Below are 57671 nucleotides of genomic sequence, written 5' to 3'. Positions count from 1 at the left end.
AAGCTTGTTCTATTATTTTTAATGACTCTTCAATTTCTTCTAAGCGGCAGAAATAACGTGCTAATGCATCGCCTTCTTCTCGAAAAGGTACATCAAAATCAAACCTATCGTAGATTGAATATGGCTCGTCTTTTCGTAGGTCCCATTTAACGCCCGTACAGCGTAAGTTTACTCCGCTTAAAGAATATGCAAGTGCATCTTCCTTCGTATAAGTTCCTACACCTTTTACACGACTCATAAAGATCTCGTTTCCTGTGACGAGGTCATGATACCCTTTAAGCTGTTCGCGCATGTATGGAACAAACTCTTCTACCTTTTGAATCCAACCTTCTGGTGCGTCCCACTTGACACCGCCTACCCTCATATAATTAAAGGTAAGTCTAGCACCTGAAAGTTCGTTTAGCAGATTAATAATCATTTCACGTTCTCTAAATGCATAAAGAAACGGACTGACTGCACCGATATCTAGTAAATATGTTCCCCACCAGACGAGATGACTTGCGATACGTCCAAGCTCCATCGCCAATACTCGTAAGTATTCAGCACGTTCAGGTACTTCAAGCCCCATCATTGTTTCAACTGAATGACAAAGGACGTAATTATTCGTCATTGCTGATAAATAATCCATTCTATCAGTAAATGGGATAATTTGTGTATATTGTAAGTCCTCTGCTAGTTTTTCTGTTCCACGGTGAAGATAACCAATTACTGGTGTCGCTTCCGTTATGATTTCACCATCTATTTTGACCACAAGCCGAAATACACCATGTGTACTTGGATGCTGCGGTCCAACGTTAAGGAGCATTTCTTCTGTTCGAATCATCAGTTAAACCTCCACATCATACGGTTCGTAGTCTTTTCTAAGCGGGTATCCAACCCAATCCTCTGCAAGTAAAATGCGTGCTAAGTTAGGATGACCTTTAAAATTGATGCCTAATAAGTCATAAGCTTCCCGTTCAGGCCAATTCGCTCCTTCCCATAATGGTTGCAACGAATCAATAATTGGTTCCTCACGATCTATTTTGACCTTTAAGGCAACAGTTTGCCGATTAATATATGAGTATAAATGCACATAAACTTCCATATGCGAAACAAAATCTGTTCCGTGTATATTCGATAAATAGTCAAAGCTTAACTGTTCATTATATTTTAGGAATTCTGCTATTTTAAAATAAGAGTCAGGTGTTGCTACTAGTGTAGGAACATCTTTTGAAAGCTCATTAATATATGAGTCTGACAAAACTTCCTTGCCAAGATGCTCTTCAATTACTTTTACATATTTATCGAGATAAGGTTGGTTTTGAGATGGTTTTTTCTCTACTGTTTGATCTGACTCTGTTGCACCACTTGCTTTTGCTTTTGCTGCTGCGGCAGCCTTCGCTTTTGCCTTTGCTGCTGCAATCGCTTTCGCTTTTGCTGCTGCGGCATCATCATTTTCTACTTTTTCATTGCCACTATCCCTCTGTTGCTTTGCTAAAGCAGCGGCTTTTGCCTTTGCTGCTGCGGCGGCTTTTGCTTTTGCTGCGGCTGCCGCCTTTGCTTTCGCTTCATCACCTTCAGGAGCTTTTTCGTTTTTTTCTTTTGCTTTTTGTTTGGCTAACGCAGCTGCTTTTGCTTTTGCTGCTGCAGCTGCTTTTGCTTTCGCTTCATCACCTTCAGGAGCTTTTTCGTTTTTTTCTTTTGCTTTTTGCTTGGCTAACGCAGCGGCTTTTGCTTTTGCTGCTGCGGCTGCCTTTTGCTTTTCAAGATCTGTTACATCATTAGAACTACTTGTAACCGCTTCCTTTTGTGCTGATTTTTCGCCCTCATTTTTTTGCTTTGCAATCTCTTTTTGTTTGGCTAATGCAGCAGCCTTTGCCTTCGCTGCTGCGGCAGCTTTTGCTTTAGCTACATCAATATTTGAATCACTTTCATCTACTTTAAGACTAGCATCGTTAGCTTTCTTCTCTGCTAGTTTTTTTAATGCTAGTTCTTTAGCTTTTTTTGCAGCTTCCTTCTTTTGTTGGTCAAGATCTTTGCTCATTTGCTACATCACCTTCTTCCCTGTCTTAGCTTCGTAGCGAATTTTTTCCTTTAATTTATTTATTCCATAAATAAGTGCTGCTGGATTTGGCGGACACCCAGGAATGTATACATCGACAGGTACAATCTGGTCGACCCCTTTGACAACTGCATAAGACTTAACATATGGTCCTCCCGCTGTTGCACAAGACCCCATTGCTATTACCCACTTAGGTTCAGACATTTGATCGTATAATCTCTTAACGATAGGCGCCATTTTCTTTGTTACTGTCCCAGAAACAATCATGACATCAGATTGTCGTGGAGAGGTACGAAAAAAAGAGCCAAAACGGTCTAAGTCATAATGTGATGATCCAACACCCATCATTTCGATACCACAACAAGCGAGTCCCATTGTTAATGGCCATAAAGAATTACTTCTCGCCCAACCCTTCAATTGTTCAAGTGTTGTAAAAAATATATTGCGTTTTAATTCTTCCATTTCTTCTGCTGAAATGTTTTCTATTTTTAAATCCATTTTAACACCTTCTTCTTCCATGCATATATTAACCCGATTAATAACATAACGACAAAAATAAGCATTTCAATTAATGCGAAAATACCGAGTTCGTCATATGCAACTGCCCATGGGTATAAGAAAACTGTTTCAACATCAAAAATCACAAACATTAAGCCAAAAATATAATACCTTACGTTAAACTGCACACGTGAATCATGGAATGGTTCAATACCGCTTTCGTACGTCTTTTGTTTTTCACTGTTAGGTGCATGCGGCCGTAAAAACCGACCTGCTGTTAATGCAGCTACAGGTAACAAGACTCCTAGACATAGAAAAACGAATACGATTAAATAATTGTTGATGTATAAGTTAAATTGCTCCATGTTCCCCCTCCGTTTGTCGTGCCTTGTAATTAAAAAAATATTTTATTTAACCGTTAACATTATAGCAAATACCAATATTTGTGTCGATAAAGCATGGACGAAATATTGAATTTTCCATCAGCAACATTACTCATTTTCCAGCCGATCGTCAATGACAAAAATCACAAACAAAAAGGCTTTCTGTATGATACAGAAAGCCTTTTTAATTAAAAGTGTTTATTTGTAACGTTCAAACGATTAATCGCACGTTGAAGAGACATCTCAGCTCGTCTAAAGTCAACATCTGACTGTTGAGCTCTTAGACGTTGTTCAGCTCTTTCTTTTGCTGCTTTTGCACGTAATACATCAATATCAGCTGCAACTTCCGCAGCTTGTGCAAGTATCGTTACTTTTTCAGGTCTAACTTCTAGAAAGCCTCCACTAACAGCCACAAGTTCAGTGTCGGTTCCCTTTTTTAGACGAACTACCCCAATTTGTAATGGAGCAACCATCGGAATATGACCAGGTAAAATACCAAGCTCTCCACTTTGAGCCTTTGCAATTACCATCTCCACATCTTCTTCTAAAACCGGGCCATCGGGAGTAACTACATGGACTTTAACCACTTTCATTTTATACCCTCCTAGGTCCCAATAATTATACTTCTACGCCCATTTCTTTCGCTTTTTCAACTACTTCTTCAATACGTCCTACTAAGCGGAACGCATCTTCAGGAAGGTTGTCATACTTCCCTTCAAGGATCTCTTTAAATCCACGAACTGTTTCTTTAACTTGAACGTAAGAACCAGGTTGGCCTGTAAATTGCTCAGCCACGTGGAAGTTTTGAGATAAGAAGAATTGAATACGGCGAGCACGATGAACGATTAATTTATCTTCATCAGAAAGCTCATCCATTCCAAGGATCGCAATGATGTCTTGTAATTCTTTATAACGTTGTAGTGTTGACTGTACTTGACGAGCAACTTCGTAGTGCTCTTCTCCAACAATTTCAGGTGCTAAAGCACGTGAAGTTGATGCAAGTGGGTCAACCGCAGGGTAAATACCCATTTCTGAAAGTTTACGCTCAAGGTTTGTCGTTGCGTCTAAGTGAGCAAACGTCGTTGCTGGAGCTGGATCAGTATAGTCATCGGCAGGAACGTAAATTGCTTGGATCGATGTTACAGAACCAACGCTTGTTGATGTAATACGCTCTTGAAGCTGACCCATTTCTGTTGCTAATGTTGGTTGATAACCAACGGCAGAAGGCATACGACCAAGTAATGCTGATACCTCAGAACCTGCTTGAGTAAAGCGGAAGATGTTATCCATAAAGAATAACACGTCTTGACCTTGGTCATCACGGAAATATTCAGCCATTGTTAAGCCTGTTAATGCAACACGCATACGTGCACCAGGAGGCTCATTCATCTGACCGAAAACCATTGCTGTTTTCTTAATAACGCCTGAATCAGTCATTTCATGGTATAAATCGTTTCCTTCACGTGTACGCTCACCTACACCAGCGAATACTGAAATACCACCATGTTCTTGTGCGATATTATTGATTAATTCCTGAATTAAAACGGTTTTACCAACACCTGCTCCACCAAATAGTCCGATTTTTCCACCTTTAATGTACGGTGCTAATAAGTCAACTACTTTAATTCCTGTTTCTAAAATTTCTACTTCTGTAGAAAGCTTCTCAAAAGACGGTGCTTGTCTGTGAATCGCATCACGACGAGCATCTTGTGGGATTGCTTCATCTAGATCAATGTTTTCACCTAGTACGTTAAATACACGCCCTAATGTAACATCACCAACTGGTACAGAAATTGCTGCTTCAGTGTCAATTGCTTCTAATCCACGTACAAGTCCATCTGTAGATGACATTGCAATCGTACGTACAGAATCGTCTCCAAGGTGCAGAGCAACTTCTAATGTTAAGTTAATATCAACTTCATTTTCATTACGTGCTTTATGCTCAATTTTAAGGGCATTATAAATTTCAGGAAGATGGCCGTTATCAAATTTTACATCAACAACCGGTCCCATTACTGAAAGAATGCGTCCTTTATTCATCGTTTTCCCTCCTAACTTGCTTGTGAAAATCTATGATCTTTCCTATTCAAGTGCAGATGCACCAGCAACAATCTCAGTAATTTCTTGAGTAATTGCAGCTTGACGCGCACGGTTGAATGATAGTGTAAGACCTTTAATAAGCTCGTTTGCATTATCCGTAGCGTTTTTCATTGCAGTCATACGAGCTGCATGTTCCGCTGCCTTACCATCTAATAAGGCACCATAGATGAGACTTTCAGCATATTGAGGAAGCAACACTTCTAAAATATCTTCTTGAGAAGGTTCAAATTCATAAGAAGAAAGCTTGCTCTCAGCTGCTATATCCGTTAATGGTAGTAGTTTCTTTTCAGTTACTTCGTGCTGGATGACACTAATAAAGTGATTATAGTACAAATACAACTCATCAAACGTACCATCTACAAAAGAATCAATTGTTTGACTTGCAATATCTTTAATTTCTGTAAAAGAAGGTTGATCTGCAAGGCCAACAATATGGGAATTAACCGGTATTCCTCTCTTTAAAAAGAAATCGCGACCGATACGACCTAGTGCAATGACAGCATACTCATCTGTAGAGCTATGACGTTCTTGAATTTTTTGATATACAGAACGTAAAACATTACTATTGTATGCACCTGCAAGACCACGATCAGAAGTAATGACAATATAACCAGTCTTCTTCACAGGTCGGCTCATTAACATCGGATGGCTAACACCGGTACTACCTAATGCGATACTAGCTACAACCTCTTGAATTTTTTCCATGTATGGTACAAACGATTTAGCATTATTTTCAGCCCTATTTAACTTCGAAGCTGAAACCATCTCCATCGCTTTCGTAATTTGACTCGTTTTCTTCGTTGAGGTAATTCTCGTTTTTATATCACGTAAGGATGCCAAAGGTTCTCACCACCTTTTTAAGGTTGTTCAAAATAAGAAAAATTTTTATATAATTAGCGGCGATCGTATGTTTACAAATGTAAGACCTCGCCGCTTAGCATCAATTATTCAGAAACAGCAAACGTCTTCTTGAAATCTTCAATAGCTGCATCAAAATCAGCCTCTTCAGGAAGGTTTCCTGTTGAACGAATATGCTCAAATAACTCATTGCGATTATGCTCAATCCAAGAGAAATATTCCTCTTCGAAACGTGAAATATCTGCTACTGGAATATCATCTAAGAATCCACGAGTTAATGCATATAGAATAGCTACTTGTTTTTCTACTTTTAGAGGTTTATGCAAACCTTGTTTTAATACTTCAACTGTACGTGCACCACGATTAAGCTTCGCTTGCGTTGCCTGATCAAGATCAGATCCGAATTGAGCGAAGGCTTCAAGCTCACGGTAAGACGCTAAGTCTAAGCGTAATGTACCTGATACTTTCCTCATCGCTTTCACCTGTGCAGATCCACCAACACGTGAAACTGATAAACCAGCATTCACGGCAGGTCGTACACCAGAGAAGAATAGATCAGATTGCAAGAATATTTGCCCATCTGTAATCGAGATTACGTTTGTAGGGATATATGCTGACACGTCACCTGCTTGCGTCTCAATGAACGGAAGGGCTGTAATTGAGCCGCCACCTTTTGCATCACTTAATTTCGCAGCACGCTCTAATAAGCGAGAGTGTAAATAGAATACATCACCAGGATAAGCTTCACGACCTGGAGGACGGCGAAGTAATAGTGAAAGCTCACGATATGCAGAGGCTTGCTTCGTTAAATCATCATAAATAACGAGCACGTGTTTACCGTTGTACATAAACTCCTCACCCATCGTTACTCCTGCATATGGCGCTAGGAATAATAATGGTGCAGGTTGAGATGCAGATGCAGTAACAACGATCGTGTAATCTAATGCACCGTGCTTTCTTAATGTTTCAACAACACCACGAACAGTAGATTCTTTTTGCCCGATGGCTACATAAATACAAATCATATCTTGATCTTGCTGGTTAAGAATTGTATCAATCGCAACTGCAGTTTTACCTGTTTGACGGTCTCCGATGATCAATTCACGTTGACCACGTCCAATTGGGATAAGTGAGTCGATTGCTTTAATTCCTGTTTGTAAAGGTTCATGAACCGATTTTCTATCCATTACCCCTGGAGCTGGGCTTTCAATAGGACGAGTTTTGTTCGATTCAATTGGTCCTAAACCATCGACAGGTTGACCAAGTGGATTCACGACACGACCGATTAATTCCTCTCCAACAGGAACTTCCATAATACGTCCAGTACGACGAACCTCGTCTCCTTCACGGATATCTCTGAAAGGCCCTAAAATAACGATACCTACGTTATTTTCTTCTAGATTTTGTGCCATTCCCATGACACCGTTAGAAAATTCAACAAGCTCCCCAGCCATGGCATTATCGAGGCCATGTACACGTGCGATACCGTCACCTACTTGGATAACTGTACCTACATCATTAACTTCAACTTCTGACTGATATTCTTCGATTTGTTTTTTCAACAGTGAACTAATTTCTTCAGCTTTGATGCTCATGAATTTCACCCCTATCTACGATCTATTTCCTACGAGCTGACGTTCAATACGCTCTAGCTTGCTGCTAACGCTCCCGTCATATATACGATTACCGATGCGGATTTTAATGCCACCGATCAGTGTATGATCAACTATATTTTCAATATTAAGAGACTGCTTACCAACCTTTGTCGCAAATACATTTGATAACGTATTTTTTTCTACATCCGATAAAGGCTTAACAGTAAATACCTTAGCATCTGCAACACCGCGCTCATCATTTGACAATGATAAGAACTCATTCACTACATCAACAACGATGTTTAAGCGATGGCGTTCTACTAATAGAGAAAGCGTGTTCACCACGACTGAAGAAGCAGATTTGAAAGCCTCTTGTAGCGATGCCTTCTTCTTAGCAACAGATACCTTAGGGTGATGCAGAACAGAAAGAAACTGCTCATTGTCTGTAAACACTTGTTTAACGACGCGAAGTTCCTCACCAATCTGATCAAGGATATTCTGTTCCTTTGCTAATTGGAAAAGAGCCAGCGCATATCGTTTTGCTACGATTTCTTTGCTCATCGCCCTTCTCCTACTTCTTGAATGTAATCATTTATAAGTTTTTCTTGATCTTGTTCATTTAGTTCTTTTTCAATTACTTTCGATGCAATAAGAACAGATAAAGATGCTACTTGTTCACGTAATGCAGCAATAGCTTGTTCTTTTTCTTGCTCAATTGCTTGAGTTGCAGAATCTTTTACACGCTCAGCTTCGATGCGGGCAGCATTAACGATATCGTTTTTCTGCTCCTCACCAATTTTCTTCGCACCTTCAATAAGTTCCTGCGCTTCTTTACGTGCATCCTTTAATAACTGACGCTGTTCTTCAAGAAGCCCCTGAGCTTCTTTGCTACTTTGTTCAGCAGTCGTAATTTCGTTAGCAATATGTTCTTCACGTTGTTTCATAATGCCCATTAGTGGACCCCATGCAAACTTCTTTAATAGCAATAATAGGATAAGGAAGATAATTAATTGTGCGAGAATATCTCCACCATTAAAAAGTGGTATCTCACCGCCTTCTCCACCAGCTCCTGCTCCTAATACCAACATGTCTAATTTGAACATATCTTCGTTCACTCCCTTCAAGAGATTTCATGAAGACGTTCAAAAACCTAATGTCTTTGAACGATTGTATGTGTAAGAAAATTAAAATTATATTATTTAAACAAAAGGAATGGCGAAGGTTCTCTGAACATGTTCTTCGCCATTACCCCACTAATCAAAGATCTACTATTATGAACCCATTACCATAAATGCGATAACAACAGCGATGATAGGAAGTGCCTCAACTAGTGCAACCCCAATGAACATTGTTGTTTGTAACATACCACGTGCTTCAGGCTGACGAGCCATTCCTTCAACTGTACGAGATACGATAAGACCGTTACCAATACCAGCACCTAGTGCTCCTAAACCAATTGCAATTGCTGCTGCTAATAAACCAACAGAACCTGTCATAATAAAAAGTCCTCCTTTAATTTGTGAAAGTAATAGTATGAATTAAAAAGATGTGTCCAAAAATTAATTTTGAACGAGTAGATTTATTTAATGGTCATGGCTCACTTTGTGTGCCAGATAAACCATTGTTAACATTGTAAAGATAAACGCTTGAATTGCACCAACGAATATACTGAAACCTTGCCAAGCTAACATAAGCGGAATAGAAGCTAAAGTTCCAATAATTCCAGAACCGATACTTGCAGCATACCCACTTGTAGCCAAACCTGCTAGTAATCCTAGAAGGATTTCACCCGCGAATATATTACCATAAAGACGAAGACCCAGTGTTAATGTGTTAGCAAACTCTTCGATAATCTTAAATGGCAACATAAAAGGAAATGGTTTGATAAAGTCTCTACCATATTCTTTTACACCTTTCATTTTCACACCATAATAGTGTGACAATCCAACAACCATTATCGCTAATGTTAGCGTAACGACTGGATCAGCAGTCGGTGATTTCCACCATAGCTCACCATTTACTTGAACCGCAAATGGTAGACCTAACATATTGGCAACAATGATGTATAGGAATAACGTTAATCCTAACGTTAAGAATCTTCCACCTGTTTGCCAATCCATCGAGCTATTAATAATTCCCTTAATAAAGTCTACTACCCACTCGATGAAGTTTTGCTTACCTGTAGGTTTCATAGATAGAGAACGAGTGCAGATGACTGCGATAATAAATACAATTGTAGCAGTAACTAGCATCATTAATACGTTACTTAAATTAAAATAAAGGCCTAAAAATTCTGCAATTGGAGCTCCATGATTCATTTATTATTCACCTCTCTTCCCCGCGATGAATGAGTTGAAAAAAATAATCTATTATAATGACGATATAGATCGTCATTAATCCCAAAATTGCTGAGTATAAATGAATCTTGTCTGGATATTGTAATGCAATATACACGACAAGTGCAGCTGAGGCCATCCGGTTAAATGTTCCTAGTGAACGAACTTTAGTACCTTCTTCCACCGCTTTAGTAAACCGATTTGACCGGCGAACCATGATCCATAAATTATACAAACTTATTATTGTACCAAATATCAACCCTAAAAAAACCGATTGATATGGTGTGAACCCCCAACCTAACACGTAGATTGAAAGCAGAAATAATATGTATTTTCTATAACGTATAGACATTTGTTGCAAATCTTGCATAATTAGGAATCTCCCGAAAAATAGTGGTTGATCAGGCGCACCATAGCAAATACACCAGCTGCTAGTCCAATAAGAAGACCAATAATTAAAAACAATGGTGCCGTTTCCAATTTACTATCGATCCATCTTCCAGAAAAAATGCCAAATAAAACTGAACCTACTAGTTGCGAGAGAATGGTCGACATTAGTGCCATCGCTCGTAAAGGGTGTCGTTGGTTTTGACGCATTCCGACATAAACCTCACAATAATACTTTTCAAAACAGCATTAAAAAATGTCTGAAAAGTCTTGTTTTTACCCGCTTGTAAGCCTTATTTTTTACATCCTTTGTAAGCATACAATAGCACATAGTCAATGTCAATCTGTTTGTTGTGAAATGTTCACATTACATAAGCCGACAAAATGTTATATTATTAGATTACACTATTTTTCGTTGTTAGCGATGTCTTCTATGACTACCATTGTTTCAAACGAATCCTCCCTCCCCTCTTTTTTGGCAAAGACAATTGCTTTATAAACACCTTCTGCTGGAACTTCATCAAACGATAATGTTTTTTCAAATAAACCTCGCTCTACATCCTTTTGCCAGTCTAAATATGTAATAAAATGAAATGTATCTGGATCATATAAAGCTATAGCTAATTCCTCAGCACCACCAGGCAAATATAGCTCATATTGATATGTAGCTGGTTCGTCTCCAATTGTAAATTCAAAGCCCATCACCCTTGGATAATCCGGTTCATCTACTACAAAGAGATAAGGTAATGTAATACGTTTGTTATTTTCTCTTATGACAAATGCTCCTGTATGTAAGCCACCCTCAAACATATTTGGTGTAATATCAAATTTAACATCAACTTGCTTCTTCTCTTTAGGCTGTAATGTAAAGGACATAGGCAAACCCCATTGTAATCCAACCTGATGCTTTGGATATTCGAATGAATAATAAGCACGCTTTGTAGATTGATTTTCAATGGTGAGTGTCACTTTTTTCTTTTGCCGAACATCCTCTGTTTGAAATTGCCCGAAGGCAACTGAACTAGGATATACTAAAGTACTTGCTCTAATGGCTTCGGCAAGTTGAATTCTTCCAGCTCCTTGTTCATACGGCTCATATAAACTCCCATCCTCCTTCGTTAGAGTTTTAGCTGTATTCATCAAAGCTGCCTTTACTTGCTCTGGCGTCCAATCAGGATGAGCTTGTTTTATTAACGCACATGCCCCTGCCACATGGGGCGCGGCCATACTCGTGCCTTGTAATTGTAAATAGCCATTCGGAACCGTACTATCAATTGCCACGCCTGGAGCGACAATATCAGGCTTAATACCCCAAGTATATGTAACAGGTCCTCTTGAACTAAAGTCAGCTAACACATCCTTACTAGGTCGTTGAGACGTATACAATAGCCTCTTACCTTCTTCATGTCGTGCCTTTAGCCATATGCCTTCTTTTTGTGACATTGATACTACCGGAATTGTCGGCTGCTCCTCAAGAGTTCCGAGGAAATCTCCTTCTTTATGATTATAAATAATTACTCCAACCGCACCTTCTTCTTGAGCATTTAATGCTTTTTCAGTAAAAGTAATCTTTCCGCGCTCAATGAGGACAATTTTCCCCTTCACATCAACTAGATCTTCTTTTGTACCAAGACCGCCAAGAACAAATGAAGTCGGTTTGTTTATGTCCCAAACACGTGAACCCTGCATGGTAGATAACTCGATCTCTTCATCGTGAAAAGCGACCTTAATAAAAGGATTATGCATTGGAGGCGTTGACGCACCAACAGAAATCGATTTTAAGGACGTACCAGGTGAGCCGACCGTCCATATACTAGGACCAGAATTACCACTTGACGTGACAGCAATGATGCCCTGTTCAACAGCTTTATCCAGCGCTAAACTAGTAGGCCAATCCGGACCGTTCACGGTAGTTCCAAGAGATAGATTAATAACATCTACTTGATCTTCAATCGCTTTTTCAATAGCTGCAATGACCTGATCGCTCGTACCAACTCCTCCTGGACCTAATGCACGATATGCGATAATTTCTGCTTCTGGTGCGACTCCTTTCACCTTTCCATTCGCTGCAATGATTCCAGCTACGTGAGTACCGTGCAGTGTAGGTAATCCTTCAGCAGCAATCGTCTCCATTGGGTCATTATCATCGTCAATAACATCAAATCCTCCTCCGTAGTTTTTTTGTAAATCTGGATGTGTATAATCTACCCCTGTATCAATGACCCCGACTCTCATACCCTTTCCAGTTAATCTTACATTCTCAGGATCAAACAGCCCCCTTACTTCGTGACCACCGATAAAAGGAACGCTCTTTTCAAGCGTTACACGATATGTGGAAACTGAAGAAGAGTGCTTCACCCATGATTTCTGTAATAATTTATGTATATCCTGTGACTTACCTTCTACAGCAAACCCTTTAAATGCTATTTCATATATTTGATTAACCCTTATTGATGGAAGTGAGTTGGATAGTTGCTTTTTTGCTCTTTCAAAATGCTCTTCCTCAACGACAATAATAGCCTTCTCTTGTTTATTCGGAACAAATTTTGGTATAGGGGGTCTGTCAGGGTAAGTTATAACTTGATTTGCTGCTTTAAACTCCTCATGCTGATAAGTAAGATTCAATGTTATAAGTAAGATAAGAAGAAATAGTAGATTCATTTGCCTGAATACTCGCATAGCATCACCTCAGGCTATAGTTTTATACGAATGGAATCATTTTATGTGAGGAATACATGTTAATTTCGAGTAAAATGCGGTGTTTTTGTCCAAAACTCTTACTTTACTGTCGAAACTTCTAGGTTTACTGTCCTAATCAATGGATTTACTGTCCTAATCAATGGGTTTACTATTCAAATCAACAGGTTTACTATCCTAATCAACAGGTTTACTATCCTAATCAATAGATTTACTATCCTAATCAACAGATTTACTATCCTAATCAACAGATTTACTATCCTAATCCACTAGTTTACTATCCAAATCAACAGATTTACTATCCTATTCAACAGGTTTACTATCCTAATCCATGGGTTTACTATCCTAATCAACAGATTTACTATCCTAATCAACAGGTTTACTATCCTAATCAACAGATTTACTATCCTAATCAACAGGTTTACTATCCTAATCAACAGATTTACTATCCTAATCAACAGGTTTACTATCCTAATCAACAGATTTACTATCCTAATCAACAGGTTTACTATCCTAATCAACAGATTTACTATCCTAATCCACTAGTTTACTGTCGAAGCTGTACCTGTTACCGTCTAAGCAACCACTGTTATTGCCCAAACTAAAAAAGACTGACGCTCATCAGTCTTTTTTAATGGCTGTATTCGCATTAAATGTTGCTTTTCGTACTAAGAGCCAAACACGTACACAAATAGAGTTCGTGGCATCTTTTCTTCTGTACAACAATGAGTAACCATATAAAACAACTTTTTTGGTTATAACAATAGCAACAAAGTTTACGAAAAGAGCCTTTTTTAAAAATTTCTATATTAAATAATCTGCTGGTCTGTTAGCTAATTGTTTAAAATAATACTTTATGGCTTCAGCTATGCGCTTAGATGCTTCACCATCACCATAAGGATTACTCGCTTGTGCCATTTTCTCATATTCTTCCTTATTTGTGAGAAGTTCAGTTGCTAATTGATGGATCGTGCCTGCATCAGTTCCTGCTAATTTTAATGTACCTGCATCAATGCCTTCAGGGCGTTCGGTTGTGTCACGAAGTACAAGGACAGGTACTCCTAAGGAAGGCGCTTCTTCTTGAACACCACCTGAATCTGTTAAGATGAGGTGAGCTCTTGAGGCAAAATTATGAAAATCAATCACATCTAATGGTTCAATTAAGTGAATGCGCGAATCATTTCCTAACACGTCATTAGCCAGCTCTCTTACAGCAGGATTTAAGTGAACAGGATACACAACTTGAACATCACTGTGTTCTTCAACAAGACGTTTCACCGCTCGGAATATATTCCGCATCGGTTCGCCAACATTTTCGCGACGATGTGCTGTTAATAAAATTAGTCGATCATGACCGAGTTGATCTAAAATAGGGTGTGTATACTGATCCTTCACTGTCGTTTTTAACGCATCAATCGCAGTATTCCCTGTAATAAATATTCCTTGTTCCTCTTTATTTTCATTTAAAAGGTTAGCTTGTGCTTTAGAAGTTGGAGCAAAGTGTAAATCAGCTAATACTCCCGTTAACTGCCTGTTCATTTCTTCTGGAAACGGTGAAAACTTGTTCCAAGTACGAAGTCCAGCCTCTACGTGACCGACAACAATTTTGTTATAATATGCTGCAAGACTCGCCACAAAAGTCGTTGTCGTGTCACCGTGTACAAGCACGATGTCCGGTTGTACTTTTTTCATTACATCTTCTAAGCCTTCAAGCCCTCTCGTTGTAATGTCAGTTAACGTTTGACGTTCCTTCATAATATTCAAATCATAATCAGGCGTAATACCGAAAATATGTAAAACTTGATCAAGCATTTCTCGATGCTGAGCGGTTACAGTTACAATTGATTCAAAATGCTCGGATTGCTTTTGCAACTCTAGTACTAGCGGTGCCATTTTAATTGCTTCAGGACGAGTTCCAAAAATCGTCATCACTCTTATCCGTTTAGTCATCTCCAGACGCCTCCACTAACAATGTTATCTTAGTTATACCATTTGAATACGTAAAACTTAAACGAAAAAGGTCAAATTCAATAACTCTCAAGCGCAAATACAAAACATTGAGAGGAATCAGACCCTTAACAAACCTAGAAAATCAAGTAAAGTCTGCTCTACTTGATTTTCAAAAAATATTAATTTATTTCGTTCCGAACAATCGATCACCAGCGTCACCTAAACCTGGAACAATGTAGCCATGATCATTAAGTTTTTCATCTAAAGCAGCAAGATATATGTCAACATCAGGATGTTCAGTTTTAACTACCTCAACGCCCTCAGGAGCAGCGATTAAACACATTAATTTAATGTTTTTGGCACCACGTTTTTTTAATGAATGAATTGCTTCGACTGCTGACCCTCCAGTTGCTAACATCGGATCAACTACAATAAAGTCACGTTCAGCTACATCAGAAGGAAGCTTCACATAATATTCAACTGGTTGCAATGTTTTTGGGTCACGATACAGTCCAATATGTCCAACTTTTGCAGCAGGAATCAACTTTAGGATGCCATCTACCATTCCTAAGCCAGCTCTTAAAATAGGAATAATACCTAATTTTTTCCCCGTTAATATTTTTGAGTTTGTTTTATTAACAGGTGTTTCAATAACCGTATCTTCAAGTGGAAGATCACGCGTAATTTCAAATGCCATGAGAGTTGCTACTTCATCAACTAATTCACGGAATTCTTTCGTACCTGTATGTTTATCTCGAATATATGTAAGCTTATGTTGAATGAGGGGGTGATCAAACACATATACTTTCGCCATCTTAATATCTCTCCTTTTCGTTTTCACTTCAATTGATTTTACAGAAAAACCTCCAACAGTTCAAGCTTCACTTAAGAAAAGCACTAGCTCCTCAATCCCAGCTCATATAAGGGGGCATTATCATATTAAATATTATGTTAAATGCTCTATAAAAACCCATTTGGATGGGAAAGACATGATATATAACATCTCCTAATAACACCTCTTCAAACGAGGTAAGTTTTCTTTTTTTATAGCAGTCTCAAAGTTAATCGAATAATTACCTAAATTTAACACTTTACCCACAAACAAAAAGCTAGACTTGCAAAATGCAGTCTAGCTTATGTCATATTATTTATCTTCATATAATGGGAATTTTTTAATTAAAGTTGCTACACGTTCTTTCGCTTCTTCCAGCTTTTCTTCATTATCATGGTTATTGAGCGTAAACGCAATGATTGCTGCCGTTTCTTTCATAGCCTCTATATCAAAGCCACGGCTTGTTACAGCAGCTGTACCTATACGAATTCCGCTAGTAACAAACGGACTTTCAGGATCAAATGGTATTGTATTCTTGTTCACTGTAATACCTACATCATCAAGGATTTTTTCAGCCAATTTACCTGTAATATTTAACGAACGGACATCTAGTAAAACAAGGTGATTATCAGTACCATCGGAAACGAGTGTGATACCTTCTTCTTTTAAACTTTCAGCAAGTTGCTTAGCGTTAGCTATAACATTTCCTGCATACTGTTTAAAGCTGTCTTCAAGTGCTTCACCAAATGAAACTGCTTTTGCAGCAATGACATGCATAAGCGGGCCACCTTGAATTCCTGGAAAAATTGATTTATCAATCTTCTTACCGAACTCTTCCTTACATAAAATCATACCACCACGTGGTCCACGCAATGTTTTATGTGTTGTCGTTGTAACAAAATCTGCAAACGGAATTGGATTTTGGTGTAAGCCTGCAGCTACCAAGCCTGCAATATGAGCCATATCAACCATTAAATAAGCCCCTACTTCATCAGCTATTTCTCGGAAACGTTTAAAGTCTATTTCTCGTGGGTATGCACTTGCTCCTGCAACAATTAATTTTGGTTTGTGCAGTTTAGCTTTCTCTAGAACATCCTCATAATTAATACGATGAGTATCTTGATCTACACCATACTCTACGAAATTATATTGGACTCCACTAAAATTGACGGGGCTACCATGAGTTAAATGACCACCGTGGGATAAATTCATTCCTAACACTGTATCGCCATGTTCAAGGATCGTAAAATACACAGCCATATTCGCTTGTGCACCTGAGTGTGGTTGCACATTTGCATACTCAGCACCAAAGATTTGTTTTGCGCGGTCACGCGCAATATCCTCAACAACATCAACATGCTCACAGCCTCCGTAATAACGTCGACCAGGATAACCTTCCGCATACTTATTTGTTAATACAGATCCTTGCGCTTCCATTACTGCCTCACTTACAAAATTCTCAGATGCAATTAATTCAATTTTTGTACGCTGTCTAGTCAATTCTTCATTCATTGCTTTAAAAACGGTTTGATCTTGCTGCGATAAGTTTTTCATGTAAATCCCCTCCGATGGCTTCTGCCCATATGTTTTTTCCGAAAATTAATTTCTATTATAGCACATGATTATACCCCGATCCATGAAAAAAAGAACAAAAAACACTTATCACGGTGTTATTGTTCGGAACTACGAACATTCAAACCTTTTCCCATTAATACATGCGGAATGCCGTCCTCCATAAAAACATCAGACAAAATATCATAACCCAGCTTTTTGTAAAAGCCTTCTGCTTGTGTTTGACCGTGTAACTTCACTCTTGTTATTTGTTTATCCTCGGCTATTCCTTCAAGTGCTTGAATAATGACTTTTCCAACACCAAATTTACGGTATGGAGCTAAGACACATATTCTTTCAAGTTTGCCTTGTCCATCAACAAAACGAATTCTACCAGACCCTACAGCTTCATCGTTGATAAAAACAAGAACATGATCACATTTTCCGTTTAATTGATCGTATTCATCAAATTCATCTTCTAACGGTACCCCTTGTTCCTCTACAAACACTGTTGTTCTAATATGAAATGCCGTTTTTAATTCATTCTCCGTTGTTATCCGCTTTGTTTTCATCATGTATCCTTTCTTGTAGAAACAATGCTATCCCTATGTTTCGTTGGATGTTGTCACCTAAAAAAACAATTTCATTGTTAAAAACATAGATCACCTACGAAAAGCCATGTTAATCAAAGATTTTACTGTTTTAACAACATCGTTATTGAAAACATTTTATCATCAACCCAATAACAGATTGAAAAACAGTTAACAAACTATCCCACTATATCCTTGTACGGGGCAAGGTCGATGTTTTTCGATTTTAACACATCAATGACACGCCCCTTCATATTTCCAGGTGCTGCCATAAGATACCCTCTTATAACTTCATCCATTGATATTTTATTATCTGATATTTCAAGGATTCTTCTTTCAATTCCTTTTTTAGCCATTGGTCGAGCAAAAACTGGAATTAGCTTAAGTAACTCCTCATATAGTTCTTTTGCATCATTTTCCCATTCCATTATTGTCATCATCCTTCCATTTAATATTAATAAGAATCAAGCAATAGCGCTGTTATAACAAAATAAGATTAACATTGTTTATTTTCTTTGTTACTCGCATAAACAGCTCTTTCACCACCGATAAGTTTTGGTCTTGATTTAGCAAGGGTGACATGAGCATGTCCAATTTGATTGACTGAGCACCGAACTGGAACAGCCACATGCTTAATATGCATTCCGATAAAAGTATCACCGATATCAATACCAGCATCTGCTTTTATAAACTCTACAACAACCGGATCAATGAAATGGTGATAAGCATATGTAGGTACCGACCCACCTGCAGAGCGAATAGGTGTTACTGTTACTTCTGTAAGCTGTTTGTCTAATGCTGTTTGTCTTTCTACAACTAACGCCCTGTTCAAATGTTCGCAGCATTGAAATGCTATTTGGAAACCATACATCTCTTTTAATGCCATACATTCTTTTACGACCATCTCTGCAACTTCCATCGTACCAGATGTTCCAATTCGTTCGCCTAAGATTTCACTCGTACTGCAACCAACGACTAACAGCTGTTGATTCCCTAGCGATGCTATTTGTTGGAACTCACTTAAAATCATATGTAATTGCTGCTGCCATTTTAATATATCAGCACTCATGTCGGCTCGCTCTCCTTCGTGTTATTTTTCGTATTTAGTAATTTTGTTAACTCGATTCTCATGTCGTCCACCTTCAAAGTCAGTAGTCAACCAAACTTTCGCAATCTCTCTTGCTAGTCCAGGGCCTATTACTCGCTCACCCATAGCCAAAATATTGCTATTATTATGTTCACGCGTTGCTTTTGCGCTGAATAAGTCATGGACAAGAGCACATCGAATTCCTTTCACCTTATTAGCTGCAATACTCATCCCTATCCCAGTACCACATATTAATATACCTCTATCAACCTCTCCACTCACTACTTTCTCCGCAACTGGTAGTGCATAATCAGGGTAATCAACTGATTCGCCACATTCACAGCCTAGATCAACATAATCTATGTTCATCTCTTCCATTAAGCCTTTAATTTCTTCACGAATATTTACTCCACCATGATCTGATGCAATTGCTATTTTCATTATTAAGCCTCCATTTACGTATTATTGCCCCAAAGAGGTATCCGTCTATATGATAGTGTATTTGGAATAGAACAAGCAAATACTTTATGCACATTGTTACACGTAAATTTTCAAACTCTTCTGAGCTGAGAATCATTTGTTCGGTAAAAAGACCATATAGTTTTGATTTAATTTTTAACTACTTGATAAACTTTCTTGGTGTAAAATAATGTTAAAGATTTTACTGAAGTAAGGAGGAAGAAAGATGGAAGATTTACGATACCCGATAGGTAAACCTAAGCTAGACGATAATTTAGCCAAAGAACAACTAGATTTATGGATTAATCAAATAGAAAAAACACCTTTAAGGCTTCAACAAGCTGTAAAAGGTTTATCGGAAGCTCAGTTAAATACCGCGTATCGACCAGAGGGGTGGACAGTAAGGCAGGTTGTACATCATGTGGCAGATGCTCATATCAATGGTTTTATTCGATTTAAGTGGACGCTGACTGAAAATGAGCCACATATTAAAGCTTATGATCAGCAAGGGTTTGCACAGTTACACGATTCTTCATCAGCACCGATTGATTTATCACTTGATCTATTAACAGCTTTACATAAAAAATGGGTAGTATTATTGCGCTCATTACAACCTAGCGATTTAGAAGAGCAGTTTATCCATCCAGATTCAGGAGTAGTTAAATTGAAAACAGCTATTGGTATTTATGCTTGGCATGGGCGTCATCACATCGCTCACATTACAAGTTTAATAGATAGAAGAGGTTGGAAAAATAACGAAAAAGTAATTGATAGAGGATAATAGGTAAAACAATCTTTAATGCACACAGTGTTTATAATAAGGCCGCTTCGTCATTAATTATTGCACACACTAAAGATGGCATTTTTTTCTAGTAAACATATACAAAATGACTAAAGCTTCTTTAGTAACAGTAGTAACACATTTTATGAACAGGAATTATGAAAAAGCTCTCTTCGTAAACCTTGTTGCTAAAATGAACTGTATGATGAGCTTTATGAGAGCTCAATTATTTTAAAAGTAGCAAAGATGCTACGAACGCTAGATGTATACGTGCTTATCTCTTATAACGAATAGCACAATTATGTGAAAGTTACCTAGCAAAAAAGTTTTAGTTTGCTATAAATATACGTATAGCTAACTAAAACTCTTTTGCGCTATGTATTTAATTGATAATTTTTTAAACTTATCGACGTTGGTTATTGTTCGACCTACTCACGATTAAACCAAAATAGGATCTTTTGTGCTGCTCTCATTTTGTATCTTTTCATGTGTGTAATTCGACATTAGCTCACTATAATACGTAATTAACAATTAAATTGTTGTATCGTTTTTTTCAAATTATCAGCTTGTCCAGATAATTCAGTTACGAGTTTATCAATATTTTCGATAACTAATGCCTGTTCGTTCGTGGAGGCTGCTACTTCTTCTGCTCCTGCTGATGTTTGCTCAGCAATTGCAGCGACCTCTTGTGATTGTACAGCAGTATGATTAATACTATCCATCTGACGCATCACGTATTTAGTAATATATTTGACCGCTTCAACAACTTCATTTACTGATTCAGTCATTTCTGCAATGGCTTCGTTTGTCTCTGATCCTTTATTCGCCTCGTTGTTTGCTACATTTACTTGATCTGTGATTTGTTGAACGACATTCTGAACCTCAAGCTGAATATTTTTGATTAACTCCGTTATTCCTTGGACAGCTGTTCCACTCTCATCCGCAAGCTTACGAACCTCTTCTGCTACAACTGCAAAACCTTTCCCATGCTCCCCTGCACGAGCAGCTTCTATGGATGCATTCAACGCTAACAAATTCGTTTGCTCAGCAATATCGCCAACTAATGAAATAATATTCTCTACTTTATTTGCATTCTCTTCTAATCTACCAACCGCTTTTAAAGATTGTTGATTATTTTCCGCTAAACTTTGAATTCCTGAAACGAGAGAGTGTATAACTACTTTACTATCATTTAAGCGGTTAACCATCTCTTTAGAAAGGTGTTCAGATGCAACAGCTTTATCTTGTACTTCTTTTGCCAACATCAATACATCATCAACAGATTCTGCTGTACTTTGAACAGCAACAGCTGAACTATCTGCTCCTTTAGAAATCTCCTCGATCGTGTGAGCAATGTTCTCAGCTTGTACCGAAGCAGAATTAGTAGCAGTTGATATTTCTATTACTTTGTTATTTGTATTTGCAAAATTATCTTCAATATTATGTACCATTTCTCTTAAACTCTTTAGCATCTTATTAAATGCAATAGATAATGATCGAATTTCATCATCAGCTTTTTTTACGGGAACATCTTCATTAATTTGGCCATTCGCTGCATTCATTGCAACCGCTTCTAATTTTTGTAATGGTTTAGTTATAAGCCCAGCAATGAAATATGCCAAAATACTAGACCAAAGGATTCCTAACACTAAAGTGATAATCGTGAAAGCTCCTTCACTTAACGCAAAGTAACCATTAACGAAATCATAAAAATAATAGATGCAGATCGCTGAAGTAGAGTATGTAATTAACGCTACAGTGGTAATAAACAATACAAGCTTAAGTCTTAAACCAAATTTATACCGTTTCTTATTCTCTCCCATAGTAAGACTCCCCTTCCCATAATAAAACAATAGATCCCCTTGTTGATTCAGTTTGCACATTGATGTTATTTTGTGCTAAGAAATAAGTACTCCAAATAGTGCTTCGTGTCATCTTTTCTTCTATAAAAAGATGACAATCGCGTAAAACCTCATTTAACTATTCGGGTTTTGCGAAAATTACATCAAAGTTTAAGAAAAGTAGCTTTATTTAAGTTTTTTATATAACTTCTCAATTAACTGCTCTAACTCATTCATCGTTTGACGATACGTCTGTACCGAACCACCAAACGGATCACTAATATCTCCACCTTCTCCTTCAACAAATTCTTTTAATGTATAAGTTTTGTATATAGCTTCAGGAAATGTATTCACAATGAGATGCTTATGGTTGCTCGTCATCGTCAAAATATATGTGGACCAATCAATATGTTCTTTTTCAAGCTGACTAGAAATATGATCTAACACAATTTCCTTTTCTTTCAGTACTTCATTGGCGTTAGCTGATGCAGCGCTTCCATTGTTTGCATAAATACCCGCTGATCGAACCTGAATGTTGCCCATGTTTTTATGTTTTAATAATGCTTCTGCCATTGGGCTACGACACGTATTCCCAGTACATACAAATAGTATCTTTGTCATTCTAATCCTCCGATGCTATTAGATCTATATATGACTTTCGTTCTAGCTTCTATGGTGTTTGAACTTCTTTGATTTACAACAGTATTTTACAAAAAAATATACCATCACTACCATTATAATCGAAATTTGTCGCATTATATAGGTAATAATATACATTTATTTTTATTTTATGCAAAAAAAAATAAGCTTATGGTAGCTAAAGTTACTAAGGAAGAAAAGTATAAAGACCCAAGACGGATGAACTAGAATTTTCTAACTATGCTATTTATCATTATTTCTTCAAGCGAAAAGTAATTTAACACCAAAAGCGAATAAAATACTTCCCCCTAATGCTTCTCCATATGTCCCTAACCACCTTTGAGCTGATCTACCTAGTAGCAACCCTGTCCAAGTCAAGACCATACTCACCAAACCAAACATACATATAGTAATTGCTGTTCGCGCTCCAAACATCCCTAAACTTAAACCTAAAGAAAAACTATCTAAACTCACGCTTAAAGCAAAGATAAGTAAACCGAATCCAACAGGGGTTATTAGTGATGATTCATCTTCTTTTAAGGACGATATAAACATTTGGATACCGAGTAGTAATAATAACACCCCACCAGCATAGGTAGTAACTGCACCGAACTGCTCGGACAACAGCCTTCCAATAACCATTCCTACCAATGGCATCCAAATGTGAAAAAAGCCTATCGTAACACCAATATAAAAAATTTGCTTTAGACGTAGAGGGATTAATCCCATCCCAAGACCTACAGAAAAAGCATCCATACCTAAAGCAAATGCCATGATAAATAAAGTAACTATTTCCCCAAATATCGTTCCCATTGCCCTCCTACCTCCTACACTTGATCTAGTAAAGGAAGTTCAAACATCCCTAAGACCAGTCTAGATAAACATATGCAAAGGCTGTTTTCGATTTGATTGTTAATTTTCGTAATAGTTCGTGTCATCTTTTTATTTAAAGCGACGACATAACAACGCAAATAAAAATAGCCTATATAATTACATAACGACTTTCTTAAACATATGCTTGTACTGTTGGAAATAGAAGAAAAGGGTACTATTTTTGTTCTATTGTTTGATGTGCTGCAGCTTTCATTAAACGATTCATAATTGCATGGCCAATTCCTTCATAAGGAAAACTCTCACTTAAAATAACATCTGCCTGGGTGTCATCAAATTTTCTAAGAACACCATATAAATTACTAGCAACACTGTACAAATCATTCCTTTGTCCACAACTTAAAACGATATCTGCATTATATTTTTGTTTATTTTCATCAGTAGTTATCACACCAACGCGTTTTCCACTAGCTCTTTGTTTATCAATGTTCAATTGCAAAAAATTACTTGTTCCCTGCACAATGAACAGTGGTGCTTGTGGAGCATAGTGGGTATATTTCATTCCAGGTGACTTAGGTGTTTGACCTTCCTCAACTAAGGCATGATCTATGTCCACCTTACCCACAACCTCCTCAAGCTGCTCTTTTGTTATACCACCAGGTCGGAGTATTACTGGTATTTGGCCTGTACAATCTAAGACAGTTGATTCTACACCTACTCCAGTAAGACCACCATCTAATATTCCAGCTATCTTGCCGTTTAGATCATCGTGTACGTGTTTTGCTGAGGTAGGACTTGGCCGCCCAGATAGATTCGCACTGGGAGCAGCAATAGGTAACTGACTCGTTCTAATTAACTGTAAAGCAATTTCATGATTAGGCATTCGAACCGCAACAGTACTTAAACCAGTTGTAACTTTATCAGATATTCCTTCTTTTTTCATTAAAACAATCGTCAATGGACCTGGCCAAAAATAATCTATTAACTTCAACGCTACATCCGATACATTTTCCGCAATATCAAACAACTGCTTTTTCTCGGCAATGTGAACAATAAGTGGATTATCGCTTGGTCGTCCTTTAGCAGTAAAAATTTTAGTCACAGCCTCGTTCGACAAAGCATTTGCCCCTAATCCATATACAGTTTCAGTCGGAAAAGCTACAACTTCATTTTGATTAAGCAATCGGGCCGCTTGCTTAATTTGTGGATAACTTTGTGGATTAATTCCCTTGTCATCCACAACCCAAACTTTAGTACTCAACCATCTCACTCCTATCTTCTTAGCTGCAGTAATTACTTATAAGTATTATTTCAACATTAGTATCTTCATCAATATACTATCTTAATTTATAACCACCATGTTGATAAGCTATTAAAACTATAAAATATTCAACACTAGAAAACAAGCTTTATCCACAAAATGTGGATAAAGCTCATGTTATAGTGGATAACTTGTGGATTATTAAAACTAGAATATCATATAAAGAGATCATTTCATTTATCAACATGAACACATTGCTATTAATCAAGCCTGTCAGGTACCTTCTCTTTGTAAACAATGGCTATTTGCTAAAATCAACATCTTGCCGCATCAATTAGTTAACATCGCAACAAAGTTCACGAAGTGAGTCCTAATCAAATAACTTTGAAATCCATTCTATAAGAAAAAATCTCACTTTGACCTTTTCATTTTTCGTTTCTTTCGTTTGCTTAAGCTCATTCTCACTGTTGTCATTCATATCAACTGCTTCACCGTTGGAAAAATCTAAAAAGCATAATGGAGGAAATAAAACACACCACCAATTAGCTCCAGCTCCATCACCTAACGTAATTAATATTGCCTCATATTCACCTGCAGGATACAAATAGTTTCCATATAGTTTCGTCGGAAAACTTACTTCGTCAAACTCTACGCTAGCATTTTGTTTACTACCTTGGTTACTTAGTACCGATTCAACAATTTGCTCTATCATGTGAACACGGGTATTGATTAGTTTTCTTGCCTCTTCAATCGAGGTCAACTCTTCAACCCATTGTGTAATTTGTTCATTTACCTTATCTCGAATGAGCCTTTTCAAAGCTTGATCTTCACTGGAATCACTATTAGCAAGTATGCGCAAACGAATCGCCTCATCTGGAATAATGACAGTATCATTTGCCTGGACATTTGTTTGCTCTCCATAAAACACAATATTAACTCCAAAAACTAATAATAAAATATATATAATAGCAATGTTTTTCTTCCCCATTTACTAGCACCGCCCCTTCACTAAAACAGTGTGGACAATATAAAAAAATCTTAAACTAGTAAAATGAAAAAAATCTAGTAGATGAACAGAAAAGCAGAAGTGCCTTGGTCATCCCCGACAAGCACTGGAGCCATTTCATATGAAGGCGCTTTTTGCCATCTTATTAAATGGCGAAGTGACCTCGAGGGGATTGGCACTGGAGCTAGACATCTAGAAAGGCGGAGCCGACTGCTCTGCCTCAACAAGCACTGGAGCTATTTCATAAGAAGACGCTTTTGAATTTCGTATCTATGTTTGAGGTGACCTTAACCTAAATAAGGGCCCTTTTCGTCTATTTTCACATTAATACCTTTATACTAAGATATCTCAGCAAATACCATTCTATCTTTGCCGTTAATATCAAATACAACCTCAACAACTGCACTTCTAAAAGTTTGTTGTAGTAATGATTGAACGCTCTTACCTTGTCCAACCCCTACTTCAAAAGCAATAATTGCCTTCTCACTTAATACGTAAGGCAATTGCGTCATAAAACGACGATAAAAATCAAGTCCATCCTCACCACCAGCTAAAGCACGCATAGGGTCGTAATCCTTTACAACTGGAGATAGTTTGTCAATCTCGTTGTTAGGGATATAAGGAGGGTTCGAGACGATCACATCAAAAGTTGTATCACTATTCAAAAAAGGCGTTAGCAAATCCCCTTGAATAAACGTAACCTCTGTCTCGAGGTTTTCAGCATTTAATTTCGCAATGGCTAGTGATTCTTTTGCAATATCAGTAGCAGTGACATGTAATGATTTCCGCTCAGAAGCTAATGTAATGGCAATGATACCACTCCCAGTTCCAACATCTACTACGTTAACACGATTTCCATTTGGAAATAACTTATCTATACGTTGTAGGATACCTTGCACTAGCTCTTCTGTTTCTGGACGCGGGATTAATACTTCTTTATTTACACGAAAGGTTCTTCCGTAAAAATGTTCATATCCAATAATGTGTTGAACCGGAACACCATTACAATGAGTGTGTATATCTTCTGTAAACTTTCTATCTATCTCAGTATCGATGTCCATTCTCATGTTGCTAAACAGTTGTGTTCTCGACATTTGAAGGTGATGAAGTAACAATAATTCGCCTACATTGTCATCCCTATTTGCTTCCTTTAAAAAAGAAGAAGCCCAATTCAGGGCTTCATATATTTTTCTCTTTTGCTTACTCATTATCGTCTTGCTCCATTTTTTTGGATTGATCTTCTAATATAAGCGCATCAATAAATTCATCTAGCTTACCTTGTAAAATTTGGTCTAGCTTTTGAATTGTTAGGCCAATTCGATGATCAGTTACACGATTTTGAGGAAAGTTATATGTCCGTATACGCTCTGAACGATCACCAGAGCCTACAGCTTGTTTACGATTTTGATCATATTCAGCTTGTGCTTCTTGTTGAAACTTATCGTATACACGTGCACGTAAAACTTTCATCGCTTTTTCTTTATTTTTTATTTGTGACTTTTCATCTTGACAAGATACTACTGTACCTGTTGGTACATGTGTTAAACGTACAGCTGACATAGTTGTATTTACACTCTGTCCACCTGGCCCACTTGAAGCAAAGGTATCTACTCGAATATCCTTTTCATGGATGTCTACTTCAACTTCTTCTGCTTCGGGTAAACACGCAACAGTAGCTGTTGACGTATGAATACGACCACCAGATTCAGTTTCAGGAACACGCTGTACGCGGTGTGCACCATTTTCAAATTTCATCTTTGAATAGGCACCTTTACCATTAATCATAAAAATAATCTCTTTAAAGCCACCAATTCCAGTTGAACTAGCTTCTATGACTTCGGTTTTCCACCCTTGAATCTCCGCGTAACGAGAATACATTCGGTATAAATCACCTGCAAATAGAGCTGCTTCATCTCCACCTGCTGCACCGCGTATTTCCATGATTACATTTTTATCATCATTAGGATCTTTAGGAATAAGAAGAACTTTCAATTGCTCCACAATTTCGGACTCATTACTTTCAAGTTCATTAATCTCTTCCTTAACCATATCTCTCATATCTGCATCAAGCTTTTCTTCAAGCATTGCTTTTGCATCCTGAAGTTGCTCGCTAACAGATTTATATTCTCTATATTTTTGAACTGTTTCCTGTATATCTGATTGTTCCTTAGAATAATCACGTAATTTTTTAGGATCATTTACGATTTCAGGATCACTTAATAGCTCATTCAATTTTTCAAAACGCTCTTCTACAGCTTGCAAACGATCAAACACATCATTCACCTCAATTTTAGTCCATAACATTGTAATTATATTATACGTTAACAAAGGAGTCAAAGAAATGTCGTCATTTATGATAGCTCTCGTTATCCGTCAGAGGTGTCCCACTAGGCAGATACATTACATAGTAACAACAAAAGGATATTTTTATATTGTTTGTTTTTTTCTAGAAACCTTAATATTAAGCTGTTTTCACATTGATTGTAGTTTTCTTATTAGGGAATAAACACGTACACAACTAGAATTCTGGGCGTCTTTTCTTCTATCATAACGACGACTTAAAATTTATAACCACTTTGTTGTTTTTGTTACTAACCTTATGACGATAGCAACAAAGTTGATGAAAAGAGTCTCAATAAAAATAGCAATAAAGTCTCAAAAAGAGACTTAAAATGAAGCGTTATGTAATTTAGCCAATAAAAAATGCACAACTATTTGCTGCGCATTATTTTCCGACATTGTTACTATTTATCCCCATATTCATGCTACGTTTACCTGGTACTTCATGATGATGACGACACCGAGGTTCATATGATTCTGATGCTCCTACTAAAATAATTGGTTCATCATAATAAGCAGGATTACCATCTATTAATCGCTGAGTTCTACTCGCTGGTGAACCACAAATCGCACAAACAGCTTGCAACTTTGTCACTAATTCAGCAATAGCCATTAGCGCAGGAACAGGCCCGAACGGTTCTCCTCTAAAATCTTGATCTAGACCAGCAACGATGACACGATGACCTTGGTTGGCTAATTGTGTAACAACTTGAATAATGTCTTCATCAAAAAATTGAACTTCATCAATTGCTACTACATCTGTTGTAGACGTTACATTCGAAATAATATCTTGTGAATCTTTTACAGAATGAGCAATAATAGATGTCCCATTATGAGATACTACTTCTTCATCACTGTAACGATTATCAATAAGTGGTTTAAAAACTTGAATACTTTGCTTTGCAAATTGCGCACGTCTCACTCGTCGAATTAATTCTTCAGACTTCCCAGAAAACATGCTGCCACAAATTAGTTCAAGCCAGCCAGTTTGCTTCATAACATACATGAAACGGCGTCTCCCTTTTTTCTGTAATTTCATATCAAATATTTTTATATTTAACTAAGTATAAAACAAAGTAAAAAACAGGCAAGATATGGAATAACTCGCCTGTTTTACTTGATTACTTAAGGCCGTATTTTTTGTTGAATTTATCTACACGTCCATCTGCAGAAGCGAATTTTTGACGTCCAGTATAGAATGGATGACAAGCTGAGCAAATCTCAACACGCACCTCTTCTTTTACAGAGCCACTTTCGAACTCGTTTCCACAAGCACATTTAACAGTTACTTTTGAATAATTTGGATGAATTCCAGCTTTCATTATTTTCATCTCCTTCCGCCCTGAATCATCTGAGACAGAGTTATCGAGGTTATTAAAAAGTGCAAAAGAAATGTTTAGAACACTTCTTATTCATCTAGAATGGAGCAAAATAGGAAATAACCCCATTAACAGATTCCATCTAGAAACACACATGAGAAATTATAACAAGGGTTCTCATCTTTTGCAACTACCTGATACTAACAAATCTTTTTTCATCAAAAATTAAACTCGCCTAGATGATGAATGCCCCATCGCTTTCCATTCTTCTTCAAGCATTTGAAAAAATTCTTGATTTGATTTTGATTTCCTTAATTTTCTTAAAAACTTCTCTGCAAAATCAGGTGAATCTGACATAGATTTTCTGATCGCCCATAACTTATCAAGGTGATCCTTAGGAATTAATAATTCTTCCTTACGAGTTCCTGAACGACGAATATCAATTGCAGGGAAAATTCTTTTCTCTGCTAATGAACGATCCAAATGAAGCTCCATATTACCAGTTCCTTTGAACTCTTCATATATGACATCGTCCATTCTTGAGCCGGTATCAACTAATGCAGTAGCTAATATCGTTAAGCTTCCACCTTCCTCAATGTTTCTAGCAGCTCCAAAAAACCTCTTAGGACGATGGAAAGCAGCTGGATCAATACCACCAGATAATGTACGTCCACTTGGTGGGATAACTAAGTTATACGCACGTGCTAATCGTGTGATACTATCCATTAAAATGATTACATCTCTCTTATGCTCAACAAGCCGCATCGCGCGCTCTAATACAAGCTCAGCAACCTTTATATGATTTTCTGGTACTTCATCGAACGTTGAACTAACAACATCTCCTGCAACAGACCTTTCAATATCTGTTACTTCCTCTGGTCTTTCATCAATTAACAGTACAATAAGCTCAGCATCAGGTTGATTTGTCGTAATGCTGTTAGCAATTTCTTTTAACAGCATGGTTTTACCAGCCTTTGGAGGAGCTACAATTAAACCACGTTGTCCAAAGCCAACAGGTGCTGTAACGTCCATAATGCGTGTCGACAATTTATGTGGAGCTGTTTCAAGCTTAATTTGTCTATTTGGATACAAAGGAGTCAATGCTGGAAAGTGCACACGCTCTTTAGCTGTTTCTGGATCGTCGCCGTTAACTGCCTCTACGTGTAGTAATCCATAATATCGTTCATTTTCCTTAGGAGGCCTTACTTTCCCAGAAACTTTATCACCGTTTCGAAGGTCAAATCGACGAATTTGCGAAGCTGAAATATAGATATCCTCTGAACTTGGAGAATAATTAATTGGTCTTAGAAATCCAAACCCTTCAGATTGAATGATTTCTAAAACACCTTCCATGAATAATAATCCGTCTTTCTCCGCCCTTGCTTTTAAAATGGCAAAGATTAATTCCTTTTTCGTAAGCTTACTATAATAAGTTATTTTAAATTCACGAGCAAGCTCGTACAATTCCTTTAACTTCATTTCCTCTAACTTTCCAATTGTTAGACTCATATAAACACCACTCTTTAAATGTTATTATTTCCTCTAAATAAGTAGGTAAAAAATGGAATGAATAATAATTAGGTGAGCTATCTTATTAAAGAGGTAGAATTAATGATAATTCTTTTTCCGCATTGCTTGTTCATTTTTCATTAGTTTATTTGTTAGTATTGAAAAACGAAGGTTTGGAAGGCTTTCACATGAAGCAAAAAAAGAAGAATACAAGTTTTTCTTTTACGTAGCACTTTCTATTTTACCCTTTTTTCGTATACATATTCAACTATTTTTTATTTATAACAGCAAAACATATCTAATTATGCGTCTCACGAGCATATTTTCCGTAGAAAACAGTGCATGGAAAATGTCTAGTTTACTTACTTAACTTATGACTGTTGAAGAATGAACAATGTACAGTAAGGTATATGAAATAAGTCATTTAGCATGATTTTGAAGGCTCTTCCCATATACTTCTTTGCTAAACTTGAACAATTAGATGTGATTTTAGTATAAGTTATCGTGATTACGAGGGGAGATACTACTCACTATGTATATTTTTTACAGTGAAAAAATTTCATAATCGTTAATTTAATTCTTTAACAATCATGGCAAAGACAGTTTTTTTAAAAGAAAAGGCTCTTTTCGTAAACTTTGTTGCTATTGTTATCCAATTAGTACCAATTAAAAGTAGTGAAAAGATAATCATGCGAAAACAGTCAAAGAAAACGAGGGTTGTTAAGAAAACCCTCGTTTTAGCTAGTTAATAATTATATTACTTAATGACAAGGTTTGGCTTTTTCTTCAAGCTATGCCTTCCCTCTACGAAACGAACCGTTCCAGATTTTGCACGCATGACAATCGAATGAGTAGAACCATAGGTGCCTTTAAATTGAACCCCTTTAAGAAGCTCACCATCTGTAACACCTGTTGCAGAGAAAATAGCATCATCACCACGAACTAAATCTTCCATACGTAAAACTCGACTAACATCAAGTCCCATAGATTTACAGCGTTCTACCTCTGCATCATCCTGTGGTAGGAGTTTACCTTGAATCTCTCCCCCTAAGCATTTTAAAGCAACTGCAGCTAGAACACCTTCCGGAGCGCCACCAGATCCAAATAAAATATCAACACCAGTATGATCAAACGCAGTGTTAAAAGCTCCTGCTACATCTCCATCATCGATCAGCTTTATTCTCGCTCCTGCTTCACGTAGTTGTGCAATAATATGCTCATGTCGAGGGCGGTTCAAAACTGTTGCAACAACATCTTGAATATCTTTGTTTTTCGCCTTTGCAACAGCCTTCAAATTATCAATTACAGGCGCATCGATATCAATATGTCCTACAGCCTCTGGACCGACAGCTATTTTATCCATATACATATCAGGCGCGTGCAATAGATTTCCATTATCAGCAACAGCTAATACTGCAAGCGCGTTCCATCCACCTGAAGCAACAATGTTAGTGCCTTCGAGTGGATCAACAGCAACATCCACACGTTGTCCATAACCAGTTCCAAGCTTTTCACCAATGTATAACATCGGTGCTTCGTCCATTTCACCTTCTCCAATCACAACAGTACCTTTCATAGGTACTGTGTCAAATACGTCTCTCATTGCAGAAGTTGCAGCATCATCTGCTTCATCTTTTTTCCCACGACCCATCCATCGTGCTGATGCTAAAGCAGCTGCTTCAGTTACCCGAACAAGCTCCATAGATAAACTTCGTTCCATACGTGCTTCCCCCCCAAAAAATTGCCTTCAACTTTACAGTTTACTTTAAAAAGCGTAAGTTGAAAAGCAGTGAGCATATATTAAACTGTATCAAAGGTTCTATTTCGTATACCTTGTTACTATTTTCTCTTACTTTTAAACGGTTAGTTACATTTTATATAGTTGCTATAGTTTTTAAGTTTATATCTTATAAATGATCAAATAATGTAAACACTCTATTTATAAGTTTTGTAACTGTTCTATTTCTTCTTGAGTCATTTTCTCTCTCCATATCGTCGCACCGAGACCTGAAAGCTTATCCTCAAGGTGGCTATAACCACGATCAATATGCTCTAATCCAGTTATTTCTGTTATACCATTAGCGATTAAACCAGCTACAACCAATGAAGCTCCTGCTCGCAAATCACTTGCTCGCACTCTTGCACCTTGTAATCGAGCTGGACCAGAAATAATGGATGAGCCACCTTCTACTTTGACATTCGCATTCATACGTCTCAATTCATCGATATGCTTAAATCGTGCACCATAAATCGTATCAGTAACAATACTTGTACCTTGTGCCCTTGTTAGTAAAGAAGTAAAAGGTTGTTGTAGATCTGTCGGAAAACCGGGATACACAAGTGTTTTTAAATCGACTGCCTTTAAATTATTTGAACTAGAAATTAGCACTTGATCATTACTTGTTTCAATTGAAACACCCATTTCACGTAGCTTAGCAATAAGTGATTCGAGATGTAACGGAATTACATTATCTACCAATACTTGTTCTCCAGTTGCCGCTGCAATGATAATGTATGTACCAGCTTCAATTCTATCCGGTATGATCGAGTGGCGGCACCCACGAAGATGCTCTACCCCGTCAATTCGGATGACATCAGTTCCTGCACCCTTGATTTTTGCACCCATACTAGAGAGTAAAGTGGCTACATCAATAATCTCAGGTTCTTTTGCTGCATTCTCAATAATCGTTCTCCCTTTTGCTCTGACAGCTGCCAACATAATATTAATCGTTGCACCAACACTTACTACATCTAAGTATATTCTGGCACCCCTTAGCTCATCAGCACGTAAATAAATCGCACCTTGTTCGTTGGTTACTTGAGCTCCAAGTGCTTCAAAGCCTTTAATATGCTGGTCAATTGGTCGAGGTCCCAAGTGACACCCTCCCGGCAACCCAATTACAGCCTTTTTAAATCGACCAAGCATCGCACCCATTAAATAATAAGAGGCACGTAATTTTTTCACTTTACCATTTGGCAAAGGCATGGAGATCATATTAGTAGGATCAATAGTCATTTCTTTATCATTAAGTACTACGTTACCACCGATTTCCTCTAATAAACCACCTAACATTTGTACATCCGAAATATTTGGTATACCTTCAATTGTGACAGGTGAATCCGCCAAGATCGTTGCTGGGATAAGAGCAACGACGCTATTTTTAGCTCCACTAATTTTCACTGATCCCTTTAACGGATAACCACCGGCTATTTTTAACTTTTCCATGTTTTTCTCCCTTCTAAGTGGATTATCAAAAGTTCCTCAAAAAACTCGGTTTCGATATATTCCTTCAACACTTATTTTTTGCCTCCCTTTTCATCCACCATAGCGAAGTAAACTATATATTAATTTATAATAATTGGTATATTTACCCATATGAATTAAGTATTATCTAATAGTTTACACGAAAAAGCAAAAATAATGTATGGAAATGATCCTCTTAAAAATATTTTCTAGTCATTTTTTTTATTCCAATCTGCTAGAAACTTTTCAATACCTTGATCTGTCAACGGATGATTACAGAGTTGCATAATCAAGTTATAAGGAACAGTTGCTATATGAGCACCATTTAGCGCAGCTTCTGTTATATGCATTGGGTGACGTATAGAGGCAGCAATAATTTCCGTCTCTAGATTGTGCACATTAAAAATTTCTGCAATCGTTGCAATTAAGTCCATACCATTATGTCCTATATCATCTAAACGGCCAAGGAATGGTGATACATAAGTAGCTCCAGCTCTTGCAGCAAGCAATGCTTGATTTGCATTAAAAATGAGCGTAACATTCGTTTTGATTCCTTCATCAGAAAAAGCTTTCACAGCTTTTAAGCCTTCAATAGTCATCGGAACTTTAATCGTAATATTTGGAGCGATCTTAGCGAGCTCTTTGCCCTCTTCAATCATTTCTGGTGCTGTTGTAGCAATAACCTCAGCGCTAACAGAGCCGGGTACGAGTGAAGTTATTTCACGTAGACGATCGTGAAAGGAAACATTTTTTTCTTTCGCAACTAAACTTGGGTTTGTCGTTACACCAGATAAAATTCCAACTGAATGAGCTTCACGGATTTCTTCAATGTTTGCAGTATCAATAAAAAATTTCATTATCATTCTTCCTCCTAAAATATAATAATAAAACAATGTTTTCGAATTATTCGTTTATTTCGTACTAATAAATATACATGAGTTCTAGTCATTTTACACGCAATAAACTACTTTCTAACCTAATTTGGGAGCTATCGCAGCGAATCATATGAAAAAAAGCCGAAGAAAAAACAAAACCGCCCTTCATTTCAAGTATCTACAAAGATAATGAAATAATGCACAATAGTTGTGCAAAGGCGGTTTCTCTGTGTATAGAGATTATTTGGCTAGCCTACCATTTCATATGAACAATCACTATATGAAAATGTTATAAGAAAAACACGCAATATAGAAATGATGTGTAATTCCTTTGGTAAGACTTACGCTTTATTTGATGAACCAAATTCCTTCATTTTACCTTTTACAGTCTCTTTAATAGCTTCACGAGCTGGTCCTAAGTATTTACGTGGATCATACTCTTCTGTTTTTTCAGCTAAGACTTCACGAACGACTTTAGCTGAAGCAATTTGGTTTTCAGTATTTACATTAATTTTTGATGTTCCTAATGAAATAGCCTTTTGAATATCTTTCGTAGGAATTCCTGTTCCACCATGAAGTACTAAAGGAATACCTGTTAATTCCATAACTTCTTTCATGCGGTCAAAGCCAAGATTAGGTTCACCTTTGTATGGTCCGTGGACAGATCCTAGAGCTGGCGCAAAGCAGTCTACTCCAGTTTCACGAACAAGTTGATCACACTCTGATGGAATAGCATACATTGCATCTGCATCATCAACTACTAAATCGTCTTCTTGACCACCAATACGGCCTAATTCTGCTTCCACAGAAACTCCGTGTAGGTGTGCAAGTTCAACAACTTTTTGCGTAATAGCAATATTTTCTTCAAGTGGATGGTGAGAACCATCAATCATAACAGAAGTAAAGCCTGCATGGATTGCTTCAGCACATTTTTCAAAGCTTGAACCATGGTCTAAATGAATCGCCACAGGAACTGTAATGTTATAATCTTCAATTAATCCTTCAACCATCTTTACAACTGTTTTAAATCCACCCATATAACGAGCAGCACCTTCAGAAACACCACAAATAACAGGTGAGTTTTCTTCTTTAGCAGCTTGTAAAATTGCTTGTGTAAATTCTAAGTTGTTCAGGTTAAACTGTCCAACTGCATATCCTTCATCTTTTGCTTTGTTAAGCATTTCAGTCATAGAAACTAAAGGCATATCATTATCCTCCTTAAGGCAGCTAATTAGTATATTTTCCTATAAGTTCATCATATGTAGAGTATCCAAATTCATCAATTACTATGTACTGTCCAAATGTTATTAGAGTCATTCACAAAATTTATTGAACAGTGCAGTTTTTATCCTTTGAAGAATACTCACATTTGATCATAACTTATTTACATTTCATAGCATACCAACTTACTTGTCAAAGCTCAATAGTTTCGCTTAAGTAGTAATCGCTTACATCGCAATTTTCACTAAAAATTCATTGTTTAACAGAACCAACTGACAATTGCTCCTTCACCGCTACACGAATTTCATCGATATCAAAAGGTTTAGCAAAATGAGTAATCGCTCCTAAATCCTTCGCTTCTTGGATCATGTCCAGCTCCCATACGCTGTCATAATAATGACCTTGACCTTTATATCTTGATCGTCTACCCTCATTCTCTTTAATATCTCTATTCCATCCATACCTGGAATTTTCATATCTAGCAATACTAAGTCAGGTGAGTGCTTTTTCACAATATCTAATGCCTCAACTCCATTAGAAGCTTGAAATGTTACATAGCCTTCTTTTTGAAATACTTCGTTAAGTAATATACGAATGCCATACTGATCATCGACAATTAGTATTTTGTGCCCCATTCTTTTTCACTCCTCTAAATAAGTTTCCCTACTTAACTACTTTGTATTTCTCGTTAACTTCACATTTTCCTTCTTTATATTGATTTTATTTTACATTCCTTCCTAGATTATTCAATTTTATTCAAAAGTCCTTTTCTTAAACATATTACTATTTTTACTAAATTAGCTTAGATTTAAGGGCTTTTATGGGGTTTTAACAGTTGTTAAGGAAAGGTCTGTTAACCCCTCGTTTTGTCTTTGAGTTTATCCCTTATTATAAAGCAACCTATGTGAATTAAATAGTTGGAACGATACAATTTAGGAATTTGTATTTAAGCACAATTGCAGTTAAACTTGCTAAAGAAAAGTAAAGCAATAAGTAAGAGTTTTTATTACCAATTTGACTTTCTGGCTTGATTTTATAAACCATTGGAGGATTTACATAAGATGCTAAAGATATTTACTACTCAGCTAAGCGGAATATTTACTAAAATTATTAATAATGAAGAGTTCCAAATTGAGGATGGAGCTAGATTATTGGCACAAGCAAAATTCGGTGATGGTTCAATATACCTACATGGAGTGAATGAAATGGAAGCAATTTTAATTGAATCCTCAATGGGTGCAGAGCCATTATTACACATAAAAGAGCTACCCTCAATCAATCACTTCAATTCCCTTAATGAGACAGATAGAGTACTATTGATCACGCGATTCTCAACCGATGAAGCAGCAATTAATATAGCATTAGCATTAAGAAAAAGAGGCATCCCTACTGTTGCAATATGCAACGTCGCAACACCAGATAATGATGAAATTACACTCTCTAACATAGTAGATATTGTTATCGATACGAAGTTAGCTAAACCTTTAATAACCAATAGCGATGGAAAACGATTTGGCTTTCCTACAACTATGATAGCTTTATTTACTTATCATGCGCTAGCTTATACAATGCAAGAGATATTAGATGAATACTAAATCTTAACAAAAAATATATACCTTTCAGAATTATCGACAAAATTACATTGTCGGTTTTTATGACTTTTTGACTATTTTTTTGCTCATAAAAACAATAGAAGTGTGGATAAGTCTTATCAAACCCACATTCAAAAATTTTTTTAACCCTTGACAGGTTTCTACACTCTTTTTGTAATTTTTGTAATAAACTTACCTTATTATAAATTTTATAACTGATATAGTCCTCCAGTAAATGGCTAACTTGTTGAAAAATAAGGGCGCAAAGTTACAGGTCTAAAGTTTCTTACCTCTCCGTAAAACTATTCAAATAGTTTTTGAAAAGAGGAAGTAACAATGATGGCTGTGCTACCTGGATTATTTTCTAAGGGAGGAAAAAATGGAGAGTGTAAAAAATAATTTTCGTTTAGATCGTGAATGGGTTGACTTAATATGTGAAGCACTAGATAGTAAACTTACAGTTGCAGAAATAAAAGAATTTTTACAACAGAATCAATCTCCTCAAAAAGAATTGCATACGAAAAAAGAATGCATAAAAGCCTAATGGAATTTATCCTCATTAGGCTTTTCTTGTTTTTTATTCACATTAAATCTTCGATGAACATAGGCTGAAGTGACATTATGTCATCTACTCTTTAATATAACTAGCTTCGATTCCTCATACTTCATCATTTCACCAGCAGGAAAAAGCTCCTTCTGGTGATATGCTTCCAGCGCTTGTCGGAACTGCCAGTCGGCTACGCTTTTGTTACTATCCAGCTCCGCCTCCTAGTCCTTCGAGGTCGCTTCAGCATATCATCCGAAGGCAAATTACACCTTCATATGATATGCTTCCAGCGCTTGTCGGAACTACCAGTCGGCTACGCTTTTGTTACTATTGAAGCTTGGATGAAGTCATGGAATAATCGTTGAGGCCTAGTTGGTCGTGACGTAAATTCCGGATGAAATTGTGATGCAACAAACCAAGGATGATCTTTTAATTCGATTATTTCTACAAGACGTCCATCAGGACTTGTCCCAGAAAATACAAACCCTTTTTCTTCAAGCATTTGGCGATATTGATTATTAAATTCATAGCGGTGACGATGGCGTTCATAAATTACCTCATCTTTATATGCTTCAGAGGCTTTTGTTCCATCTGATAATTTACATGGATAAAGACCTAATCTTAATGTGCCACCCAAATCCTCAATATCCTTTTGCTCAGGCAATAAATCAATGACAGGATGAGGTGTTTCAGGATCTATTTCTGCAGAATGAGCACCTTGCAAGCCAACAACATTACGTGCAAATTCAACTGAAGCTAATTGCATCCCTAAACATATTCCTAAAAATGGAACTTTATTTTCACGCGCATACTGAATCGCTAAAATTTTTCCTTCAATACCACGGTCTCCGAAACCACCCGGTACCAATATACCATCTGCTTCTGATAGTAGATTAACAACATTATCTTTCGTCACATGTTCTGAATTAATCCACTTAATATTGACATCTGTATCAAATGCATAACCTGCATGACGCATTGCCTCAACAACTGATATATATGCATCCTGTAATTCAACATACTTACCAACAAGGGCAATTGTTGTTTTATTCGAAAGGTTTTTCACCTTATTAACAAGCTCTTCCCATTCAGTCATATCAGCAGGTTTACAAGGTAACTTCAGGTGATCACATGTAATTTGATCCAGCTTTTGCTCTTGAACTGCAAGTGGTACAGAATACAATGTATCTGCATCACGCATTTCTACGACAGCCTTCGAATCAATATCGCAGAACAATGCAATTTTATCTTTCATATCATCAGATATCGGCATTTCTGTTCTAACAACGATAACATTAGGTTGAATTCCTAAGCTACGAAGCTCTTTTACACTATGTTGTGTAGGCTTTGTTTTCATTTCGCCAGCTGCTTTAAGGTATGGAACTAATGTACAATGAATGTACATTACATTGTCTCTTCCGATATCACTCTTAATTTGTCGTATGGCTTCTAAGAATGGTAAAGACTCGATGTCCCCTACTGTTCCACCGATTTCTGTAATAACAACATCAGCGTTTGTTTCTCGCCCAGCCCTAAAGACACGTTCTTTAATTTCATTCGTGATGTGTGGTATAACTTGAACAGTTCCACCTAAATAATCACCACGTCGTTCTTTTTTTAATACAGTTGAATAAATTTTCCCTGTTGTTACATTACTGTATTTATTCAAATTTATATCTATAAATCGTTCATAATGACCTAAATCTAAATCTGTTTCAGCTCCATCATCAGTAACAAAAACTTCTCCGTGTTGATATGGACTCATCGTTCCAGGGTCGACATTAATATATGGATCAAACTTTTGAATGGTTACATTTAATCCTCTATTTTTTAATAATCTTCCCAATGATGCTGCTGTAATACCTTTCCCTAATGATGATACAACTCCGCCAGTAACGAAAATATATTTTGTCATTGTTTTTCCCCTTTCAAAATCCTATATATATGAGGATGTTCAAAAAGCACGATAAAAATTACTATTTAGTATCATTGCTTGTCGTTCACCCTTGCTTAATAGGTCCGCTAGATTGTATAAAACGGCAAAACCTTTATAACAGGGGATAATCATTTTTAGTGCACAGCACCATGGATTTCTTATCCTAAAAAATAAAAAATGCCCCTCTTACGAATATTCGCAAGGGAGCAGGATATTTTAATAGTTAAGATAAGTTCTTTTTTAAAGAGCCCAAAAAAGATTCTACCTAGTTCATTTATAAAAGTCAAGCGTATTATAAATCTTCTTCCTCATCTAAATCAAGATCTTCATCATCTTCTTCAAGATCGAAATCTTCTTCTAGATCTTCATCAGTTTCCTCATCAAGGTCATCGATGTCATCTAGATCAAGTTCAATATCTTCTTCTTCAAAATCGTCAAGATCATCGAAACTCTCTTCTTCTACTTTTTTAGTAGCTTTTTCAGATGCTTTTTTCGATTTTTTCTTTTTCGATTTTACCGTAGGAGTTACTTCTTCTTCAATTTTTTCATAAGGGTACCAAGACCTTAATCCCCATAGATTTTCACCAACACAAATAAACCGCCCATCAATATTTATATCAGTATAAAATTGAGAAATTTTTGCGTTAATTTCATCTTGGGATAAATGAAGAGAAGCTGTAATGTCATCTACTAACTCTTTAAATATAATAGGTTTTTTTCTGCTTGATAAAATGTCAAATGCAATCTCAATAAGTGACATTTCTTTTAATTGGTCCAACGAATATTGTTTTAAACTCAAAAGGGACACTTCCTTTCATTGCTTCCACTCTAAGTAATACCATTCATTATAAACAAATTCAACCACTTTATGCTACTCAATTCTATGTATTTGTGAAAAATGTTAATTAATAGAACGAAAAGTCATACAGACAGTTCCCTCGAAGGCGCTTCAGCCATACAACCTGAAGGTAAAATAAACCTCCTTGTGTTGAGGATCCAGCGCCTTTCCCTCGAGGTCATAAGTCAAACCGACGAGAAGGTTAAAAAACAACCTTCTGTCCGGCTCGCCTTATGCTTGTCGTCGATAAGCGGGCGCCTCTTTGTCTAGCTACAGTGCTTGTCGGGGATAAACAAGGCACTTTCGCTTTTCTTTTTGTCCAGCTCCGCCTCCTAGTCCCTCGAGTCGCTTCACCATTTCTCATGAAGTCAAAAAGCGCCTTCAAGTGAAATGCTTCCAGCGCTTGTCAGGACTAAGCAGTCGGCTTCGCTTTTCTTCCTGTCCAGCTACAGTGCCTATCCCCTCGAGGTCACTTCGCCATTTCACCTAAAGGCAAAAAGCGCCTTCAAGTGAAATGCTTCCAGCGCTTGTCAGGACTAAGCAGTCGGCTTCGCTTTTCTTCCTGTCCAGCTACAGTGCCTATCCCCTCGAGGTCACTTCGCCATTTCACCTAAAGGCAAAAAGCGCCTTCAAGTGAAATGCTTCCAGCGCTTGTCAGGACTAAGCAGTCGGCTTCGCTTTTCTACTTACATATTACGGCGGTATTGGCCGCCTACTTCGTAGAGTGCTTTTGTAATTTGGCCTAGGCTTGCTACTTTTACGGTTGTCATTAATTCTTCAAAGATATTTCCTCCGTTTTTTGCAGTAGACTTCAAATTTTCCAGCGCTTTATCTACAACATTTTCGTTCCGCTTTTGGAAGCTTGTTAAATTATGAATCTGCGTTTCTTTCTCTTCTTTAGTGGCTCGAGCTAGCTCCATATTATTAATATCATCTTCAGATGGAGGATTAGGATTCACGTACGTATTTACACCAATGATCGGCAAATCTCCAGAATGCTTTTTCATCTCATAATACATCGATTCTTCTTGGATTTTTCCTCGCTGATATTGTGTTTCCATCGCACCTAACACGCCACCTCGATCGTTGATACGATCAAATTCCTGTAGAACAGCTTCTTCAACTAAATCTGTGAGTTCCTCTACAATAAAAGATCCTTGCATTGGATTTTCATTTTTAGTTAATCCATGTTCTTTCGTAATAATCATTTGAATCGCCATTGCACGTCTTACAGATTCTTCAGTTGGAGTTGTAATCGCTTCGTCATAGGCATTAGTGTGTAATGAATTACAATTATCATGAAGTGCCATCAGTGCTTGCAAAGTAGTCCGAATATCATTAAAATCAATTTCTTGGGCATGTAATGAACGCCCTGAAGTTTGAACATGATATTTTAGTTTTTGACTTCTTTCGTTTGCTCCATATTTATCACGCATAACAGTCGCCCAAATACGGCGAGCAACTCTACCAATTACAGTATACTCAGCGTCAAGACCATTGCTGAAAAAGAAAGAAAGATTTGGTGCAAAGTCATCAATATTCATACCACGACTCAAATAATACTCAACATACGTAAATCCATTGGATAACGTAAAGGCTAGCTGTGATATAGGGTTTGCTCCCGCCTCAGCAATATGATAGCCAGAAATTGAAACAGAATAGTAGTTTCGTACATTATTATTTATGAAATACTCTTGTATATCTCCCATCATTCGTAATGCAAATTCTGTTGAAAATATACACGTATTTTGACCTTGGTCTTCTTTTAAAATATCTGCTTGAACAGTTCCACGAACATTGGCTAATGTTTTCACTTTAACTTCTTCAAGCTCATGTTCTGTCAACTGTCTTGATAATTCATGTTCAATTCTTTCGACTTGTTGGCTTATTGCAGTATTCATAAACATAGCTAAAATGATTGGAGCAGGGCCATTAATTGTCATAGAGACAGATGTGGAGGGGTGACATAGATCAAACCCTTTATATAGCTTGTTCATATCATCAAGCGTACAAATGCTTACACCACTTTCTCCAACTTTTCCATAAATATCAGGGCGATAATCTGGGTCCTCCCCATATAATGTAACTGAATCAAATGCTGTACTTAACCGTTTTGCCGCATCATCCTTTGATAAATAATGGAACCTTTTATTTGTTCGCTCTGGTGTCCCTTCACCAGCAAATTGACGCTTCGGATCTTCATTTTGACGTTTAAACGGAAATACGCCAGCTGAATATGGAAATGCCCCAGGTACATTCTCTTTGAAAACCCAGCGTAAAATCTCTCCAAAATCCTCGTATTTCGGCAAAGCGATTTTAGGTATGTCTAAGCCTGACAAGCTTTTCGTAGTTAACTCCGTTACTATTTCTTTCCCCCTAATCAATGAGGTAAATTGTTTAGAAGAATATTTTTTCTGTTGTTCGCCCCAACCTTCTAATATAGCCTTCGATTCCTTCGTTAGCATATTATCAAATTCATTTTTAATCGCTGTTAACGAGGAAATAACAGCCTCATTTCCTTCTTTTTCTTTCACACTTGCTATTGCACCATCAATTTGATAGAGCTTTCGAGCAATTTGCACTTGCTGTTCAGCCTTTTGATGATAGTCTCGCACTGTATCAGAAACTTCTCTTAAGTAATGACGTCGATCATTCGGAATAATGATATTTTGCTTTTCAACATCTGTTACCATTTGCAAATCAGTCGTCCAATTGGTACTATATTTTTCATTAATTTTGTTAACTAAAGCAACAAATAAAGTATTCGTACCAGGATCATTAAACTGACTAGCCATTGTAGCAAAAACTGGCATTTCATCTAGCTCTTGATCATACAGCATATGACTGCGTTGATATTGCTTTTGTACTTGTCGTCTAGCGTCCTCAGATCCTTTTCTTTCAAATTTATTAATGACTACCATATCTGCAAAATCTATCATATCAATTTTTTCTAACTGTGAAGGTGCGCCAAATTCACTCGTCATTACATACATGCTAAGATCACATATTTCCGATATTTCTGCATCTCCTTGACCTATTCCACTCGTCTCTACGATGATAAGATCAAACCCAGCTGCCTTCACAATAGCTATTGAGTCATGAATAGCTAATGACAGCTCAGATTTTGAACCTCTTGTAGCTAAACTTCTCATATAGACGTTAGGAGAAAAAATTGCATTCATGCGTATACGATCTCCTAAAAGTGCTCCTCCAGTTTTTTGCTTTGTAGGATCTATAGATAAAACAGCCACTCTTATATTCGAAATTTCATTTATAAAACGACGAATAAGCTCATCGGTTAACGAGCTTTTCCCTGCACCTCCAGTACCAGTTATCCCAATAACAGGTACATGCTGTCCTAAATCCTTTATGCGTTCTAGAGTAGTAGAAACTAACTCGTCAGTTTCATTCACATTTATTTCGGCAGCAGTAATCATTTTAGCTATAGACCTACTATTTGTTGATTTTACCTCTTCTACTTCATCCGCTAACGAAGACGACATCGTAGGAAAATCACATTCTGCTAACATTTTGTTAATCATTCCTTGTAACCCTAAATTCCGCCCATCATCAGGAGAAAATATTCCAGCAACTCCATACTCTTGTAGCTCTTTTATTTCACTTGGAATGATTACTCCACCACCACCACCGTATATACGGATGTGTGAAGCTCCTTTTTCTTTCAATAAATCGTACATATACTTAAAATACTCAACGTGACCACCTTGGTAAGAAGATATCGCTATACCTTGAACGTCCTCTTGAACAGCAGCATTTACTACCTCTTCCACAGATCTGTTATGACCAAGGTGAATGACCTCTGCGCCACTTGCTTGAAGAATTCGTCTCATAATGTTGATTGATGCATCGTGCCCATCAAACAAACTGGACGCTGTCACAAAACGAATATGGTTTGTTGGACGATATACTTGTTCAGTATCCATGGTGCCCCCCTCTTATTCCCTTTAGTAATAATTCCGTCTGAAGTTCTATATACTCCTCTAAACTATATAATTTCTGAAGTGCCCAGCGTCGAAAGCCCCACATTTGGCCTTGCACAAAGATATTATGTGCTAGCAACTTTATCGCTCTATCACTTAGATGAAATTCATTGTTTTCGACACAGCGATTGATAACACTTTCAAACATGCCAACCATCTCTATTTCTTTTTTTAGCACATAAGGCAACGCATCCTTAGAAAGTGATTTAGCCTCCTGATACATAACGAGTACTTCATCCTGCATTTCATCCATGACTTTAAAATAAGATGAAATAGCTAGTTTTAAGCTTTCAGTGGTCCCTTGCTTTGTATCGATATTTTCTTCTAAGCGGTTATGCACCTCATCATAAATACTGTCACATACTAAATAAAGAACATCCTCCTTCGTTCTGATGTATTCATATAAAGTTCCGATACTAAAACCAGAAGCCTTTGCTATCTCTCTTGTAGTTGTCCTATGAAAGCCTTTCGCCTTGAAAAGTGTTACTGCTCCTTTAATCATTTGGCTTCGTCTCTTTTTAACGAGTTGCTCATCCTTAACAGAAGCAAGCACCTCTCGTTTATTCATTGAATCACAACCTTCAGCGGAGATATATCTAAAGCATCGTTTGAAGAGTATATACCCTACCTCTACTACGATTATTTAAAAAGGTGGTGTGAGGATGAATCTACTCACACCATAAATTGGTATTATGCCATTACATGTAGTTACCTAATTAGTTATTTCGTTAACATGCGTGATATTACAAGGCGTTGTATTTCTTGTGTTCCTTCATATATTTGGGTAATTTTTGCATCTCTCATAAAACGTTCAACTGGATATTCCTTCGTATAACCATACCCACCAAATACTTGTACAGCTTCAGTTGTCACATTCATGGCAGCATCTCCTGCAAATAACTTAGACATAGCAGACTCCTTACCGTATGGTAAACCCTCTGACTCTAACCAAGCTGCTTGATAAGTCAATAATCTAGCTGCTTCAATACTTGTTGCCATATCTGCTAGCTTAAAGCCTATCCCTTGCTGGGCAGCTATCGGTTTACCAAATTGATACCTTTCCTTTGCATATTCAGTCGCCGCATCAAGTGCTCCCTGAGCAATACCAACTGCTTGCGCAGCAATGCCATTTCGCCCACCATCCAGTGTCATCATAGCAACTTTGAAGCCTTCTCCCTCTTGACCTAATAAATTCTCCTTAGGTACACGACATTCCTCAAAAATAATTTCAGTTGTTGGTGAGGAACGAATACCAAGCTTACTCTCCTTCTTACCTACAGAAAATCCTGGGAAATCTTTTTCAACAATAAACGCACTCGTGCCTTTATGTTTATGAGAAGGATCCGTTACTGCAAAAACAACGTAATAGTCTGCTATTCCACCATTCGTTATGAAAATTTTGGAGCCGTTTAGTACATAGCTGTCACCATCAAGTCTTGCAGTCGTTTTCATACCTCCTGCATCCGACCCAGATCCTGGTTCTGTTAAACCATAAGCACCTACCGCACTTCCTTGCGCCATTGGTGTTAAGTATTTTTGTTTTTGCTCTTCATTACCAAACTTAAAAATTGGCCAACCCGCTAAAGATGTGTGCGCAGATAATGTCACTGCTGTAGAAGCACATACCCGAGATAGCTCCTCTATCGCGATACAATAAGCCAAATAGTCACTACCAATTCCTCCGTATTCCTCTGGCCAAGGAATACCTGTCAAACCTAACTCTGCCATTTTTTTAAATATGCCATGATCGTATCGTTCTTCTTCATCACGTTCTGCAGCAGTAGGCGCAACCTCATTTTTTGCAAAGTCCCGGACCATTTTGCGAATCATTTCATGCTCTTCAGATAATTTGAAATGCATATCAAAATCCTCCTTAAATTAAATAGAAAACGTTTACAAATGTTTGTTAATTACAATCCGTTGTATTTCACTTGTTCCTTCATAAATTTCAGTTACTTTGGCATCACGAAATAATCTTTCGACAGGATACTCCTTCGTATATCCATATCCACCAAATATTTGAATGGCTTCTGTTGCATTTTCCATAGCCGTTTTGGAAGCGAACAACTTAGCAATCGATGCTTCCTTGCTACATGGCAACTGATTTTCCCGTAAAAATGCAGCTTGATAGACTAGTAGTTTTGCAGCTTCAACATTTGTAGCCATATTTGCAAGTTTAAATCCGACCCCTTGCTGTGCAGCTATCGGCTTACCAAATTGTTGTCGTTCTTTGGCATAAGCAATTGCATGTTCTAAAGCTGCTTCTGCAATTCCTAGTGATTGAGCAGCAATGCCAATTCTTCCTACGTCAAGGTTTGCCATTGCAATCTTAAATCCTTGACCTTCTTCACCTAACAAATTCTCAGCAGGAACCTTCATATCTTCAAAAGAAAGCTGGACTGTTCTCGACCCGTATAAACCCATTTTGTGTTCATCTTTACCAATTATTAAACCAGGTGTATCTTTGTCAACGATAAACGCTGAAATCCCCTTACTGCCTATATGATCTTTATTAGTGCGGGCAAATACGATATACGTGTCTGCTTCCCCGCCATTTGTAATAAAAATTTTCGAACCATTTATAATATAATAATCATCTTGCTTTTCTGCTCTCGTTTTTAAACTAGCGGCATCAGACCCTGCACTCGGTTCAGTCAAACAAAACGCTCCTAAATATTTCCCTGATGCAAGCTTAGGTATATATTTTTGTTTTTGTTCTTCATTCCCAAAATATAGAATCGGATTTGTTCCGACTGAAGTATGCACAGATAAAATGACTCCAACCGTAGCACTTACTTTAGACAGTTCGTGAATGGCAATAATATACGATGTAAAATCCATCGCAGCACCGCCATATTGTTCAGGAATAGTAATCCCCATGAGACCAAGATCCGCCATTTTATTTATGATGTGGCGAGGAAATACTCCTTGCTCCATTTGTTCAATGGACGGGGTAATTTCTGCTTGTGCAAAATCTTGAACCATCTTCCGCATCATTTCTTGTTCTTCTGTAAAATTCAGGTTCATTTTCTGTTCCCCCTTATCACTAATTACTCATACACATAAAAGCCACGGCCAGTTTTCTTTCCTAACCACCCAGCTTTCACATACTTTCTTAATAATGGGCATGGACGGTATTTGTCATCACCAAACCCTTCGTGTAATGTCTCCATAATGTACAAGCAAGTATCTAAACCAATGAAATCTGCAAGCGTTAAGGGGCCCATTGGATGGTTCATCCCTAACTTCATCACTTGGTCAATTGCCTCTTCGGATGCTACACCTTCATATAACGTATAAATCGCCTCATTAATCATAGGCATGAGAATTCTATTTGAAACAAACCCTGGAAAATCATTGACTTCTACAGGTGTTTTGTTCAGTTGGTGTGTCATCGCTTCAATCGCTTCGTACACCTCGTCGCTTGTAGCTAAACCACGAATAATTTCTACTAACTTCATAACTGGTACAGGATTCATAAAATGCATACCAATCACTTGTTCTGGACGTTTCGTTGCTGCAGCTATTTCAGTAATTGGAAGTGATGATGTATTTGTTGCTAAAATAGCATGTTCAGGAGCAATTTGATCGAGCTCAGCAAAAATTTGTGTCTTCACTTTCATATTTTCAACTGCTGCTTCAATGACTATATCAATGTCTTTTGCATCTTGTAATTGCTCTGAAGGAGTAATTCGATCTAATATCGTTTGTTTTTGTTCTAACGACATACGGTCTTTTTCTACTTGTCTCGATAAATTCTTCGAAATATTAGCTAAGCCGCGATTTACAAATTCTTCTTTAATATCATTGAGTATGACTGAGAAGCCTGCTGTCGCACATACTTGAGCAATACCAGACCCCATCTGTCCTGCTCCAATGACCATAACTTTTTTTATATTCATTTCTATACCCCCATACCTAAAGCTTAGTTAACAAGATTTATTGACCTTATTTAACTTCAACCATGATTGCATCCCCTTGGCCTCCACCGCTACAAATAGCAGCAATTCCTAAACCACCTCCACGACGCTTTAGCTCATGAATGAGTGTAATAATAATCCTAGCTCCACTAGCTCCAATTGGATGCCCAAGTGCTACTGCACCCCCATTTACATTCACTTTTTCTTGGTCAAGTGATGCTATTTTTCCACTTGCTAATGCCACAGCGGCGAATGCTTCATTAATCTCAAATAAATCGATATCGCCCACTGTTTTTCCAGTTTTTCGAAGTATTTCATTTATGACTAAACCAGGTGTCTTCGGAAAGTCTTTAGCTTCAACAGCGATAGCTGCATGCCCAACGATTGTTGCAAGAGGTTCTCTGCCTTCACGATGTGCCCTCTCTTCACTCATAAGAACTAGAGCTCCAGCTCCATCATTAACGCCTGGAGCATTACCTGCTGTAATTGTGCCAGTTTGGTCAAATACTGGCTTTAAAGTTGACAACTTTTCGATAGATGTATCTTTTCTAGGTGCTTCATCTTGCTCAACAATGATAGATTCTCCTCTTCGTTGAGGTACTTCAACAGATACAATTTCTTCAGCAAGCTTACCTGATTCAATTGCCGAAATAGCGCGTTGGTGACTTCTGAAAGCCCATTGATCCTGCTCTTCTCTGCTAAGTTCAAATTCTGCAGCTACCCCATTTCCATATGTACCCATATGTACTCCCGTGAAGCTACATGTTAAACCGTCGTGAATCATCAAATCTTTGACGTCCGCATCACCCATTCTCATACCCCATCGAGCTTTTGGCATCATGTAAGGTGCATTACTCATCGATTCCATCCCACCAGCGACGATCACTTCTTCATCTCCAGCACGAATAATTTGATCAGCTAAAGTGACACTGCGTAAGCCTGATGCACAAACTTTATTGATCGTTTCAGTTTTTACCTCCCAAGGGATTCCAGCTAATTTAGAAGCTTGGCGTGAAGGAATTTGACCTTGTCCCCCTTGTAGCACAGAGCCTAGAATCACTTCATCCACATCTGAAGCTTCCACATTCGCACGTACTAGTGCTTCCTTTACAGCTATAGCGCCTAAATCAACAGCTTTTTTAGAACTTAGACCGCCTCCAAACTTTCCAAAAGGTGTACGAACCCCACTTAAAATAACTGTTTTCCCCATGTAAATCCCCTCCATAAATTTTGTGGTTTTTTTAGTAAGCGTTTTCATTTTTTCATTAAAAAACTGGCTTCACATGAATCCGAAGCATCTGTTCTTGCTAATAACAATACCCATCCTATGGAATGTGGTTTGCTGGCATAATTTGTACCAAAGCTACGAAAAGAGCCGAATAAGTAAAGGTCAATTCTCTCCTATACCACCTAAAACCGACCTACGTCTTGTCAGCAACGGTAGCATGTCGTTAACTATGATTCCTTTTATGAACCGATTTTTTACTTAGGAGGTGTAGAATGAAGCGACTCAGTACAGCTTGAACATGTACCAGCACCTTGTGCTTGCCAAAAGAACTGCTCTGTATAGCTGACTGAACGCTCGCTCATTCATCTCCATTTGAAGGAGGTGTACTTAAGCACACCTCTAGATTACTAACTTTGATTTAGGCCGTTTTCGAATCAATTGTTGTTATTCGTATTAAGAAATAAACCGTACTCAACTAGTGTTCGTGGCATTTTTTTTCTGTATAAAGATGACTAACAATATAAATCCAATTTTGTGGTACTAAATTGATAACAATAGCAACAAAGTTTACGAAAAGAGCCTTAATTTATAACTCTATTGTACTGAAAAATAGTCAAAATAGAAATACTTTACTAAATTTTCTATCTGTTTTATGTTACTAAAATTTAAGATGCTACTTCTTCCGCACTACCAATGACTGATTTTTCTAGAAGTTCTGCTACATCATATGTTCCAATACGCTCTTCAACTTCCTTCGCCTTCGTGCCATCACTTAACATCGTTAAACAGTATGGACATCCAGAACTAATGACAGTTGGATTCACAGCTAATGCTTGCTCAGTTCTAGCCACATTTACGCGATTTCCTGTCGTTTCTTCCATCCACATCAGTCCTCCACCTGCTCCACAACACATACCTGTTTCGCGCTTGCGTTCCATCTCAATAAGCTCCACACCAGGGATAGCTTTTAAAATATCACGAGGTGGTTCATACACTTCATTGTATCTACCTAAATAACAAGAATCATGGAATGTAATTGTTTCTTTTACTTCGTGCTTAGGTACTAACTTCCCTTCTCTTACTAATTGATCTAATACCTCAGTATGATGGAATACTTCAGCTTCTAATCCGAAGTCTGGATACTCATTTTTGAAAGTATTATAAGCATGTGGGTCAATTGTTACAATCTTCTTCACATCATGTTTTTGTAGCTCAGCAATATTATTCGTAGCTAGTTCTTGGAATAAAAATTCGTTACCTAAGCGTCTTGGCGTATCACCTGAGTTTTTCTCTTTGTTACCAAGGATAGCAAATTTTACTCCCGCTTCATTCAATAGTTTAGCGAATGAAAGAGTTATTTTTTGGCTTCGATTATCAAACGCTCCCATCGAGCCAACCCATAATAAATATTCAAACTGTTCTCCAGCTTTTTTCATTTCTTTCACAGTTGGGATATTCACATCTTCACGAATATCACGCCATTTGTCTTTTTCTTTACGATTTAATCCCCATGGATTACCTTGTCGCTCAATATTCGTCATTGCACGTTGCGCATCTGCATCCATTTTTCCTTCTGTAAGAACTAGATAACGGCGAAGGTCAATAATTTTATCTACATGTTCATTCATTACAGGACATTGATCTTCACAGTTCCTACACGTTGTACATGCCCATAACTCCTCCTCCGTAATGACATCACCAATTAAGCTCGGGTTATATGCAAGCTCTACAGCTGCTGCAGATTCATTCACACCTTTTCCAGCGCCAGATACAGCTAATTGATTCCCTTGAGTATTTGAAAATGCAAATGTTGGCACCCAAGGAGCTTGTGAAGTAATAGCTGCTCCCTTATCAGTTAAATGATCTCGTAGCTTTAAAATGATATCCATCGGTGAGAGCATTTTTCCTGTCCCTGTTGCAGGACACATATTCGTACAGCGTCCACACTCAACACATGCGTACAAATCAATTAATTGTGTTTGAGTAAAGTCTTCAATTTTCCCTACCCCATAAGTTTCTTGCGTTTCATCTTCAAAATCGATCTTTTCAAGCTTTCCAGGGTTTGATAAACGGTTAAAAAATACATTGGCAGGACCTGCAATCAGATGAGCATGCTTAGATTGTGGTACGTAAACTAAAAACGTTAATAAAATAAGTAAATGAATCCACCATGACACATAAAAGACAACGATTGAAGCTGTTTCACCAATCCATCCAAAAAGGTATGCTATCGACGAAGCAACTGGCTCACTCCACGATAACTCTTCACCATGCCATACTAGCCCCATGCCATTACCAAGAAGAACTGAAAGCATTAAGCCACCGATAAATATAAGCACTAAACCTGACTTAAATCCTCTTTTTAAACGAACAAGCTTTTCAATATAACGGCGATAAAATGCCCAAATAACGGCAACTAAAATGACTAAAGTAACAAGCTCTTGAAAAAAAGTAAACGCAGGATATAGAGGTCCTAGCGGTAAATGAGAACCTGGCTTTAATCCTTTCCAAATAAAATCAATCGCTCCAAATTGAACGAGGATAAAACCATAAAAGAACATGACATGAATTACGCCACTTTTTTTATCCTTCAATAATTTTTTTTGCCCAAACACGTTTACCCATATTTTATTCAGGCGTTCTTTATATTTTTTATCAAATTCAACCTTCTTTCCTAACTTTATATACGCAATTCTTGTTTTCACAAGGTATGCAAATAAATATAAACCGTAAGCGGTTACAAGTAGGAATGCTATTAAATTAATGATTAGTAGATTCTCCACGGTAGTAATCTCCCCTCAAATAATTAATTTTCTGACTAATATTATAATTCCATTATATAATGAATGAGCATTCAGTCAATATTTTTTATATAAATAATGAACTCTTATTATTTTTTGCAAAAAATAAAATCAGCTAAAATCGGTAAAAATAACACAATGATGTATTGGATGGAGGGGTAAATGAATGAAATTTGTTCTTTTTCTAGCAATTTTGTTGTTACTCTTAATTATGTGGGTACGTTTGGATTTAAAACTTGGACGACATAAGTATATGAAAAAAGTAACGGATAAAACATATCCATTACATCAAGGTGAGTTAACTTTGTTTACAAATGGTCATGAATTCTTCAATGATTATTTTCAATACATTAGAAACGCAGAAACACACATTCATGTGCTATTTTTTATTATTAAAAATGATGAGATTAGCTCAGAATTTTTCTCATTATTAAAGCAAAAAGCAAGGGAAGGCGTTGAGGTTCGTTTACAAGTAGACTGGCTTGGTGGTTTTAAAGTTTCTAAACAAATTGTACGGTCTTTACGTGAAAATGGAATCTCCTTCTCTTATAGCAACACCCCTAAGTTCCCATTCTTTTTTTATACACTAAATAGACGTAATCATCGAAAAATAACAATTATAGATGGAAAGGTTGGCTATCTAGGTGGGTTTAACGTTGGAAGAGAATACTTAGGGAGAGATCCTAAAATGGGATTTTGGCGTGATTACCATTTAAAAATTATCGGAGAAGGAGTTGTTGACTTACAAAAACAGTTTAATAAAGATTGGTATTCGGCAACAAAAGAAAAGCTTAAAGACGAACCAAAGAAGATAAAGTTAAACGATGATTCCATTGTATTACACCGTATCGTACCATCTGATGGTGCATTTCTAAAAGAATCTTTCATTACAATGATAAAACAAGCTAAAAGAGAAATTTATATAGGGACCCCCTACTTTATTCCTGGTAAAGAAATTGTCAATGAATTACTTGCTGCAGCAAAGAGAGGAGTGAACATCAATATTCTCGTCCCAATGAAAGCTGATCATCCATTTGTTAAAGAAGCTGCATATCCATTCTTTAAGCCATTGCTCGTTGCTGGTTGTCATATATTTCGGTTTTATAACGGATTCTATCATGCAAAAGTCGTAGCAATCGATGATGACATATGTGATATCGGGACTGCAAACTTTGACAAAAGGAGTTTTTTTATCAACCATGAAATCAACTGCTTTATTTATGATGAGAAATTTAATGAACAAGTGAAGACGACAATAAAAAAAGACATTCAGCTTGCAGAACCATTAACAATTGATTACTTTACAAAACGCTCGTTACTAGATCAAGGTAAAGAATCTTTTTCAACATTAATCAATGGTTTTTTATAAGAAAAGCGAAAGTGCCTTGTTTATCCCCGACAAGCGCTGGAAGCATTTCTCAAGAAGTCGCTTTTTGACTTCATGTGAAATGGTGAAGCGACTCGAGGGGATAGGCACTACAGCTGGACAGAAAGAAAAGCGAAAGTGCCTTGTTTATCCCCGACAAGCCTGGAGTCATTTCATATGAAGGCGCTTTTCGCCTTTAGATGAAATGGCGAAGTGACCTCGAGGGGATAGGCACTACAGCTGGACAGGAAGAAAAGCGGAGCCGACTGCTTAGTCCCGACAAGCACTGGAAGCATTTCATAAGAAGGCGTTTTTTGCCTTCGGATGAAATGGTGAAGTGACCTCGAGGGACTAGGAGGCGGAGCTGGACAGAAAGAAAAGCGAAGCCGACTTGAACTGCCTCGGCAAGCGTTGGAACCTTTTCAACTGAAGACGCTTTATGTCTTCTGGTGAGAAGGTGAAACGACTCGAGAGGCAAGGTGATAGAGTTGGACAAAAAGAACAGCGGAAGCTCCTTGAGCATTCTCTATAAGCGTTAAATCGCTTTTTATTTCATGTGAAATAGCAAAGCACGAATCCATAGACAACCCAGCAGAAAGACGCTGAATCCTAAACAAACGAAAGGATAGTATTTTTACTATCCTTTCGTTTAAATATAATACTATAAAAGTCGTTGACCACTAACAATAAACTACATTTGCTCAGGTGCTGAAACTCCTACTATAGATAGTGCACTACGTAAAGTTATTTGTACTGCTTTCATAAGTGCAAGGCGAGCTTTGCTCTGTTCTTTATTTTCTATGTTTATCACTTTTTCAGCATTATAAAAACTATGCAATGCTGTAGAAAGGTCGTAAATATAATTTGTAATACGATGTGGAATGCGCTTTTGTGCTGCTTCACTTACAGCTATTGGATATTCCCCTAACTTTTTGAGTAGGTCTATTTCCTTTTCAGATGTGATATGTTGTAATGCTATTTCTTCATCAATTAATAAGCCTTGCTCCTCACCTTGACGTAGCATACTACAAATTCGTGCATGAGCATATTGGGCATAGTATACGGGATTTTCATTAGACTTTGATACCGCTAAATCAAGATCAAAATCAAGGTGTGAATCTGGGCTGCGCATCGCAAAGAAATAACGAACTGCATCAAGACCAACCTCATCAATGAGCTCTCGCATTGTAACAGCTTTACCAGTACGTTTACTCATTTTGACCTTTTCCCCATTTTTAAATAAGTTAACCATTTGTATGATTTCTACTTCAAGTGTATCTTTTTCATACCCTAGTGCTTGTATAGCTGCTTTCATTCTTGGAATATAACCGTGGTGATCTGCTCCCCAAATATTAATCAGCTTTTCAAAGCCACGATCCAACTTATCTTGATGGTAAGCAATATCTGGAGTTAGATACGTATATGAGCCATCATTTTTGATTAACACGCGATCCTTGTCATCACCAAAAGTTGTGGAGCGGAACCATGTTGCACCATCCTCTTCATATACATGTTCATTTTCACGCAATGCATTAAGTGCTGTATCAATTTTACCGTTTTCATATAATGAAGTTTCTGAGAACCATTTGTCAAAGGAAACTCTAAACGCTTCAAGATCCTTTTGCAGTTTACTAAGCTCAAACTGTAAACCATACTCTCGAAAATATGTAAATCGTTCATTTTCATCCATATGAACAAATTTATCACCATGTTGCTCTGCAAGCTCTTTTCCAATTCCAATAATATCTTCCCCATGATAACCGTCTTCTGGCATGTCTTGCTGCATCCCAAGTACCTGCATGTACCGTGCTTCTACAGAGTAAGCTAAATTATTGATTTGGTTGCCAGCATCATTTATATAATATTCTCTACTAACATCATATCCTGCCTTTGCCAAAACATTAGATAATGTATCACCCACCGCTGCGCCGCGTGCATGACCTAAATGAAGATCGCCTGTTGGATTCGCTGATACGAACTCTACTTGAATGGTTTCTTTTCGACCAACATTTGTCTCTCCATATGAATCACCAGCCTTTAATATCGTTGGAATTAACTCGGTTAAATAGCTGTTGTTCATGTGAAAATTAATAAATCCTGGGCCAGCTATGTCAATTTTTTCAATAGATGCCTTTGATTTGTCGAAATTATTCACTAGCTCTTCTGCAATCATTCGAGGAGCTTTTTTAGCGATTCTAGCAAGCTGCATTGCCATATTTGTAGAATAATCACCGTGTACCTTCTCTTTAGGTATTTCTAGAATAACCTCTGGAAGTTGCTCTCTTGTAGCTAACCCTGCCTTAACGACAGCTTCAGATATTTCATCCTTCAATCGATCCTTTACTTGCTCAACAATGTTCATATTTGTTCCTCCCTAAATTGTATCGTTACATTGTACCGTCCAGCTAATTCTCCTTGTATTCGTAACAAATATGTTAACAACAAGTATCCGCTTTTCTTATCTTCAGTCCACTCGTACTTTATTTGTTCAGTTGTCGTAACCATTTCAAATAAGCCAATTTCATTTCGATACTTTCCGTATGTTTCCTTATGTTGCTGAAAATACTGCTTCATTGATACGGCACCTTTACGCATAATCAGCACATCACCATGTTCATTTATTTTAACAATCGTTTTGATTTCATGTGGTGCTTCACTTTCATTAAAAGACAAATATGTAGTTTTTCCTTTTATGTAGTATAAACCATTTGTCGTAAAAGCAACACGATCGCTTTTTGAGCCATCTTTTATTTCAGAAACAAAATTAACTTTAATTGGAATACCTTTTCCATCTGATTGAACCAAAATATACACTTCCTCAAACGTACGTTATTGACTTAAATAGTATAATGATTCTTAAAAAAAAGTTCAAATACATTTGCTAGTTTTCACTCGGATTTGCTGTTTCTATCCGATTGTTCAATTTCCATTATCAACTTTTCCAGTTAATCTTAATGTTACCATTTCAAATTAGTAGTTAATACCAGATCATTGACTTACTATAGTAAACTTGAGCGCTTTTATTAGCCGAATTATACCTCTTACTGTTCAAATTGAGTCGTTTATTGTCCATACTCGGCGCTTTACTGTCCAAAATAAAGACTTTACTGTCCGAACTCATTTCGCTATTAAAGAAAAAACTGAACTTTTTTAACAAATAGTTCAGTCTTTTACACAAATTTTGAATGGATTTAAATTCAATAACATCAAA

General features: G+C 37.3%; 51 protein-coding genes, 1 pseudogene and 1 riboswitch (1 of these 53 cut by a window edge). Of the genes and pseudogenes, 4 read left to right on the top strand and 48 right to left on the bottom strand.

The window, feature by feature from the left end:
* The 22 genes from SLH48_RS09705 to rpiB form a co-directional block, all read right to left on the bottom strand.
* Positions 1–823 carry the 5' portion of an NADH-quinone oxidoreductase subunit D gene (locus tag SLH48_RS09705; protein ID WP_214480856.1) on the bottom strand. It extends 278 nt beyond the left edge of the window, so the window shows 823 of its 1101 coding nt (coding positions 1–823); its start codon is at positions 821–823; its stop codon lies beyond the left edge, outside the window.
* Positions 824–826: 3 nt separating this feature from the next.
* Positions 827–2023 (bottom strand): NADH-quinone oxidoreductase subunit C, encoded by a 1197-nt coding sequence (locus SLH48_RS09700; protein ID WP_320257984.1) that lies wholly within the window; start codon positions 2021–2023, stop codon positions 827–829.
* 3 nt (positions 2024–2026) lie between these two features.
* Positions 2027–2539, bottom strand: a complete 513-nt coding sequence (locus SLH48_RS09695) for a NuoB/complex I 20 kDa subunit family protein (protein ID WP_214480858.1) — start codon at positions 2537–2539, stop codon at positions 2027–2029.
* Positions 2530–2904 (bottom strand): NADH-quinone oxidoreductase subunit A, encoded by a 375-nt coding sequence (locus SLH48_RS09690; RefSeq protein WP_214480859.1) that lies wholly within the window; start codon positions 2902–2904, stop codon positions 2530–2532. Before SLH48_RS09690 ends, SLH48_RS09695 begins: the two co-directional genes overlap by 10 nt.
* A gap of 206 nt (positions 2905–3110) precedes the next feature.
* A complete protein-coding gene (locus SLH48_RS09685) occupies positions 3111–3515 on the bottom strand; it encodes a F0F1 ATP synthase subunit epsilon (RefSeq protein WP_214480860.1) in 405 nt (134 codons plus the stop codon).
* 25 nt (positions 3516–3540) lie between these two features.
* A complete protein-coding gene (atpD, locus tag SLH48_RS09680) occupies positions 3541–4962 on the bottom strand; it encodes a F0F1 ATP synthase subunit beta (RefSeq protein ID WP_320207420.1) in 1422 nt (473 codons plus the stop codon).
* 42 nt (positions 4963–5004) lie between these two features.
* Positions 5005–5862 (bottom strand): ATP synthase F1 subunit gamma, encoded by an 858-nt coding sequence (gene atpG / locus SLH48_RS09675; RefSeq protein WP_214480862.1) that lies wholly within the window; start codon positions 5860–5862, stop codon positions 5005–5007.
* A gap of 104 nt (positions 5863–5966) precedes the next feature.
* A complete protein-coding gene (gene atpA / locus SLH48_RS09670) occupies positions 5967–7475 on the bottom strand; it encodes a F0F1 ATP synthase subunit alpha (RefSeq protein WP_214480863.1) in 1509 nt (502 codons plus the stop codon).
* A 15-nt stretch (positions 7476–7490) separates the two neighbouring features.
* The gene (locus tag SLH48_RS09665) at positions 7491–8036 is read right to left on the bottom strand and encodes a F0F1 ATP synthase subunit delta (protein ID WP_320257983.1); all 546 of its coding nucleotides are present in this window, start codon (positions 8034–8036) and stop codon (positions 7491–7493) included.
* Positions 8033–8578 carry a F0F1 ATP synthase subunit B gene (gene atpF / locus SLH48_RS09660; RefSeq protein WP_413785405.1) on the bottom strand — a complete coding sequence of 182 codons (546 nt, stop codon included), beginning with the start codon at positions 8576–8578 and terminating at the stop codon, positions 8033–8035. Before atpF ends, SLH48_RS09665 begins: the two co-directional genes overlap by 4 nt.
* Positions 8579–8746: 168 nt before the next feature.
* Positions 8747–8971, bottom strand: a complete 225-nt coding sequence (atpE, locus tag SLH48_RS09655; RefSeq protein ID WP_214480865.1) for a F0F1 ATP synthase subunit C — start codon at positions 8969–8971, stop codon at positions 8747–8749.
* An 87-nt stretch (positions 8972–9058) separates the two neighbouring features.
* Positions 9059–9793 carry a F0F1 ATP synthase subunit A gene (gene atpB, locus SLH48_RS09650; RefSeq protein ID WP_320257982.1) on the bottom strand — a complete coding sequence of 245 codons (735 nt, stop codon included), beginning with the start codon at positions 9791–9793 and terminating at the stop codon, positions 9059–9061.
* Positions 9794–9800: 7 nt separating this feature from the next.
* On the bottom strand, positions 9801–10181 hold the full coding sequence (locus tag SLH48_RS09645; RefSeq protein WP_214480867.1) for an ATP synthase subunit I: 381 nt from the start codon (positions 10179–10181) through the stop codon (positions 9801–9803).
* A 2-nt stretch (positions 10182–10183) separates the two neighbouring features.
* On the bottom strand, positions 10184–10408 hold the full coding sequence (locus SLH48_RS09640; RefSeq protein ID WP_214480868.1) for an AtpZ/AtpI family protein: 225 nt from the start codon (positions 10406–10408) through the stop codon (positions 10184–10186).
* Positions 10409–10603: 195 nt separating this feature from the next.
* The gene (locus tag SLH48_RS09635; RefSeq protein WP_320257981.1) at positions 10604–12877 is read right to left on the bottom strand and encodes a S8 family serine peptidase; all 2274 of its coding nucleotides are present in this window, start codon (positions 12875–12877) and stop codon (positions 10604–10606) included.
* A gap of 822 nt (positions 12878–13699) precedes the next feature.
* Positions 13700–14845, bottom strand: coding sequence for a non-hydrolyzing UDP-N-acetylglucosamine 2-epimerase (wecB, locus tag SLH48_RS09630; protein ID WP_320257980.1), 1146 nt, complete (start codon positions 14843–14845; stop codon positions 13700–13702).
* Positions 14846–15029: 184 nt separating this feature from the next.
* Positions 15030–15659 carry a uracil phosphoribosyltransferase gene (upp, locus tag SLH48_RS09625; protein WP_214480871.1) on the bottom strand — a complete coding sequence of 210 codons (630 nt, stop codon included), beginning with the start codon at positions 15657–15659 and terminating at the stop codon, positions 15030–15032.
* Positions 15660–15989: 330 nt separating this feature from the next.
* Positions 15990–17231, bottom strand: coding sequence for a serine hydroxymethyltransferase (glyA, locus tag SLH48_RS09620; RefSeq protein ID WP_214480872.1), 1242 nt, complete (start codon positions 17229–17231; stop codon positions 15990–15992).
* 116 nt (positions 17232–17347) lie between these two features.
* Positions 17348–17800 carry a GNAT family N-acetyltransferase gene (locus SLH48_RS09615; RefSeq protein WP_320257979.1) on the bottom strand — a complete coding sequence of 151 codons (453 nt, stop codon included), beginning with the start codon at positions 17798–17800 and terminating at the stop codon, positions 17348–17350.
* A 197-nt stretch (positions 17801–17997) separates the two neighbouring features.
* The gene (locus SLH48_RS09610; RefSeq protein ID WP_320257978.1) at positions 17998–18246 is read right to left on the bottom strand and encodes a DUF2621 family protein; all 249 of its coding nucleotides are present in this window, start codon (positions 18244–18246) and stop codon (positions 17998–18000) included.
* Between the two features lie 68 nt (positions 18247–18314).
* Positions 18315–18887, bottom strand: a complete 573-nt coding sequence (locus SLH48_RS09605) for a TIGR01440 family protein (RefSeq protein WP_320257977.1) — start codon at positions 18885–18887, stop codon at positions 18315–18317.
* 21 nt (positions 18888–18908) lie between these two features.
* Complete coding sequence (rpiB, locus tag SLH48_RS09600; RefSeq protein WP_320257976.1) at positions 18909–19346, bottom strand: ribose 5-phosphate isomerase B; 438 nt, start codon at positions 19344–19346, stop codon at positions 18909–18911.
* Between the two features lie 244 nt (positions 19347–19590).
* Here rpiB and SLH48_RS09595 point away from each other — a divergent pair, with 244 nt between their 5' ends.
* Positions 19591–20145, top strand: a complete 555-nt coding sequence (locus SLH48_RS09595; protein ID WP_320257975.1) for a YfiT family bacillithiol transferase — start codon at positions 19591–19593, stop codon at positions 20143–20145.
* A gap of 524 nt (positions 20146–20669) precedes the next feature.
* Here the strand turns inward: SLH48_RS09595 and SLH48_RS09590 are convergent.
* The 15 genes and pseudogenes from SLH48_RS09590 to SLH48_RS09520 form a co-directional block, all read right to left on the bottom strand.
* Entirely contained in the window at positions 20670–21968 is a 1299-nt protein-coding gene (locus SLH48_RS09590) for a methyl-accepting chemotaxis protein (protein ID WP_320257974.1), read from the bottom strand.
* A 204-nt stretch (positions 21969–22172) separates the two neighbouring features.
* Entirely contained in the window at positions 22173–22607 is a 435-nt protein-coding gene (locus SLH48_RS09585; protein WP_320257973.1) for a low molecular weight protein arginine phosphatase, read from the bottom strand.
* A 279-nt stretch (positions 22608–22886) separates the two neighbouring features.
* On the bottom strand, positions 22887–23438 hold the full coding sequence (locus SLH48_RS09580; protein ID WP_320257972.1) for a manganese efflux pump MntP family protein: 552 nt from the start codon (positions 23436–23438) through the stop codon (positions 22887–22889).
* Positions 23439–23673: 235 nt separating this feature from the next.
* The gene (locus SLH48_RS09575) at positions 23674–24717 is read right to left on the bottom strand and encodes an L-threonylcarbamoyladenylate synthase (protein WP_320257971.1); all 1044 of its coding nucleotides are present in this window, start codon (positions 24715–24717) and stop codon (positions 23674–23676) included.
* 370 nt (positions 24718–25087) lie between these two features.
* Positions 25088–25705 (bottom strand): stage II sporulation protein R, encoded by a 618-nt coding sequence (gene spoIIR / locus SLH48_RS09570; protein WP_320257970.1) that lies wholly within the window; start codon positions 25703–25705, stop codon positions 25088–25090.
* Between the two features lie 356 nt (positions 25706–26061).
* A complete protein-coding gene (gene prmC / locus SLH48_RS09565; RefSeq protein ID WP_320257969.1) occupies positions 26062–26931 on the bottom strand; it encodes a peptide chain release factor N(5)-glutamine methyltransferase in 870 nt (289 codons plus the stop codon).
* Complete coding sequence (prfA, locus tag SLH48_RS09560) at positions 26924–28006, bottom strand: peptide chain release factor 1 (RefSeq protein ID WP_320257967.1); 1083 nt, start codon at positions 28004–28006, stop codon at positions 26924–26926. The genes prmC and prfA overlap by 8 nt, the downstream gene beginning before the upstream one ends.
* 442 nt (positions 28007–28448) lie before the next feature.
* The gene (locus SLH48_RS09555; RefSeq protein WP_214480886.1) at positions 28449–29069 is read right to left on the bottom strand and encodes a thymidine kinase; all 621 of its coding nucleotides are present in this window, start codon (positions 29067–29069) and stop codon (positions 28449–28451) included.
* Positions 29070–29184: 115 nt separating this feature from the next.
* Entirely contained in the window at positions 29185–29385 is a 201-nt protein-coding gene (rpmE, locus tag SLH48_RS09550; RefSeq protein WP_214480887.1) for a 50S ribosomal protein L31, read from the bottom strand.
* Positions 29386–29607: 222 nt separating this feature from the next.
* Positions 29608–30891 (bottom strand): transcription termination factor Rho, encoded by a 1284-nt coding sequence (rho, locus tag SLH48_RS09545; protein ID WP_214480888.1) that lies wholly within the window; start codon positions 30889–30891, stop codon positions 29608–29610.
* 757 nt (positions 30892–31648) lie between these two features.
* Positions 31649–32611, bottom strand: a complete 963-nt coding sequence (gene glpX / locus SLH48_RS09540; RefSeq protein WP_320257965.1) for a class II fructose-bisphosphatase — start codon at positions 32609–32611, stop codon at positions 31649–31651.
* Between the two features lie 219 nt (positions 32612–32830).
* Positions 32831–34117: a UDP-N-acetylglucosamine 1-carboxyvinyltransferase gene (locus SLH48_RS09535; RefSeq protein WP_320257963.1), complete on the bottom strand. Its 1287-nt coding sequence runs from the start codon at positions 34115–34117 to the stop codon at positions 32831–32833.
* A gap of 227 nt (positions 34118–34344) precedes the next feature.
* Positions 34345–34992 carry a fructose-6-phosphate aldolase gene (gene fsa, locus SLH48_RS09530; protein ID WP_214480891.1) on the bottom strand — a complete coding sequence of 216 codons (648 nt, stop codon included), beginning with the start codon at positions 34990–34992 and terminating at the stop codon, positions 34345–34347.
* A 359-nt stretch (positions 34993–35351) separates the two neighbouring features.
* Positions 35352–36215 carry a class II fructose-bisphosphate aldolase gene (locus SLH48_RS09525; protein WP_320257962.1) on the bottom strand — a complete coding sequence of 288 codons (864 nt, stop codon included), beginning with the start codon at positions 36213–36215 and terminating at the stop codon, positions 35352–35354.
* Positions 36216–36483: 268 nt separating this feature from the next.
* Positions 36484–36866: pseudogene (locus SLH48_RS09520) on the bottom strand (response regulator).
* Between the two features lie 426 nt (positions 36867–37292).
* Between SLH48_RS09520 and SLH48_RS09515 the strand changes: the two are divergent.
* Positions 37293–37826, top strand: coding sequence for a DUF2529 family protein (locus SLH48_RS09515; protein ID WP_320257960.1), 534 nt, complete (start codon positions 37293–37295; stop codon positions 37824–37826).
* Between the two features lie 224 nt (positions 37827–38050).
* Positions 38051–38179: riboswitch (cyclic di-GMP riboswitch) on the top strand.
* Positions 38180–38202: 23 nt separating this feature from the next.
* Positions 38203–38367, top strand: coding sequence for an anti-repressor SinI family protein (locus SLH48_RS09510; RefSeq protein WP_214480895.1), 165 nt, complete (start codon positions 38203–38205; stop codon positions 38365–38367).
* Positions 38368–38683: 316 nt separating this feature from the next.
* On the opposite strand, the gene SLH48_RS09505 is transcribed toward SLH48_RS09510, so the two are convergent.
* The 9 genes from SLH48_RS09505 to SLH48_RS09465 form a co-directional block, all read right to left on the bottom strand.
* Positions 38684–40285 (bottom strand): CTP synthase, encoded by a 1602-nt coding sequence (locus tag SLH48_RS09505; protein WP_214480896.1) that lies wholly within the window; start codon positions 40283–40285, stop codon positions 38684–38686.
* Between the two features lie 313 nt (positions 40286–40598).
* The gene (gene rpoE / locus SLH48_RS09500; protein WP_320257958.1) at positions 40599–41105 is read right to left on the bottom strand and encodes a DNA-directed RNA polymerase subunit delta; all 507 of its coding nucleotides are present in this window, start codon (positions 41103–41105) and stop codon (positions 40599–40601) included.
* A gap of 725 nt (positions 41106–41830) precedes the next feature.
* Positions 41831–45088 carry a fused isobutyryl-CoA mutase/GTPase IcmF gene (gene icmF, locus SLH48_RS09495; protein WP_320257957.1) on the bottom strand — a complete coding sequence of 1086 codons (3258 nt, stop codon included), beginning with the start codon at positions 45086–45088 and terminating at the stop codon, positions 41831–41833.
* Positions 45078–45713, bottom strand: a complete 636-nt coding sequence (locus SLH48_RS09490) for a TetR/AcrR family transcriptional regulator (RefSeq protein WP_214480899.1) — start codon at positions 45711–45713, stop codon at positions 45078–45080. Before SLH48_RS09490 ends, icmF begins: the two co-directional genes overlap by 11 nt.
* A gap of 152 nt (positions 45714–45865) precedes the next feature.
* Positions 45866–47005 carry an acyl-CoA dehydrogenase gene (locus SLH48_RS09485; protein ID WP_320257956.1) on the bottom strand — a complete coding sequence of 380 codons (1140 nt, stop codon included), beginning with the start codon at positions 47003–47005 and terminating at the stop codon, positions 45866–45868.
* 33 nt (positions 47006–47038) lie between these two features.
* Positions 47039–48172, bottom strand: coding sequence for an acyl-CoA dehydrogenase (locus SLH48_RS09480; RefSeq protein ID WP_320207385.1), 1134 nt, complete (start codon positions 48170–48172; stop codon positions 47039–47041).
* A gap of 23 nt (positions 48173–48195) precedes the next feature.
* On the bottom strand, positions 48196–49047 hold the full coding sequence (locus SLH48_RS09475) for a 3-hydroxybutyryl-CoA dehydrogenase (RefSeq protein WP_214480902.1): 852 nt from the start codon (positions 49045–49047) through the stop codon (positions 48196–48198).
* A 46-nt stretch (positions 49048–49093) separates the two neighbouring features.
* Entirely contained in the window at positions 49094–50275 is a 1182-nt protein-coding gene (locus SLH48_RS09470) for an acetyl-CoA C-acetyltransferase (RefSeq protein ID WP_320257954.1), read from the bottom strand.
* Between the two features lie 683 nt (positions 50276–50958).
* The gene (locus SLH48_RS09465) at positions 50959–53076 is read right to left on the bottom strand and encodes a (Fe-S)-binding protein (RefSeq protein WP_320257953.1); all 2118 of its coding nucleotides are present in this window, start codon (positions 53074–53076) and stop codon (positions 50959–50961) included.
* 184 nt (positions 53077–53260) lie between these two features.
* Between SLH48_RS09465 and cls the strand changes: the two genes are divergently transcribed.
* Positions 53261–54463 (top strand): cardiolipin synthase, encoded by a 1203-nt coding sequence (gene cls / locus SLH48_RS09460; protein ID WP_214480905.1) that lies wholly within the window; start codon positions 53261–53263, stop codon positions 54461–54463.
* 688 nt (positions 54464–55151) lie between these two features.
* Here the strand turns inward: cls and argS are convergent.
* Positions 55152–56822, bottom strand: coding sequence for an arginine--tRNA ligase (gene argS / locus SLH48_RS09455; RefSeq protein ID WP_320257952.1), 1671 nt, complete (start codon positions 56820–56822; stop codon positions 55152–55154).
* Positions 56819–57265 (bottom strand): DUF1934 domain-containing protein, encoded by a 447-nt coding sequence (locus tag SLH48_RS09450; protein WP_214480908.1) that lies wholly within the window; start codon positions 57263–57265, stop codon positions 56819–56821. The genes argS and SLH48_RS09450 overlap by 4 nt, the downstream gene beginning before the upstream one ends.
* Between the last annotated feature and the right edge of the window lie 406 nt (positions 57266–57671).

It is taken from the genome of Cytobacillus sp. IB215316 (assembly GCF_033963865.1).
GTDB classification, from domain to species: Bacteria; Bacillota; Bacilli; order Bacillales; family SM2101; genus Nanhaiella; species Nanhaiella sioensis.
The sequence above is the reverse complement of the archived record's forward strand: the minus strand, read 5'-3'. Positions and strand labels throughout refer to the sequence as shown.

What these genes read in the sequence shown, in the direction of transcription:
- SLH48_RS09645 (WP_214480867.1), bottom strand. Translation starts at nt 10,181, where the DNA reads ATGCAAGATTTGCAACAAATGTCTATACGTTATAGAAAATACATATTA.
- cls (WP_214480905.1), top strand. Translation starts at nt 53,261, where the DNA reads ATGAAATTTGTTCTTTTTCTAGCAATTTTGTTGTTACTCTTAATTATG.
- upp (WP_214480871.1), bottom strand. Translation starts at nt 15,659, where the DNA reads ATGGCGAAAGTATATGTGTTTGATCACCCCCTCATTCAACATAAGCTT.
- SLH48_RS09555 (WP_214480886.1), bottom strand. Translation starts at nt 29,069, where the DNA reads ATGTATGTTATGAAGCAAACTGGCTGGCTTGAACTAATTTGTGGCAGC.
- atpE (WP_214480865.1), bottom strand. Translation starts at nt 8,971, where the DNA reads ATGACAGGTTCTGTTGGTTTATTAGCAGCAGCAATTGCAATTGGTTTA.
- SLH48_RS09490 (WP_214480899.1), bottom strand. Translation starts at nt 45,713, where the DNA reads ATGAATAAACGAGAGGTGCTTGCTTCTGTTAAGGATGAGCAACTCGTT.
- SLH48_RS09480 (WP_320207385.1), bottom strand. Translation starts at nt 48,172, where the DNA reads ATGAACCTGAATTTTACAGAAGAACAAGAAATGATGCGGAAGATGGTT.
- atpD (WP_320207420.1), bottom strand. Translation starts at nt 4,962, where the DNA reads ATGAATAAAGGACGCATTCTTTCAGTAATGGGACCGGTTGTTGATGTA.
- argS (WP_320257952.1), bottom strand. Translation starts at nt 56,822, where the DNA reads ATGAACATTGTTGAGCAAGTAAAGGATCGATTGAAGGATGAAATATCT.
- SLH48_RS09475 (WP_214480902.1), bottom strand. Translation starts at nt 49,047, where the DNA reads ATGAATATAAAAAAAGTTATGGTCATTGGAGCAGGACAGATGGGGTCT.
- glyA (WP_214480872.1), bottom strand. Translation starts at nt 17,231, where the DNA reads ATGAAAAACTTATCGCAGCAAGATCAAACCGTTTTTAAAGCAATGAAT.
- SLH48_RS09640 (WP_214480868.1), bottom strand. Translation starts at nt 10,408, where the DNA reads ATGCGTCAAAACCAACGACACCCTTTACGAGCGATGGCACTAATGTCG.
- SLH48_RS09690 (WP_214480859.1), bottom strand. Translation starts at nt 2,904, where the DNA reads ATGGAGCAATTTAACTTATACATCAACAATTATTTAATCGTATTCGTT.
- SLH48_RS09535 (WP_320257963.1), bottom strand. Translation starts at nt 34,117, where the DNA reads ATGGAAAAGTTAAAAATAGCCGGTGGTTATCCGTTAAAGGGATCAGTG.
- SLH48_RS09590 (WP_320257974.1), bottom strand. Translation starts at nt 21,968, where the DNA reads ATGGGAGAGAATAAGAAACGGTATAAATTTGGTTTAAGACTTAAGCTT.
- SLH48_RS09665 (WP_320257983.1), bottom strand. Translation starts at nt 8,036, where the DNA reads ATGAGCAAAGAAATCGTAGCAAAACGATATGCGCTGGCTCTTTTCCAA.
- rpmE (WP_214480887.1), bottom strand. Translation starts at nt 29,385, where the DNA reads ATGAAAGCTGGAATTCATCCAAATTATTCAAAAGTAACTGTTAAATGT.
- glpX (WP_320257965.1), bottom strand. Translation starts at nt 32,611, where the DNA reads ATGGAACGAAGTTTATCTATGGAGCTTGTTCGGGTAACTGAAGCAGCT.
- SLH48_RS09700 (WP_320257984.1), bottom strand. Translation starts at nt 2,023, where the DNA reads ATGAGCAAAGATCTTGACCAACAAAAGAAGGAAGCTGCAAAAAAAGCT.
- SLH48_RS09525 (WP_320257962.1), bottom strand. Translation starts at nt 36,215, where the DNA reads ATGCCTTTAGTTTCTATGACTGAAATGCTTAACAAAGCAAAAGATGAA.
- SLH48_RS09610 (WP_320257978.1), bottom strand. Translation starts at nt 18,246, where the DNA reads ATGGAATGGGAAAATGATGCAAAAGAACTATATGAGGAGTTACTTAAG.
- SLH48_RS09685 (WP_214480860.1), bottom strand. Translation starts at nt 3,515, where the DNA reads ATGAAAGTGGTTAAAGTCCATGTAGTTACTCCCGATGGCCCGGTTTTA.
- SLH48_RS09580 (WP_320257972.1), bottom strand. Translation starts at nt 23,438, where the DNA reads ATGGGAACGATATTTGGGGAAATAGTTACTTTATTTATCATGGCATTT.
- atpF (WP_413785405.1), bottom strand. Translation starts at nt 8,578, where the DNA reads ATGTTCAAATTAGACATGTTGGTATTAGGAGCAGGAGCTGGTGGAGAA.
- SLH48_RS09585 (WP_320257973.1), bottom strand. Translation starts at nt 22,607, where the DNA reads ATGACAAAGATACTATTTGTATGTACTGGGAATACGTGTCGTAGCCCA.
- rpiB (WP_320257976.1), bottom strand. Translation starts at nt 19,346, where the DNA reads ATGAAAATAGCAATTGCATCAGATCATGGTGGAGTAAATATTCGTGAA.
- SLH48_RS09695 (WP_214480858.1), bottom strand. Translation starts at nt 2,539, where the DNA reads ATGGATTTAAAAATAGAAAACATTTCAGCAGAAGAAATGGAAGAATTA.
- fsa (WP_214480891.1), bottom strand. Translation starts at nt 34,992, where the DNA reads ATGAAATTTTTTATTGATACTGCAAACATTGAAGAAATCCGTGAAGCT.
- SLH48_RS09515 (WP_320257960.1), top strand. Translation starts at nt 37,293, where the DNA reads ATGCTAAAGATATTTACTACTCAGCTAAGCGGAATATTTACTAAAATT.
- SLH48_RS09605 (WP_320257977.1), bottom strand. Translation starts at nt 18,887, where the DNA reads ATGAGTGCTGATATATTAAAATGGCAGCAGCAATTACATATGATTTTA.
- SLH48_RS09485 (WP_320257956.1), bottom strand. Translation starts at nt 47,005, where the DNA reads ATGCATTTCAAATTATCTGAAGAGCATGAAATGATTCGCAAAATGGTC.
- SLH48_RS09635 (WP_320257981.1), bottom strand. Translation starts at nt 12,877, where the DNA reads ATGCGAGTATTCAGGCAAATGAATCTACTATTTCTTCTTATCTTACTT.
- SLH48_RS09505 (WP_214480896.1), bottom strand. Translation starts at nt 40,285, where the DNA reads ATGACAAAATATATTTTCGTTACTGGCGGAGTTGTATCATCATTAGGG.
- icmF (WP_320257957.1), bottom strand. Translation starts at nt 45,088, where the DNA reads ATGGATACTGAACAAGTATATCGTCCAACAAACCATATTCGTTTTGTG.
- SLH48_RS09615 (WP_320257979.1), bottom strand. Translation starts at nt 17,800, where the DNA reads ATGAAAACAAAGCGGATAACAACGGAGAATGAATTAAAAACGGCATTT.
- spoIIR (WP_320257970.1), bottom strand. Translation starts at nt 25,705, where the DNA reads ATGGGGAAGAAAAACATTGCTATTATATATATTTTATTATTAGTTTTT.
- atpA (WP_214480863.1), bottom strand. Translation starts at nt 7,475, where the DNA reads ATGAGCATCAAAGCTGAAGAAATTAGTTCACTGTTGAAAAAACAAATC.
- rho (WP_214480888.1), bottom strand. Translation starts at nt 30,891, where the DNA reads ATGAGTCTAACAATTGGAAAGTTAGAGGAAATGAAGTTAAAGGAATTG.
- prmC (WP_320257969.1), bottom strand. Translation starts at nt 26,931, where the DNA reads ATGAGTAAGCAAAAGAGAAAAATATATGAAGCCCTGAATTGGGCTTCT.
- SLH48_RS09595 (WP_320257975.1), top strand. Translation starts at nt 19,591, where the DNA reads ATGGAAGATTTACGATACCCGATAGGTAAACCTAAGCTAGACGATAAT.
- atpB (WP_320257982.1), bottom strand. Translation starts at nt 9,793, where the DNA reads ATGAATCATGGAGCTCCAATTGCAGAATTTTTAGGCCTTTATTTTAAT.
- SLH48_RS09510 (WP_214480895.1), top strand. Translation starts at nt 38,203, where the DNA reads ATGGAGAGTGTAAAAAATAATTTTCGTTTAGATCGTGAATGGGTTGAC.
- wecB (WP_320257980.1), bottom strand. Translation starts at nt 14,845, where the DNA reads ATGACTAAACGGATAAGAGTGATGACGATTTTTGGAACTCGTCCTGAA.
- SLH48_RS09470 (WP_320257954.1), bottom strand. Translation starts at nt 50,275, where the DNA reads ATGGGGAAAACAGTTATTTTAAGTGGGGTTCGTACACCTTTTGGAAAG.